The organism is Gardnerella sp. DNF01199S (genome assembly GCF_049244155.1).
GTDB classification, from domain to species: domain Bacteria; phylum Actinomycetota; class Actinomycetes; order Actinomycetales; family Bifidobacteriaceae; genus Bifidobacterium; species Bifidobacterium piotii.
This window is the reverse complement of the sequence record NZ_CP058380.1, coordinates 980,416-1,038,086: the sequence shown is the minus strand read 5'-3', so window position 1 is coordinate 1,038,086 and position 57,671 is coordinate 980,416. Positions and strand designations below refer to the sequence as shown.

The 57,671-nt window shown below is 39.4% G+C and carries 44 protein-coding genes and 2 pseudogenes (2 of these 46 only partly in view); 36 read left to right on the top strand and 10 right to left on the bottom strand.

Features of this window, described 5'->3' with window-relative positions:
* The 8 genes from HXT45_RS04130 to HXT45_RS04095 all read left to right on the top strand — a co-directional run.
* A protein-coding gene (locus tag HXT45_RS04130; protein WP_421781336.1) for a primosomal protein N' crosses the window boundary here: on the top strand, window positions 1–2,370 show its 3' portion. It extends 123 nt beyond the left edge of the window; only the last 2,370 of its 2,493 coding nucleotides appear in the window; its start codon lies off the left edge, out of view; it ends in the stop codon at window positions 2,368–2,370.
* A gap of 63 nt (window positions 2,371–2,433) precedes the next feature.
* The gene (locus tag HXT45_RS04125) at window positions 2,434–3,558 is read left to right on the top strand and encodes a shikimate dehydrogenase (RefSeq protein WP_115793959.1); all 1,125 of its coding nucleotides are present in this window, start codon (window positions 2,434–2,436) and stop codon (window positions 3,556–3,558) included.
* Window positions 3,555–4,454, top strand: coding sequence for an RNase adapter RapZ (gene rapZ / locus HXT45_RS04120; RefSeq protein ID WP_016785003.1), 900 nt, complete (start codon window positions 3,555–3,557; stop codon window positions 4,452–4,454). The genes HXT45_RS04125 and rapZ overlap by 4 nt, the downstream gene beginning before the upstream one ends.
* A 184-nt stretch (window positions 4,455–4,638) precedes the next feature.
* Window positions 4,639–5,577 (top strand): DNA-binding protein WhiA, encoded by a 939-nt coding sequence (gene whiA, locus HXT45_RS04115; protein WP_004130980.1) that lies wholly within the window; start codon window positions 4,639–4,641, stop codon window positions 5,575–5,577.
* A 255-nt stretch (window positions 5,578–5,832) separates the two neighbouring features.
* Window positions 5,833–7,038, top strand: coding sequence for a phosphoglycerate kinase (locus HXT45_RS04110; protein WP_248901215.1), 1,206 nt, complete (start codon window positions 5,833–5,835; stop codon window positions 7,036–7,038).
* Between the two features lie 104 nt (window positions 7,039–7,142).
* A complete protein-coding gene (tpiA, locus tag HXT45_RS04105) occupies window positions 7,143–7,940 on the top strand; it encodes a triose-phosphate isomerase (RefSeq protein WP_016829597.1) in 798 nt (265 codons plus the stop codon).
* 97 nt (window positions 7,941–8,037) lie between these two features.
* Window positions 8,038–8,286, top strand: coding sequence for a preprotein translocase subunit SecG (gene secG / locus HXT45_RS04100; protein ID WP_004115170.1), 249 nt, complete (start codon window positions 8,038–8,040; stop codon window positions 8,284–8,286).
* Between the two features lie 129 nt (window positions 8,287–8,415).
* The gene (locus HXT45_RS04095; protein ID WP_004130977.1) at window positions 8,416–9,252 is read left to right on the top strand and encodes an HAD hydrolase family protein; all 837 of its coding nucleotides are present in this window, start codon (window positions 8,416–8,418) and stop codon (window positions 9,250–9,252) included.
* A gap of 590 nt (window positions 9,253–9,842) precedes the next feature.
* Here HXT45_RS04095 and HXT45_RS04090 read toward each other — a convergent pair.
* Both HXT45_RS04090 and HXT45_RS04085 read right to left on the bottom strand, forming a co-directional pair.
* Window positions 9,843–10,292: a hypothetical protein gene (locus HXT45_RS04090; RefSeq protein ID WP_004111746.1), complete on the bottom strand. Its 450-nt coding sequence runs from the start codon at window positions 10,290–10,292 to the stop codon at window positions 9,843–9,845.
* A 1-nt stretch (window position 10,293) separates the two neighbouring features.
* The gene (locus tag HXT45_RS04085; RefSeq protein WP_004133084.1) at window positions 10,294–10,494 is read right to left on the bottom strand and encodes a helix-turn-helix transcriptional regulator; all 201 of its coding nucleotides are present in this window, start codon (window positions 10,492–10,494) and stop codon (window positions 10,294–10,296) included.
* A gap of 341 nt (window positions 10,495–10,835) precedes the next feature.
* Between HXT45_RS04085 and HXT45_RS04080 the strand changes: the two genes are divergently transcribed.
* From HXT45_RS04080 to HXT45_RS04060, 5 genes are all read left to right on the top strand, one after another.
* Window positions 10,836–11,381, top strand: coding sequence for a DNA recombinase (locus HXT45_RS04080; RefSeq protein WP_421782299.1), 546 nt, complete (start codon window positions 10,836–10,838; stop codon window positions 11,379–11,381).
* 239 nt (window positions 11,382–11,620) lie between these two features.
* Entirely contained in the window at window positions 11,621–12,079 is a 459-nt protein-coding gene (locus HXT45_RS04075; protein WP_115761908.1) for a GNAT family N-acetyltransferase, read from the top strand.
* A gap of 480 nt (window positions 12,080–12,559) precedes the next feature.
* Window positions 12,560–13,276: a DUF4417 domain-containing protein gene (locus tag HXT45_RS04070; protein ID WP_004130968.1), complete on the top strand. Its 717-nt coding sequence runs from the start codon at window positions 12,560–12,562 to the stop codon at window positions 13,274–13,276.
* A 167-nt stretch (window positions 13,277–13,443) separates the two neighbouring features.
* Window positions 13,444–13,647, top strand: coding sequence for a hypothetical protein (locus HXT45_RS04065; RefSeq protein ID WP_421781333.1), 204 nt, complete (start codon window positions 13,444–13,446; stop codon window positions 13,645–13,647).
* Entirely contained in the window at window positions 13,635–13,982 is a 348-nt protein-coding gene (locus HXT45_RS04060; protein WP_050543393.1) for a hypothetical protein, read from the top strand. The genes HXT45_RS04065 and HXT45_RS04060 overlap by 13 nt, the downstream gene beginning before the upstream one ends.
* Before the next feature lie 397 nt (window positions 13,983–14,379).
* On the opposite strand, the gene HXT45_RS04055 is transcribed toward HXT45_RS04060, so the two are convergent.
* On the bottom strand, window positions 14,380–14,631 hold the full coding sequence (locus tag HXT45_RS04055; protein WP_004130963.1) for a type II toxin-antitoxin system Phd/YefM family antitoxin: 252 nt from the start codon (window positions 14,629–14,631) through the stop codon (window positions 14,380–14,382).
* Between the two features lie 372 nt (window positions 14,632–15,003).
* Here HXT45_RS04055 and HXT45_RS04050 point away from each other — a divergent pair, with 372 nt between their 5' ends.
* The 5 genes and pseudogenes from HXT45_RS04050 (at window position 15,004) to HXT45_RS04030 (ending at window position 19,604) form a co-directional block, all read left to right on the top strand.
* Window positions 15,004–15,975 carry a cell filamentation protein Fic gene (locus HXT45_RS04050; protein WP_421781331.1) on the top strand — a complete coding sequence of 324 codons (972 nt, stop codon included), beginning with the start codon at window positions 15,004–15,006 and terminating at the stop codon, window positions 15,973–15,975.
* Between the two features lie 239 nt (window positions 15,976–16,214).
* Entirely contained in the window at window positions 16,215–16,664 is a 450-nt protein-coding gene (locus HXT45_RS04045; RefSeq protein ID WP_421781329.1) for a hypothetical protein, read from the top strand.
* 130 nt (window positions 16,665–16,794) lie between these two features.
* Window positions 16,795–17,091 carry a type II toxin-antitoxin system RelB/DinJ family antitoxin gene (locus tag HXT45_RS04040; protein WP_165845255.1) on the top strand — a complete coding sequence of 99 codons (297 nt, stop codon included), beginning with the start codon at window positions 16,795–16,797 and terminating at the stop codon, window positions 17,089–17,091.
* A 655-nt stretch (window positions 17,092–17,746) separates the two neighbouring features.
* Window positions 17,747–18,733 (top strand): helix-turn-helix domain-containing protein, encoded by a 987-nt coding sequence (locus tag HXT45_RS04035; RefSeq protein WP_004130947.1) that lies wholly within the window; start codon window positions 17,747–17,749, stop codon window positions 18,731–18,733.
* Between the two features lie 267 nt (window positions 18,734–19,000).
* Window positions 19,001–19,604: pseudogene (locus HXT45_RS04030) on the top strand (hypothetical protein).
* Window positions 19,605–19,781: 177 nt separating this feature from the next.
* On the opposite strand, the gene HXT45_RS04025 reads toward HXT45_RS04030, so the two are convergent.
* On the bottom strand, window positions 19,782–20,030 hold the full coding sequence (locus HXT45_RS04025) for a type II toxin-antitoxin system Phd/YefM family antitoxin (protein ID WP_116689541.1): 249 nt from the start codon (window positions 20,028–20,030) through the stop codon (window positions 19,782–19,784).
* 267 nt (window positions 20,031–20,297) lie between these two features.
* On the opposite strand from HXT45_RS04025, the pseudogene HXT45_RS04020 reads away from it, so the two are divergent.
* A pseudogene (locus HXT45_RS04020) lies at window positions 20,298–21,023 on the top strand (MerR family transcriptional regulator).
* A 315-nt stretch (window positions 21,024–21,338) separates the two neighbouring features.
* Window positions 21,339–21,971 carry an ATP-binding protein gene (locus HXT45_RS04015; RefSeq protein ID WP_421781326.1) on the top strand — a complete coding sequence of 211 codons (633 nt, stop codon included), beginning with the start codon at window positions 21,339–21,341 and terminating at the stop codon, window positions 21,969–21,971.
* Window positions 21,972–22,186: 215 nt separating this feature from the next.
* Here the strand turns inward: HXT45_RS04015 and tal are convergent, their stop codons facing one another.
* Together tal and tkt are read right to left on the bottom strand one after the other, a co-directional pair.
* Complete coding sequence (gene tal / locus HXT45_RS04010) at window positions 22,187–23,290, bottom strand: transaldolase (protein ID WP_016635345.1); 1,104 nt, start codon at window positions 23,288–23,290, stop codon at window positions 22,187–22,189.
* 210 nt (window positions 23,291–23,500) lie between these two features.
* Window positions 23,501–25,600, bottom strand: coding sequence for a transketolase (gene tkt, locus HXT45_RS04005; RefSeq protein ID WP_421781324.1), 2,100 nt, complete (start codon window positions 25,598–25,600; stop codon window positions 23,501–23,503).
* A gap of 344 nt (window positions 25,601–25,944) precedes the next feature.
* Between tkt and hrcA the strand changes: the two genes are divergently transcribed.
* The 3 genes from hrcA to fmt all read left to right on the top strand — a co-directional run bounded on the left by hrcA (window position 25,945) and on the right by fmt (window position 29,215).
* On the top strand, window positions 25,945–26,961 hold the full coding sequence (gene hrcA / locus HXT45_RS04000) for a heat-inducible transcriptional repressor HrcA (protein ID WP_016635343.1): 1,017 nt from the start codon (window positions 25,945–25,947) through the stop codon (window positions 26,959–26,961).
* 71 nt (window positions 26,962–27,032) lie between these two features.
* Window positions 27,033–28,190 (top strand): DnaJ C-terminal domain-containing protein, encoded by a 1,158-nt coding sequence (locus HXT45_RS03995; RefSeq protein ID WP_018615762.1) that lies wholly within the window; start codon window positions 27,033–27,035, stop codon window positions 28,188–28,190.
* 44 nt (window positions 28,191–28,234) lie between these two features.
* Window positions 28,235–29,215 carry a methionyl-tRNA formyltransferase gene (fmt, locus tag HXT45_RS03990; RefSeq protein WP_421781321.1) on the top strand — a complete coding sequence of 327 codons (981 nt, stop codon included), beginning with the start codon at window positions 28,235–28,237 and terminating at the stop codon, window positions 29,213–29,215.
* A gap of 43 nt (window positions 29,216–29,258) precedes the next feature.
* Here fmt and serB read toward each other — a convergent pair whose 3' ends face one another.
* Entirely contained in the window at window positions 29,259–29,954 is a 696-nt protein-coding gene (gene serB / locus HXT45_RS03985) for a phosphoserine phosphatase SerB (RefSeq protein WP_421781319.1), read from the bottom strand.
* A gap of 282 nt (window positions 29,955–30,236) precedes the next feature.
* On the opposite strand from serB, the gene HXT45_RS03980 reads away from it, so the two are divergent.
* The 3 genes from HXT45_RS03980 to HXT45_RS03970 all read left to right on the top strand — a co-directional run bounded on the left by HXT45_RS03980 (window position 30,237) and on the right by HXT45_RS03970 (window position 33,360).
* Window positions 30,237–31,079: an inositol monophosphatase family protein gene (locus HXT45_RS03980; RefSeq protein ID WP_016840121.1), complete on the top strand. Its 843-nt coding sequence runs from the start codon at window positions 30,237–30,239 to the stop codon at window positions 31,077–31,079.
* A gap of 180 nt (window positions 31,080–31,259) precedes the next feature.
* Window positions 31,260–32,030, top strand: a complete 771-nt coding sequence (gene ppgK / locus HXT45_RS03975) for a polyphosphate--glucose phosphotransferase (protein WP_004130916.1) — start codon at window positions 31,260–31,262, stop codon at window positions 32,028–32,030.
* A gap of 103 nt (window positions 32,031–32,133) precedes the next feature.
* On the top strand, window positions 32,134–33,360 hold the full coding sequence (locus tag HXT45_RS03970) for a pyridoxal phosphate-dependent aminotransferase (protein ID WP_353938468.1): 1,227 nt from the start codon (window positions 32,134–32,136) through the stop codon (window positions 33,358–33,360).
* 42 nt (window positions 33,361–33,402) lie between these two features.
* Here HXT45_RS03970 and HXT45_RS03965 read toward each other — a convergent pair whose 3' ends face one another.
* Together HXT45_RS03965 and HXT45_RS03960 are read right to left on the bottom strand one after the other, a co-directional pair.
* The gene (locus HXT45_RS03965) at window positions 33,403–35,631 is read right to left on the bottom strand and encodes a beta-carotene 15,15'-monooxygenase (RefSeq protein ID WP_421781317.1); all 2,229 of its coding nucleotides are present in this window, start codon (window positions 35,629–35,631) and stop codon (window positions 33,403–33,405) included.
* 14 nt (window positions 35,632–35,645) lie between these two features.
* Window positions 35,646–37,247 (bottom strand): ABC-F family ATP-binding cassette domain-containing protein, encoded by a 1,602-nt coding sequence (locus HXT45_RS03960; RefSeq protein ID WP_018615781.1) that lies wholly within the window; start codon window positions 37,245–37,247, stop codon window positions 35,646–35,648.
* A 295-nt stretch (window positions 37,248–37,542) separates the two neighbouring features.
* On the opposite strand from HXT45_RS03960, the gene uvrA reads away from it, so the two are divergent.
* The 9 genes from uvrA (at window position 37,543) to HXT45_RS03915 (ending at window position 55,376) form a co-directional block, all read left to right on the top strand.
* Window positions 37,543–40,521, top strand: coding sequence for an excinuclease ABC subunit UvrA (gene uvrA / locus HXT45_RS03955; RefSeq protein WP_373271613.1), 2,979 nt, complete (start codon window positions 37,543–37,545; stop codon window positions 40,519–40,521).
* Window positions 40,522–40,549: 28 nt separating this feature from the next.
* Window positions 40,550–42,844: an excinuclease ABC subunit UvrC gene (uvrC, locus tag HXT45_RS03950; protein ID WP_018615785.1), complete on the top strand. Its 2,295-nt coding sequence runs from the start codon at window positions 40,550–40,552 to the stop codon at window positions 42,842–42,844.
* A gap of 57 nt (window positions 42,845–42,901) precedes the next feature.
* Window positions 42,902–44,032, top strand: a complete 1,131-nt coding sequence (locus tag HXT45_RS03945) for a GuaB3 family IMP dehydrogenase-related protein (protein WP_004130903.1) — start codon at window positions 42,902–42,904, stop codon at window positions 44,030–44,032.
* A gap of 426 nt (window positions 44,033–44,458) precedes the next feature.
* Window positions 44,459–45,022, top strand: coding sequence for an alkyl hydroperoxide reductase subunit C (ahpC, locus tag HXT45_RS03940; protein WP_004130901.1), 564 nt, complete (start codon window positions 44,459–44,461; stop codon window positions 45,020–45,022).
* A gap of 101 nt (window positions 45,023–45,123) precedes the next feature.
* Window positions 45,124–46,743 carry an alkyl hydroperoxide reductase subunit F gene (gene ahpF / locus HXT45_RS03935; protein WP_115793948.1) on the top strand — a complete coding sequence of 540 codons (1,620 nt, stop codon included), beginning with the start codon at window positions 45,124–45,126 and terminating at the stop codon, window positions 46,741–46,743.
* A gap of 78 nt (window positions 46,744–46,821) precedes the next feature.
* Window positions 46,822–47,724, top strand: a complete 903-nt coding sequence (locus tag HXT45_RS03930; protein ID WP_004130897.1) for a LysR substrate-binding domain-containing protein — start codon at window positions 46,822–46,824, stop codon at window positions 47,722–47,724.
* A 219-nt stretch (window positions 47,725–47,943) separates the two neighbouring features.
* Window positions 47,944–51,240 carry a tetratricopeptide repeat protein gene (locus tag HXT45_RS03925; protein WP_421782297.1) on the top strand — a complete coding sequence of 1,099 codons (3,297 nt, stop codon included), beginning with the start codon at window positions 47,944–47,946 and terminating at the stop codon, window positions 51,238–51,240.
* A gap of 55 nt (window positions 51,241–51,295) precedes the next feature.
* Window positions 51,296–54,232: an NAD-dependent DNA ligase LigA gene (gene ligA, locus HXT45_RS03920; protein WP_421781315.1), complete on the top strand. Its 2,937-nt coding sequence runs from the start codon at window positions 51,296–51,298 to the stop codon at window positions 54,230–54,232.
* A gap of 4 nt (window positions 54,233–54,236) precedes the next feature.
* A complete protein-coding gene (locus tag HXT45_RS03915) occupies window positions 54,237–55,376 on the top strand; it encodes a P-loop NTPase (RefSeq protein WP_421781313.1) in 1,140 nt (379 codons plus the stop codon).
* 96 nt (window positions 55,377–55,472) lie between these two features.
* Here the strand turns inward: HXT45_RS03915 and HXT45_RS03910 are convergent, their stop codons facing one another.
* Entirely contained in the window at window positions 55,473–56,840 is a 1,368-nt protein-coding gene (locus HXT45_RS03910) for a DUF349 domain-containing protein (RefSeq protein WP_421781309.1), read from the bottom strand.
* A gap of 96 nt (window positions 56,841–56,936) precedes the next feature.
* Here HXT45_RS03910 and hisS point away from each other — a divergent pair, with 96 nt between their 5' ends.
* Window positions 56,937–57,671, top strand: partial view of a histidine--tRNA ligase gene (gene hisS, locus HXT45_RS03905; protein ID WP_421782296.1) — the 5' portion only. It continues 666 nt past the right edge of the window; 735 of the gene's 1,401 nt are visible here — the first part of the coding sequence; it begins with the start codon at window positions 56,937–56,939; its stop codon lies off the right edge, out of view.

Below are 57,671 nucleotides of genomic sequence, written 5' to 3'. Positions count from 1 at the left end.
GACGTTCAAGCACCTCATCTTGGAAAAACTTTCGACTACATTGTTAGCCAATCGCAAGATGAAGACGCAAAGCCAGGGGTTATGGTTCGCGTAAAATTCGGCGCAAGACGAGTTAACGGAATCATATGGAGCAGAAGCGATTCAAGCGAAACGCCAAAATCTTCCCTAAAGTTTATTGAAAAAATTATTTCTAGCGAAAAAGTTGCATCTAAATCTTTTATGCAAGATATTTCGTCAATTGCAGAAGCATATGGCGGAACTAGAGCGAATATTATTCGGCTCGCTTTGCCCAAAAGAATCGCTGGCGTAGATAAAGAGAATTTTTTAGACGATATTCACATGTCTAAAAGGCAAAAATGGACCATCGATTTTCGCAAAAGCTTAAAATCAAAAGATGACTGGCAACAGAATCAATATAGCGAATCGGAAAATCTTATAAAAACAACCGATGCTCGCATGTTTGCGTCTTACAAAAACGCGGACTTGTTAAAACAAGCTCTAGAAAACGTTCAAAAACCTTATTATTTGCATTCCAAAGATGATTTTACGTTAAATACTACGAATAATTACAAAGCTTTTCTTGTAGATGCTTTGCCAGGCGCGTTTAGGTGGGCGCAAGATTTAGCGTGGATTATTGCAAATGCTATAAGCGCGGGTCGTCAAGTTGCTGTTGTTTTGCCTACGATTCGAGAAGTGAGCGATGTTATGCGCTCGCTTATGGTTTACGGCCTTAAGCCTTATAAAAAGTCTCAAAATTCTAGCGGCGCTTTAAGCGGAGATGTTGCTCGTCTTTGCGCTTATGATTCTCCAGCAGATAGATATAGAGCGTGGAGAGCTATAGAAAAGGGCATTGTTCCGTGCGTTTTAGGAACAAGGTCTGCAATGTATGCGCCAGTTGAGTCGCAAGCGCTTTTTGTGATTGTAGAAGATAGCGCATATCAGTATGCAGACGGCATGATTCCTTACGCGCAAGCTAGAGGCGTTATGAGATTGCGCGCAAAAAATCATAATGGCGTATTTATTTCAATGTCTTTTGCAAGAAGCGTTATTAGCCAAAGCGAAGTTGAAAACAAAAAATTAGCTCCTTCGGTTAGTGGCCATTTAGTAGAAGTTACGCCTTTTAAGTCTGTTGTTCAAAATGCAAGTCCGTGGGTTCGTCTTTTAAATTCAAATAATTTGACTAAAATAAATGACCCGAGTGTAGGTTCTAGAATACCGTATACTGCGCTAACTTCGATTAGGCAAACTTTAGACGCTAAAATGCCTGTTTTGCTTGCCACATGCCAAGACAGTGCTATTCAAAAAGCTGCGTGTAAAAAGTGCCATTGTATTGCTCGTTGCAAACGTTGCACTGGTCCGCTTGACTTGCCTATAGACGGTTCTGCTCCTAAATGTGCGTGGTGCGGAAGTGTTGCAATAGGTTGGAAATGCTCGAATTGTGCGAGTAATTCTGGAGAGATTGAAGCTGTTCATATAGGCGTTAATTTTACAGCTAAAGAAGTGTTTAAGCTTTTTAAGGACGTTCCGATTATTGTTTCTTCCGCAAAACAAAAAAGCGGTGTTGTTGAGTGGATTGAGCAAAAGCCGATGATTGTTATTAGCGCGCTTGGATCGCAGCCGCGTGTTTTAAGCAATTCTAAAAATTCTTGCGGAGAATATGGTCTTGTTGCGATTTTAGACGCGTGGACGAGTCTTTATAACACGGGATTAGATGCTCGAATCGACACTTTGAACGCGTGGATGAAAGCAGCTGCTATGTGTGCTCCAAAAAGCAGGGACGGAAGCGTGCTTATTTTGGGAGAAACTTATGATGTTCTCGCTAAATCGTTAGAGGAGTGGGATTCTTCGATTCTTTCTAAGCAAGAGCTTAAAGAAAGAGAAGATGCGCTTTTGCCTCCATCTGTTTGCGTTGCAAGAATATGGGGTTTTAGGCAAGCTGTTGTAGATACGCTTAATGCGATTGGCGCAATGGGTGATTGCGTGTGTGAAGATATTAGTGAATACATTGCAAAAGTCGCAAGCAAAAATGGCGATTTAGATAGTTCTAGCAATCTTCCAATGTTAAAAGTCGAAACTAAAAATAATAGCTCTGTGGTTTCTGGCGATTCGAGTGAAGATTCTGGCGATTCGAGTGAGTCCGAATATCTTCCACCTTTACTTGGAATTGTTCCAATGAAACCTCCTTCAACATTGCGCGAGCAAAATTCTCAACGATTTGAAGAATTAAACGACAGAGTTAAAGCAGTTGTAAGAGTGCCATTAGAATATAGAGATGAATTAGTTAATCGTTTGAAAAAAGAATGTGCAAAGCATTTTGCAATGCGAAAAAGTGGAGAATTAAAATTTAGTGTAGATCCTAAGGATTTGTAAAATCACCAAAGGCTTATAAATAAAGACTTATGAATAAAGAGACTTATAAATAAAGAGGTGAAAATGGTTGAAAAATGCTACAATTGCGCGGTTTTGGGCAATCCCATATCGCACTCTCTATCTCCAGTTTTACACAACGCTGCATATAAGGCATTGGGCTTGAGAAATTGGCATTATGGTAAAGAAAAAGTTAGCGAAGAAGACTTAAAAGATTTTATTGCAAATCTTGATGATTCTTGGAAAGGCTTAAGCCTTACAATGCCACTTAAAAAAACGATTATGAGCTTAGGTGTAGCTTGCGACTATTGGGCAAAAACACTTGGAGTTGCAAATACTGCTGTGTTTAGTAAAAAGCCATGCATAGAAAATCCTGAGACGATTGAGCTTTGTAACACAGACGTAAATGGGATTGTAATGGCGTTAATGCGCGCTCTAAAATCTAAAATATTAGACGCAAAAAGTGCGGTTATTATTGGCAGCGGAAACACAGCGTCTTCTGCAATGGCAGCTTTAATAGAAATTGCGCAAGGCTCAAAATTGAGCAAAGTTAGTGTTGTTGCAAGATTGCAAAGCGATGGTAAAACTGTTAAAGGCGTTAGTAGATTTAACGATTTAGTAGATAAACATAACTCGGATTTTCCAAATAGCAGAAGAATAGAGCCGTCTAACTTGTATCTTAAAAACAAACGCGATTACAAGCCTGTTTGCGGTATAGAATTCCCTACTATTGATCCTGAATTTATAAAAATATCGCAAGATATAGAAAAATGTGATAAATCTCACATTCTAGAATCTATTTCTTCATTGGATGCAATTGAAGCAATTGCAAACGCAGATATTGTTATAAGCACTGTTCCAGCTCATGTAGCAGACGGATTAGCGCTAGCTTTGTGTGAATATTGCCAAGAAAAGTCAATAAAACATTTAGGAGCTTTGCTAGACGTTGTATATGATCCTCGACCAAGCCAGATACTTAAAGTTTGGAGAAAATACGGCATTGGTATTGGCGGAGAAGAAATGCTTTTACACCAGGCATTAGATCAAGTAAAACTCATGACTTTTGAATATAGATATGCGAGTGATGATTCGAGTGATGATTCTTGCACAAACAAACACCAATCTGACAAGGCTCCAGATTACGATTACATAAGAAGTTGCATGGAAAAAGCATTGCAGGAGGCGTTATGAGAACTGAAAATAGTGAATTCTCGCAGGTGGCAAGCGATTTTGAAGTAATGCTCATTACTGGCATGAGCGGCGCTGGCAGATCTCATGCAGCAAATGCTTTGGAAGACATGGGCTGGTATGTTATTGATAATCTTCCTCCAAAGCTGCTTATTCCGCTTGTAGACATGATGACGTCTTCTGGCTCTAAAGTGCATAAGCTTGCAGCAGTGATTGATGTAAGATCGCGCGGATATTTTGACGATCTTTTTGCTGTTTTGGGTCACATAGATGATTTGGGAGTAAAAACTCGAATACTATTTTTAGACGCTTCCGATTCTGTGCTTATTAAGCGATATGAGTCTGTGCGCAGGCCACATCCTTTGCAACGTGGTGGAAGACTTATTGATGGCATTTTAGAAGAGCGCGAGCTTTTAAGTCATCTTAAGGATTGCGCGGATATTATTATCGATACTTCTACTCTTAGTATTCATCAACTTTCAACTAAGCTTTACGAAGGCTTGCTTGGAAAAGGATCTTCTACTGTATCTGTTCACATTTTTAGCTTTGGATTTAAGTACGGAATGCCTATGGACGCAGACTTTGTAGCAGATATGCGATTTTTGCCAAATCCATTTTGGGTTCCAGAACTTAGAGATTTAACAGGCAAAGATAAAGCTGTTAGCGATTATGTTCTTAAAAACCCAGCCGCAATGGAATTCTTAGATTCCTACGAGAAAGCTCTTCTTACAGCAATCGATGGTTTTGCAAAAGAAGATAAGCACTATGTAACTATTGCAATTGGATGCACAGGAGGCCAGCATAGGTCTGTAGCTATTAGCATAGAGCTTGCAAAACGATTAAAATCTAGAGGATTACAGGTTACAGTGTCTGCTAGAGAGATGAGATCTAGAGCATGATTTAACAAATAATGCATTTTCTCCTACGGTGTTATGTAATATAAAAAGCAATATTAAAAGGTAAAATGTCCAAGTCATTGGGTACTACAGAAAGCCGAGCATGTAGATGTTTTTAGCATCGTGCAATGGCATCTTGCAAGAATCCCAACGCATACTTTAAGAAGAACAAAATAGGAGGTTTCCCTTGGCTCTTCTTGACGACGTAAAGAACGAACTCGTCGCAAATAATAGTGACCAACCAGCGGTTATTATGGCTCAAGCTGCAGCGATGATGCGTTTTGCTGGAGGTTTAAGGCCAGTTAATAATCAAGCTGTAATTAGAGCACAGTTTGATTCGCAAAATGCAGCACAATGGCTCGTAGATGTGCTTGAGACTTATTTCCAGCGGGAAGCGAAGATTTCTCAAGCTTCTCGTCAAACCCCTACGGGTGTTGTTACTCGTTACGAGGTTCTTGTTGATCGAGGAGCCGCAGCTTTAGCATTGCAATCTGGTCTTTTGGATCGCCGTATGCACATTGTTGCAGGCTTAGCTCCAGAGATTGTTAGTGGAAGCATTGCGCAAATTAAAGCCGCGTGGAGGGGAGCGTTTATAGCTCATGGTGCTATATCGGATCCTGGAAAAGCTAGTTATCTAGAGATTGTTTGCCCAACTCACGAGGCTGCAACAGCTTTGCAAGCTATGGCTGCACGTTTGGGTGTAAGCGCAAAGGCTCGTAAAGTTAAAAGCTCCGAGCGCGTTACTTTGCGTGATTCAGACGCAATTGAGCGTATGCTTAATTTGATTGGCGCTCCAAGGTCTTCTAGAGAATGGACTGGTAAGCGTTCTGATGGCGAAGCAAGAGGAAAAGCTAATCGTTTAGCAAACTTCGACGATGCAAATATGCGCAGAAGTGCTAAGGCTGCTGCAGAAGCTTGCGAAAAGGTTCGTCACGCTTTCGACGTTCTTGGAGACGATATTCCAGAAAATCTTTTGATGGCAGGCAAGTTGCGACTTAAGCACAGTGATGCAAGCTTGGAAGAGCTTGGCCATTTGGCAGATCCTCCAATCACAAAAGATGCTGTTGCTGGTCGTATTCGTAGACTTTTGCAACTTTGCGCTAAAGTCGAAAAATCTAGAATGTGAGTTGATTCTAGGATTAACTTTTGTAGCTACTAACTTTGATTAAATGCCGTATACACAAAGTATGCGGCATTTTTGTATCGCGCGATTTTGTTGTTGATTTTTATGTACATCTTTCTGTTGATTTTGTGCGTGCTTGTTGCGCATATGCGGTATAATCGTTTGTGGAATTTATAGACGTTTTAGCTTTGCTTTCGTCTTTTTTCTTGTTAAATTCGCCATCATGATTGGTTGAATCATGGTTTGGAAAGGATACCAATGAAGACACTTAAAGATTTGGGAGATTTGAGCGGCAAGCGCGTACTCGTTCGTGCAGATTTTAATGTTCCTCTTAAGGGCACGACTATCACAGACGACGGTCGTATTAAGGCTGCTTTGCCAACGATTAAAGCTTTGCGCGAGCAGGGCGCCAAGGTTATTTTAATGGCTCATCTTGGCCGTCCAAAGGGTCAAGATGTTCCAGAGCTTTCTTTGGCTCCAGTGGCAGCTCGCTTAGGTGAACTTCTTGGTGTAAATGTTGCTTTGGCTGCAGATACTTACGGCGAAGATGCTCAAGCTAAGGTTGCTGCAATGAACAATGGCGACGTTGTTTTGCTTGAAAACGTGCGCTTTAACGCCGAAGAAACCAGCAAGGATGCTGCTGAACGCGCTGAATATGCTAAGAAGATTGCTGCTCTTGGAGAAGTTTTTGTTTCCGACGGCTTCGGTGTTGTTCACCGCGCCCAGGGTTCAAATTACGATGTTGCTGCCGATCTTCCAGCTGCTGCAGGCTTGCTTGTTGAAAAGGAAGTTAAGGCACTTTCTCGTGCAACCGAAAATCCAGAGCGTCCTTTGACTGTTGTTCTTGGTGGCTCTAAGGTTTCCGATAAACTCGGCGTTATTGAAAACTTGCTTTCTAAGGCAAATCGCCTTGTTATTGGCGGCGGTATGGTGTTCACTTTCCTCAAGGCTTTGGGTCACGAAGTCGGTACTTCTTTGCTTGAGGAAGATCAGCTTGAGAAGGTTAAGGGATACATTGAAACCGCTAAGAAGAACGGCGTTGAGCTTGTTCTTCCAACCGATATTGTTGTTAACGCTGGTTTCCCAGCAGGAGATACTCCAGTTGCTCCAGAAGTTGTTCCAGCGGATGCTATTCCAGCAGACAAGATGGGCTTAGATATTGGCCCTGATTCTCAAAAGCTTTTCCACGACAAGATTGTTGATTCCAAAACTGTTGTTTGGAATGGACCAATGGGCGTGTTTGAGGTTCCAGAGTTTGCTGCTGGTACTCGCGCTGTGGCTCAGGGCTTGGTTGACGCCACTAAGAATGGTACTTTCACTATTGTTGGCGGTGGTGATTCCGCTTCTGCAGTTCGTAACCTTGGATTTGCGGAAGATGGCTTCTCTCACATCTCCACTGGTGGCGGCGCTTCTCTCGAGTTCTTGGAAGGTAAGACTCTTCCAGGCTTGAGCGTGCTTGAGTAAATAACTTTAAGATATTATGCCGACTTCGATTTTATGAATTAATTTTGTAAATCGAGGTCGGCATAATGTTAATTTTATCTTTATAACAATTCTTAAGGGTGATTATGGGTGTGAATAGAAAACCGCTAGTTGCAGGCAATTGGAAGATGAATTTCAATCACCTCGAAGCCACTCATTTTATTCAAAAATTCTGGTGGATGCTTTGCGATTCTCACTTCGATTGCAAAAAATGCGATATTGCGCTTATGCCATCGTTTACATCCTTAAGAAGCGTACAAGTTTTAGTTGAATCCAGCAATATTCCTATTCTTTACGGAGCGCAAGCTGTTTCCGTTACAACTCAAGGCGCGTTTACTGGAGACGTTTCTGCAGATATGCTTGCAAGTCTTGGCTGCTCAATGGTGATTGTAGGCCATTCCGAGCGTAGAAAGTATCATCCAGAAGACGATGCGAATATTGTTGACCAAGTGCGCGCTGTTCTTGCAGCTGGAATGCAACCAATTTTATGCGTTGGCGAAAGCTTCGAGGAGCGCAAGCAAGGTATAGAGCTTGATTTTGCGGTTGGTCAAGTTCACGACGTTACTCGTGACTTAGATTCTAAGCAAGCAGAGCGTTTGATTATTGCGTACGAACCAGTTTGGGCTATTGGAACTGGCATGGTTGCTACAGCGCAATCTGCTCAAGAAGCAGCTTTTGCGATTAGAGACGATTTGCGCCGCACTTTTGACGATAATGTTGCAAATTCCGTGCGTATTCTTTATGGCGGATCTGTAACGTCTTCTAATGCGTCAAGCTTAATTAGTGAGCCAGATGTGGATGGATTCCTTATTGGAGGAGCGTCTTTAGATGTTGAAGAGCTTGCTTCTATTGTTAAACTCGCGTCTTATAAAAATCGCGAATGATTTAGCGAAAGATTTAGTGCTGATTTAACATATATTTAGCTTATAGGTCAATGGCTTTTACTATGCTTTACAGAGTACTAAAAACAGGAGGTTACTTGTGTCCGCTGTGAAAATTGTTTTGCAAGTGTTGCTTGTGCTCACCAGCATTTTGTTAACATTGTTGATTTTGATGCACAAGGGCAAGGGCGGCGGCCTTTCCGATATGTTCGGCGGCGGTTTAACGAAGAACGCTGGTAGCTCTGGTGTTGCAGAAAAGAACTTGAATCGTTGGACTGTTATTATAGCTTTGATTTGGGTGGCTGTTATTGTTGCCTTGAATCTTATGACTAAGTTCTCACTTATCTAAGTATTCTTTTAAGCGCGTAGTCGAAAGATTGCGCGCTTTTGTTTTATAAGCAGAGCAGGTGTACATTTTGCTATGCTTTTTAAGATGTTAGAAGATGTTAGACTAATTAAAATACATTAGGTTATTGTTATGCTTCATTTTTCTCCTTCTCTTGTGGTAGCAGATCTTGATGGCACTATGCTTCATGATGCTAATGCTTTTGAAAGCAGATATTTAAGCCAAGAAACTGTTAGCGCTTCTAAGCGTTTGAGTGAATGTGGAATTCCGCTTGCGATTATTACTGCTCGACCTGTTGGAAGTGCTTTTGATTTTATTCACGATTTGAATGCTCAAGTTTGCGCGTACCTTAATGGTGCTCTTATTGATTTTGACTGTGCTCACAGCACGATAGGTGAGCTTACTTCGCAAAGAAGCCTTGATACTCTTACGCGTTTTGGATTTGATTCTCAACATGCTTGTAGTGTGTGTTTGCGCTTGCTTAATGAGATTCCTACGCTTCGCATTGGCATTGTTATGAACGATGTTCGTTACACTAATTTTGATGTTCGTATGCTTTGGAGCGAGCAGGATTTTGTTATTACCGATTTTTCTAATGTTCCAAGTGGCATTGCAGACAAGATTATTATTGTTCCTCGAGAGAGTGAGAAGGAAAAACTTCAGAGCATTCTTCCAAGTGATTTTTCGCTACACATTAGCGAAGATGTTTTGTGGATGCTTACGAATCCCCTTGCAAACAAAGGTCATGCTTTGAACGTTATTTGCGATCGTTTGGGTGTAAAGCCTAGTCGCACAGTCGTTTTCGGAGACGATATTATAGATATAGACATGTTCCGCGCAGGGGGATACGGTGTAGCGGTATCGAATAGTAATCCTCGGTTGCTTGCGATTGCGGACGAGGTTTGTGATTCCAACAACAATAATGGCGTTGCTACCTGGCTTAATTCAAATCTTTTTACTAGATTGTGAATAACCCACCTTTCGTTACCGGCGAAGTTGTGTGACGAATTCTTTCGTAGAGAGTCAAACGGAAAGCTTGGTGACATTATCAGTGAAGAGAAGAAATCTACCATTAAAGTCGGAGCAGCTAAAGATCTCAATGGAGAATACCCATTTTTCATTAGTGGTGATGCTGTACTTTCTTGTGATAAACCACTAGTTAATAATCGACCCATTTATATTCCAAATGAGATTGAACTTAAGGTGTTTAATAGCATTGGATATGCCTGCTTATACGACTATATCGTATAATCAACGTGAAAATAGAGCTTTGATAGCTCTCCGTGATTGGCTTTTACCTATGCTCATGAACGGGCAAGCGACAATCGAAGATTAGGCAGCTAAATTATCATTTCTCTATCCATTAATTTCTTCTCCTTAATCTATAAATTTCAATTAAAAAAGCGACTGAACTTATATTTCAATCGCTAAATGTCTTATATATTAAATTGTTTTAAGTGTGGCTTCTTATCCTTACCATTTTTACATCCTAATTTTGAGTATAAAAAAGACGATAGAGTTTTAACTGTCTATCGTCTAATACCTTTACTATGATATTTTTAAATCTTTTTTGACCAATATACTTTTAATAATTTAGAAAATATTATTTGCACAAATGCAACTATTATTAACGCTAAAAAGGCTTCATAACTTACATATGCTACAAATAAAGAAACAGTTACAATAGCCATTGAAAATATAGGTATTATATTTGATCCTGACTTCATCTTTATTAATATCATTCTTTCATCTGTTTCTTTAGTATGCATCTTCTCCAATATATCTCTATTTCTATATGCTCTACCAAGCATTGACATGTAGAATACAGATACAAGTTCAAGTCCAATAAAAAATACTGCTACATAATATGTCACATCTTCTTTTAATGGGAATTTATATTTTAAGTAAAAATTTCCAATAATAACTGCGAGTAAGGCAACCATACATAATAAGACTAAAATACTAATTCTAAATCCTATTTCTTTTTTATATTTTTCTAATTTGTTCATATTAATCATCCTCTTCTATACTAAATATTTCTTCAATACTCATATCAAAAAACTTAGCAATTTTAAAAGCCAACGGCAGTGACGCTATATATTTTCCAGTTTCAATGGAAGTTATGGTCTGCCTTGTAACTCCAACTTTATTTGCCAATTCTTCTTGAGTTATTTTATGCTGTTTTCTTAATCGAAAAATTGTATTTTTCATTTTCCTCCTTCAACAGCAAGCTAACTTTACATATAAAGTATAGCTCGCTTTGCTTTTTTTGTAAAGCGTACTTTGCTTTTTGTAATTTCTTAAACTAAAAAGACGATAGATTTTGTCAACCATGTTCGTATAAAAAATGATGGAACAGGACCACAGTATTATGTAAAAGATAGCCACACGCCTATTATTCCAAGAGATATTTTCTTTAAAGTTCAAGAAGAAATGGTAAGACGAGCCAACATGTTTAGTGGTGAGGAGAACAAAAAAGGAGAGTTTATTCCAGTAAGTACGCTCTATCCAGCCTATGTGTTTGTTCTAAATGCGGGGATGTTTACAGAAGAATTGCTTGGAACAACCGAGGAGTGCATTCTGTTGTTTGGCGTTGTTGTACCAGATGGGAAAATGGTCCTAGTGCTTGCGATGCTCCGACAGTACAAGAGAACGAACTGCAGTCTGCTACAGTGAAAGCCATAAAGAAGGTGTTTAGTATACCGGATGAAGTATTGGATACGTTGAAGAATAATATTAGAGAAATTATCGCGGGAAACAACTTAAGTGAGCTTGAAACGGTTGATAAAAAAATCGCGGACAAACAAGCGATACTACTAACCTTGCTTAAAGCTAAAAAAGACTACGCGAAAATAGCTGATGAAATTGATGAGCTTAAGGGTAAGAAACAGCAGCTTCTTATAGAAAAAGCAGGTCAAGAAGATGCTAAAAGACGGATCAGAGAAATGGAAGATTTTCTGAAAAGTGAGCGTCACGATATTAGTGAGTATGATGAGAAGCTGGTAAGAAAGTACATCAAGAAAATAAAAGTTTACGAGGATAGGTTCAGCGTAATTTTTAAATCAGAGATTAGTGTGAATATTGAAAGGGCATCGTAAAAGCCAAAAGAATGTGAGCGTTTGAAATGTTACAAAAGTCAGCCTAGGGGGGAATCCTCTCTAGGCTGTTTTTATGCTAAAATCAATCTATTAAGCCAATCTTAAACTTTTTAACGATAGCTTTTTCTATCGTTAAAAAGTGTAGCTATGCTACCAGTACTTTTCATCAATATTGAAACAATTAAATTAACGTATCATAGAATGTAAGAAAACAATAGGAAGAGAGAAGGAGGTGCAGTATGATTACTGAACGATTAAAGATAAGAAAATTTACTAATAATGATCTAACGGAACTCTATAATCTACTTTCAGATGAAGATGTCATGGAATTTGTAGAACCGCTTTTTTCGTTGGAAAAAACAGCGGATTTTCTAAATAGTGTTGCACTGATTGACCCTCCTTTGATTTATGCGGTGGAAGATTTTAGTCATAAGTTTATCGGATATGTAATATTTCATGAGTATGATGAAGACTCCTTTGAACTTGGTTGGATACTTAATAAAAGATACTGGGGAAAAGGATATGCCAATGATTTAACAAAAGTCTTTATAGAACGTAGTTCAGAGATAGGGAAAAACTTGGTTATTGAGTGTGATTCGAATCAGGAAATCTCAAAACATATTGCGCTGAAAAATGATTTTGAATTTCTTGGAGAAAGTGATGGCTGCAGTGTATTCAAAAGAAAGCTGGTTTGTTAGTGTTCATATAAAATGTACAAATATGCTCAAATAAAGATGCACAAAATCTTAATTCTCTTCTCTTTGAAATACATGTTATTTAAGTCTATAAGATAGGCTGATACATGAATAACAACTGCATGATGCAATAACATATTTATTATTGGTTAGGCTATTGTTAGTTGAACCTAAACGATATTTTTTTAGAGAAGTTTTGAGCAAAATAATGAAATAAAAGACGGTGTATTGGACGCGCTTTTGGGTTGTTAATATGCTTATTTGCCAATTATAATTAAGGCATTCATTAACTATATAGTTAAGGTATTTATACTTAAAGCATTTATTAACAAGGGAGTTGTTCATGTGGCTGATAGTAGGAAGTTTGTAGCAAAAACGAAAGATGTTAGCTTAACGGTGAGAAGGGCTGAGTCTTTTTAGTATTAGTTATGTTAATTGTGAGAAAGAAAAGTATGGATATAAGAGAAGTGAGGAATAGATATTATGGCAAAAAAGAAGAGAAAAACAAAGAAAAAATCAGTGGTTGATAGTGGTGTGCGTAACGCAGGTCTGCTGTCTGATGGTTGCAATCCAGAACTTGTTAAAGATGCTGAGTTTGATGGTATTTTTGAAATTCCAATAATTAAAAAACCCAAGAATCTTATTATCCCGGATAAACTTGTGCCATTCAGCAAAATTGGCAAGGCTGACATAAAAACGTTTGCTGTCTGTGAATATGAGAATGATACAGAATTCAGTGATTTGCTTGCTCATCCAAATGAATATGTTGAAATTTTAAAGCAGTATGAGGGATTTATTTCTCCTGATTGTTCTATATATCGAGACATGCCTTTATCTCTTCAGATTACTAATATTTATAGAAACAGAGCAATTGGATATTGCTTTCAAAAGCATGGTATTTATGTAATACCATGTGTTAGATGGGGTGATGATAGGACATATACTACAAAATTTTTGCCTGAAAAGATCGCATTTTTAGGTGTTGAGAAGCACTCAATTGTTTCTGTTGGTAGTTATGGTCAATTGAAGAACAGAGTTAACAGATACTATTTTGAAGCTGGTATGGACTCTATGATGGAAGAATTGGAGCCTGAAGTAGTTCTTGTGTATAGTAAAATTCCAGATGAAATTAAAGAGAAATATTTGAAAACTCAATTTGTTGAATATGAAGATTGGACTAGCATAGTGAGAAAAAACTAATGGGGGCAGGACAGAGCGATTTATATAAGGGAACGTATGGCGATAATCCTGATAATATTCCAGATGAATTTAAGGGAAGGATAAAGTTGCCTGAGAATGATTCCCAGATAAAACATATCTTTGAAGAAAGAGAAGGACACCTACCAGATACGCCAGAAAATAGGAAGATGCTAACTGAATTGGCAAACGATGAGCATTTTCATGTTGGTAAAGACATGTATGGTAACGATTGGCATACTAGGATTAACGTAGATGGTACTCAGGATTGGGTTCGACATCAGAACCAAGTGATAAATGAGGGTGGGAAAAATAGTATTCCAAGACAATGGCGTGATAGGACAGGATTAAATAATGATTCGTGGGAGGAATAGTTGTGAATAAGTTTGAATTGTTTTCTATGATTTATTACGCGTTAAATCATTATTGGAAAGAAAATAAAAGTGAAGAATTGACTTCATTTTTAAGTGATATGAATCCTTTTTTATTTGATGATATTGGCTCTGCTGTTCCTTCTGTTTATGAGAAGTATAGTTTGCTAGTAAATGAAGAGATCAGCATTGATAATAGTTTTAGTATTGCTTGTAAATATGTTGAAAGTTTAGGTTTGCAGGCTGTGACGGATGCGTTTGCTTGCGTTAGTGAAAATGATTGGAAAGCGCGGTGCGTGAAATACATGTCATCAAGTCATAAAGGGCAAGATATTTAGTGCGTGAAGCAATTTTTTGCCGTGCGTCTTTTACGCGCAAAAGTGCAAGTTGACCATTTTGGGCGTAATTTTTAAGTTGAACTTGAAATTTACGCCCATTATTAGAACATCACGGCTTACAGCCAACAAGCTGATATCGCATGGGTATGGTGTTAGTAGAATGGATATCGCCCAAAATCAAGCTATTAAGCCAATCTTAAACCTTTTAACAATAGGTTTTTCAATAACCGCTAGCACAATAACGATAGTTATTAGGAATAGTTATTCCAGTAGTACGTCAATATTTCGTTTTGAATATAGAAGTCTGCGCACTTCCATAGTGTCGTCGATGACAACGTAAAAAACAGAAAAGTTGCGTACGTTAATCCTGTAGTAGGGGTGTTCTCGTGTTGTTTGATTAATTACTACTTGCGCTATCAAAGACGTCGTTTTTAGAAAGACGCGTAGAAGTATTTGCGGCAAAAGCGTCTGCTTCGTCGAGTTTTCTTTCAATGTCGTCAGTGAGGGCAGAGTATTGTTTGATGCTCATGAGAACCATAGTTCCATAACCGTTTTTTGTAAGGAATACTGGTGTATTTGAATTTATAACTGTTTCTTCTACTTCTGGGAATTTGTTTCTTAAATCGGAAACTGGGCGAATATTAATCATAGTATCAACCTCCTTTTATCAAGAAAGTATCATAATGTTATCAAGATTACAATAGTTAGCGCGCTATCGAACTTTTATTCCGATGATTGGCGGGTTTTCGTTCCGACGATTGGCTTTGGTTAAAAATGTGGTTGTAATGACTAAATGTTAAAAAGTTTAGCGTGCGGTGGCTTTAAGCTTACTTTTCGAGATTCTAGATGTGATTTTGCTACCTTTCAGCCTACTGGTTGTGTGTTCTAGTTGTTTATGTTTTGGGGAACAAAACGGTGTAAAAATTGTAAAAAAGTTCCCTACATTATTGATTATTGGGGAACAAAATGGTATTTTATTTAAGTAAATGTTCCCCAATTTATGTGAAAAAGGAGTGTGAAGATGGCTGCAAAATATGATGATGTGCAAGAATTGCTTAGAAAAAAGGCTGATATTAATGCTCGCTTGAGTTTGCTTGCGTATGATGGTACTCCTGAAATCAAAAATCGTGGAGATGGTAAATATTTATACACCAGAAAGCGTGTTTCGGGAAAGTTGACGTCTACATATGTTGGTGTGTATTCGGACGATTTGTATAATCTTCTTCTTCGCAATGCAAGTGAATCTAGGCAATTGCGTAAGGAACTTCGCGCTGTAGTAAGGCAGGTCGCGAATGCCGGATATTCTAATAGTGAGTTATCTGCTGATTTGGTGAACAATATTGCTTTTGCAAGGGCTAACTTAAAGGCGAATATTTACGATCAGGCGGTTTTGGAAGGTGTTGCTACTACTTTTCCTCAAACTGAAGAGATTATAGATAACGGGAAAGTGTTTGGTGTTTCTGCGAGTGACGTTCAAAAAATCTTGAATTTGAAGCATGCTTGGGAGTTCATTTTAGACGAGGATGTTGTATTAAGCAGGTCTGATTATTACATGCTCAGTCATATAGCGAAGCTTGTTAATGAGGGCTTTTTCTTAGACGGCGGTCGTATAAGGGGTGTTCCTGTTGCGATTGGTGGATCTACTTATATTACGCCTATTCCTAATGAAATAGATGTTAAAGAAAAAATAAGGAATATTGTTGAAAGTGAGGAAGATAGTGAGAATGTTGAAGGTAAAGTTGGAAGGAAAGAGCCTATTGATATTGCGATTGAATTATGCGTTTATTGTATGAAGTCGCAGATATTTTTAGATGGGAATAAGAGGGCTTCTGTGATTTTTGCGAATCATTATTTGATTTCTCACGGTAAAGGCTTGTTGGTTATTCCAGAAACTAGGGTTCCTGAGTTTAAGAAGTTGCTTGTTGAGTATTATGAGGGTGAAGATTTGCAGGTGATTGCTTCGTTTATGAGGGAATATTGTTGGAAGCATTAAACGCTCGCGATTATGTTGGTTCCTCTGGCTCTGCGAATCTTGCTGTTTATAAAAATTATAGTTTGCTAGTAAGTGAAGAGATTAGCGTCGATAGTATAGACAAATTAATAAAAAAAAATAGAATATTTATTAAGATTATTACAGTAATCAGAGAGAATGGAAGATCTTGTTTACTTAATAGTCTGTTTTATAATCATTTGATACAGAGTCGTGTTAACGAAAAGGAGGCTAGTGGTGTTATGAGGAGTAAAACTATTTTTTGTAAAACCATTTTTCAAAGTTGTCTTGTTATGCTTCTGCTGCTAGGCTCTCTATTTTCTCTTTCTGCATGTGCTGACGATGAGGAGAAGGCGGAGCTTGCGTCGTATCATTGGGAAACAGTGGCGGTGTCTCGGGAAGAGTTTCGTATACCAGAAAACTATATGAATAAGAATGAGTTGTATCTCTTTGCGTCACGAGATATTCTTGATTCTCATTATGATTTGTCTAAAGTCACTCTTGGCGGTGAGCGTATTAAGTTAGTTGACTCATCGTTTAATTTACCTGGTCCAGGGCTTAAAGCTTTATTTTTAGTTGGAAAATTTGATTTAAAAGACAAGCCAGGCTCTTGTAAGTCAAGCTCTTGTGTTCTTAAAGTACCAGGACTTAATAAAACAGGTAATGTTGCTGTAGGTTATAAGAAGAAATAGTAGTATTTTGCACTAAATGCTTAGTGTGAATGTTGAAAGTGTTTATATCAGTCGAGGAATCCTATTCATGTAAATTGTGTTGCAATATGCGACACAGTATTTTATGGTGTGTGTATGGAGGTTGATTGATATGGCAGCTACTAAAACAGCTAATGTGAATGTGAGAATACAAGAAAATATTAAGCAGCAGGCGGAGCAGATTTTGGAAACTATTGGAATTTCTAGGGCTACTGCTATTGATATGTTTTATCGTCAAATCATTCTTAATAAGGGTATTCCGTTTTCGCTTACTATTCCGAAGTCGCTTCCGGCACAAGATGATATGGATGAGAAAACGTTTAACGCGTTGATGGCTAAAGGTTATGATCAGGCGGTTCAAAGTGATAGTTATTCGATAGATGATGTTTTTGAAGAGCTTGAACGTTGATTAGCAGCCGTGGGGTAAGCTTGGTTTTAGAAGAATACGCGTAAAAAATTATTACGTTTACTTTTGTGTTGATGAGAGTAGAAAAGAAGTTCAAATACTCGCGGTTATTTACGTGAGAAGAGATCAGGCTAAGCAATTGGAACAATTGTAATGTAAACGTGTTATTAAGCCAATCTTAAACTTTTTAACGATAGCTCGCTTCTATCGTTAAAAGGTGCACCCACTATCAATAGTGTGCACTCAAAAAAGTGTAGCTATACTTGGAGTTCTCTCAATCCATACAGAATCAGTAGCGCTCCTTTGCAAATCGTGACTGTTTCAAGAGGTGTTTGCGTGTCTAGTACGCTGACCGACTCCTGCGGCGTATTGGTCGATTGGGCGGAAAATTCCTTCCTTATTCCCGTAAAGGCTATGTGCGATGAAGGAACATTGTATCGTTATCTACCGCAAGTCGCTCTGTCTCTGCTTTCCGGCGGGCAGTAGATGCCATCAGGCAAACTTTGCATTTGAATTGGCGGTCGGTTGCGCTCATTTGTCGGCAGAAATTGCGCTTTTAACGGCAATTGCCAACTGAACTTGCTACTACGCAACTGCTGTTTTAGCTATAATTTCACCATGATCATGATGAATTCTAGTTTGAAATGGAGATGTTTTTATGATTTTAGCAGATAAAATATTGGAACTGCGTAAACAAAACGGTTGGTCGCAGGAAGAATTGGCGGACAAATTGGGCGTCAGTCGCCAAGCTGTTTCCAAATGGGAAGGCGCACAAAGTATCCCAGATATGGAACGGATAATTGCATTGAGCCGTTTGTTTGGTGTTAGTACAGATCTTCTGGTAAAAGATGAAATTGATGTTATGGGGAAGAACGTCAACGCAGATGAAAATGCCTGCCAGGAAGAAGCCGGCGTTCGCATGCGGGTAATTGAGCTGGAAGAAGCCTCCGCTTATATTGCTCATAGAATATCATTTGCCGCATATGTTGCTCTAGGTGTTCTTCTTTGTATTCTGGCGGCAATCCCGTTGGTCGGCAGTGATCTTTTGCTTTCTCACACAGTAAATGCGCAAGTAGGTAAAACTATGGGCTTAGCATTCAGTGTTGCGATTATTACCGTAGCTGTAGCTATTTTTATTATTCAGAGTTTCCACGGAAAGCGTTATCAATATTTGGAAAAAGAGGACTTTGAAACGGCTTACGGCGTTGACAGTGTGCTCAAAGAACGCTTGGAACGATTCATGCCGTCGTATGTGCTGCGTACGGTCAGCGGTGTCGTTTTATGTATGGTTGCCTTTATTTTTCTTATAATTTCGGATATAGTGCCGGAATTTTATCAACTTTCATCCGGCTTTTTTGTAGTTATCGCTATTGCTCTGGTGGCAGCAGCTGTTTATTTATTCGTACAGGCGAATATTGTCCGCTCGTCCTATTACCGTTTGCTGCAGCCGAAGAAAAAGATTGTCTATCCTGCAAAGATTAGGTTATTCCTCCAAGCTTACTGGCTTATAATTGTCTGCATTTATTTAGCCTACAGTTTCATCACGTCCGATTGGGGAAAAAGTTGGATTGTTTGGCCGTTGGCCGCATTGACTTACGGAGTAATAGAAGTGGTGCTCAAAGCGTGGATGCTCGGAAAGAAATAAGTGACTTTCGGAGCCGATTTTGTGGCGATGTTTGGCGGCATCAGTGAAGATGATTGGAAAGCGCGGTGCGTGAAATACATATCATCAACTCATAAAAGGCAAGATATTTAGTGTGCTGTGCTAGTTTGAAAGATTTAATAAAATACTCTCATTGGTGTAGTGTATGTAAATAACATTACCCGACGTGCCTCTTAACAATGCGGATTAAGTCGGGTCTTTTGATTTTTGGTCTATAACCCGATATTTAACAAGGGAGTTGTTCAAGTTGTGAATAGTAGGAAGTTTGTAGCAAAAACTAAAGATGTTAGCTTAACGGTTAGAAGGGCTGATTCTTTTAACATTAGTTATGTTAATTGTGAAAAAGACGTGTTTGGGATTGAAGAAAATCAAGATGGTATAAAGCTCGTTCAAACAGAGAAAGTGTCGGCTTTTTACTGGTTGCGTTGGCTTGCTAAAGGCAGTCCTGAGGTAATTGTTTCGTTGCCGGAGAGTGTTGATTGAAGCTGAGTCGAATCAAGTATTAGTAGCAGATATTAAAGCTGACAAGATTTATGCGGATGTTCATAACGGCAGGGTGGAAGCAAGAAATGTTCAGGCGAATGCTGTTTTTCTAAAGTGTCTTAATGGTTCTGCTGTGGTGAATAATGTTAAGGTTGTTGCTTCTTGCATGGTGGATACGTTAAATGGTACGAGTGTTTTAGAAGGAGAAATACCTAAGGATGCATGTCTTGAAGTAGTTTGTGAAAATGGTATTAGCGAGGTTTCTGATAAGAATAAGGTCAATCTTAGTTGTAATAATCTTGGGTGTAAAACAGATGGATGTGCTCACTATGCGGTGCATTGCTTGAATGGAAAAGCTGTAGTGAAGTAATACTGTTGTGGTGTTTTATGTCCGCTACTTTGACCAATCGCACGAAATAGAGTTTGGCATATTCTAAAAACGCTTCGGAATGTTGAGCATTAGGCTTGGTGATTTTTAATCCAAGTGTAAAGGTCATTTTCATTTGCTTCGCCTGATGCAACTTTGAGAATAATATCTATCAGTTCTTCATTTGGCAAGTTCCTCATAGACTTTTTTGTTCTTTTTGATGAATATGTTAGATAAATCCATAACTTCATCGTCTGTTGGAACAGTAACTTTTTCAGTTTTGGCTTTTGGGAATTCTAAAATTACGTAGCGAGGAGCGTTGTTTTTCAAAATAACAGCTGATCCGTATGTGTCAACAAGTCGCGCAACTTTAGAAAAGTTTTGATTTGCTTCGGAAATAGAAACAAGTGTGTCCGTATTTACATTCATATCAAGAACCTCCATTTTTAGGAGGATTATAGCATATATTTTAGGATAAATAAATCCTAAGTATTTCAAATCTACGTCATAACTATTAACTCAGAAAAGATGTGACAGGTGTCAATCGGAACTCATGGTTTGTCGATTGAAGCTGTGTAAATACAACAGTCTTAGGTTGAGCATTAGACGACAACGCTAGCAAAAATACTTGACTAAAATACTTGACTATGACGTTGCGTAATACTTTATTCTAGTGATAAGGAAGGAGGTGAGATAGTGAAAACAGTGAATGAAGTCAGCAAGATAGCAGGAATTAGTATTCGTACTCTTCAGTATTACGACAAAATCGGTTTGTTAAAACCGTCCGCTTATTCGGAGTCAGGATATAGGTTGTATGGTGATGAGGATCTAAAGGTACTACAATCCATTTTGCTGTTTAAAGCTTTGGAATTTCCGCTCAAAGAAATTAAAGAAATAATAACCAGTGAGCATTTCGACAAAGATTTAGCGCTGGAACAACAAATCAAATTATTAATCCTGAAAAAAGAGCATTTGGAAAATTTAATTCTTTTTGCAAAGGGATTAAAAGCATTAGGAGGTAACTATATGAACTTTACAGCATTTGACACAAGCAAAATTGATGAGTATGCCAAACAGGCAAAAGAGTATTGGGGAGATACACCGGAATTCAAGGAATTTGAAGCTAAAGAAAAAAGGAGAAACAGCGAGGAAACAAAAATGCTCCATTAACAACTCATGCTGATTTTTGCAGAATTTGGCAAGGTAAAATCACAACCCAGCGATTCAGTTGAAGTTCAGGCTTTGGTAAAGAAACTGCAGGAATTTATTACAGCTAATTTCTATAAGTGCTCGAATGAGATTTTATCCGGACTTGGCAAGATGTATGCTTCTGGTGATGATTTTACGAAAAATATAGATGCGTTGGCAGGCGAAGGGACATCAGTATTTGTCAACAAGGCAATCGAATATTATTGCAAGTAAGTTTTATAATCGAATTATTGATTAAAAACACCTAATTAACTAATGTAGTGCTCCCAAAAGTTGGACCAAAAATCTAACTTTTGGGATCATTGCAAAAAGGTGCTTTAATTTTCTACCAGAATAAAAAATTGTTTTGTAGAAAATAGATTCTCAAACTTTTTAACGATAGCTCGCTTCTATCGTTAAAAAGTGCACCCACTATCAATAGTGTGCACTCAAAAAAGTGTAGCTATACTTGGAGTTCTCTCAATCCAGATTGAAGTACTGTTTTTAGTAGTCTTTAGTGTTAATTTATCATCGCATTTATTACCATTTTTGCTTAATTCTCAATCATTAAGAGTTGATGATACACCGTTGCATATGGCAATTAGAGAAGCTCTTGCAAACACGTTGATTCATGCTGATTATTATATGCGAGGAAACACGGTTATTACATATAATGATGCTGTGAACACTTCTGTTGACGGTTCTTCACAATCTTCTACAGAAACGAATATCTTGAACGCTGGTTTTAAGCTTTCTTTTGCGAACCCTGGGTGTTTACGTATGCCTATAGAAGTGGCTTTGGCTGGAGGTTTTTCTGATTCTCGAAATCCCGCACTGCTTAAAATGTTTGCACTGATTTCTGTTGTTGAACGTGCAGGAAGCGGATTTGATGCTATGAGAGCTGGATGTGATTGGGCTAGAATACCTCATCCAAGGTTAAGTGAGTCCTTTAATCCTGACCGTACCACTCTTGAATTTTTTGTAAACGATAAGAATAACATTGTATCTAGTACTGAAAATCACAAAACGAATCTTAGTGTTCATTCGTCAAATTTAGTGAATAATACTTATAATTCAGGACTTACTGCAAATGCACTTTCACAAGATTCTAATAAGTCATATAAGCGTATGAGCGTTGACGATTGCTATAAAAAGATTATTGAAGCAGTACATAATCATTGAACAATAAAGCGTGAACAAGTGCAAATATTCTTAACGTGGGTAGCACCAAAGCTAAGCAATTGTTATCTAATCTAGTTAGTAGGGGAGATATTTCAGTTTGTGGAAAGGGTCGAGCTACTACTTATGTTTTTAACCGCTAGTTAAACAAAAGCCGCACATGCGTGAATTAATCCACGTGCATGTGCGGTTTGCTAGTTATTTAGTGATTAAGCAAATCAGGCGTTTACGCGATCGATGCCAGACTGTACGTCTGCAATCACGGAATCCCAAGACTTGATGAAGGCGGCAACGCCGTCGGCCTCAAGCTTGTCGGTAACGTCCTTAATGTTAATGCCAAGCTCAGCGAGCTTGTTCATAACGGCGTGGCTCTCTTCGTAAGTGCCCTTAATGGAAGCAGCACCATTGCCGTGATCGGCAAGAGCGTTCAAAGTCTTTTCTGGCATGGTGTTAACAACATGCTCAGCAACCAACTCGTCAACGTACTTGCAATCGGAGTAAGCTGCGTTCTTGGTGCCAGTGGAAGCCCAAAGTGGACGCTGCTTCTTAGCGCCCTTGGCTTCAAGATCAGCCCAACGTGGGTCAGCTGCGAACTTCTTTTCGAAGAGTTCGTAAGCCAAGCGAGCGTTAGCAACAGCAGCCTTGCCTTCAAGAGCCTTAGCTTCAGCAGAACCGTTAGCTTCGAGGAGCTTGTCAACAGCGCTATCAACGCGGGAGACGAAGAAGGAAGCTACGGAACCGATGTGCTTCAAGTCGTGGCCGTTAGCAGCAGCTTGAGCAATACCTTCGATGAAGGCATCGATAACCTGCTCGTAGCGCTCGAGGGAGAAGATCAAGGTTACGTTCACGGAGATACCCTTAGCAAGGGTAGCGGTGATAGCTGGAAGACCTTCCAAAGTTGCAGGAATCTTGATCATAACGTTTGGACGATCAACCTTTGCCCAAAGCTCTTCAGCCTGCTTTTCGGTGTTAGCAGTATCGTGAGCCAAGCGTGGGTCAACTTCGATAGAGACGCGGCCGTCAACAAAGTCGGTCTTTTCTGCAATCTCACGGAAGATATCGGTTGCGTTACGAACGTCGGTAGTGGTCAACTCGCGAATAGCGGTCTCAACGTCAACCTTGCCGAGCTCCTTAAGCTGTGCGTCGTATGGGCCAACCTGGCTCAAAGCCTTCTGGAAGATAGATGGGTTGGTAGTAACACCAACAACATTCTTGTTAGCAATCAAATCCTGCAAAGAGCCAGACTCAATGCGGGTACGGGACAAATCGTCCAACCAAATAGAAACGCCGGAATCGCTAGTGCGCTGCGTTGCTTCAGTCATGTTATCTCCTTAACACTGTGCTCCACCAATTGGAACACGTTGGTAGTGTTGGCGTTTTACAGGAAACAGCGGTTGATGTTAAACCATCTGTAGCCTAACATCAACACGCCTTTGCTGTTTCCAGTGAAGTTGCTAAATTAGCACTTCGAGTTTTTGTGATGAATCAATTTTATTTTGACACATCAAGTTTTATTTTGATTACTTGCTATCTTAAGCGCGTGCTTCTTCGATAGAAGCCTTAGCAGCTTCTACTACGTGCTCAGCAGTAATACCCAAGTCGATCATGTTCTGACCGCCGTCGCCCTGCAAGCCGTACTGTTCGATAGAAACAGCCTTGCCGCAATCGCCAAGATACTTGTACCAAGGCAATGCCAAGCCAGCTTCGATGGAAACGCGAGCCTTAACAGACTTTGGAAGGATTGCTTCCTTGTACTCTTCGTCTTGCTCTTCGAACCATTCGAGAGATGGCATGGAAAGAACGCGAGCCTTAATGCCTTCAGCTGCCAAAGTCTTGGCACCAGCAACAGCCCACTGAACTTCGGAGCCAGTAGCCATGATGATTACGTCTGGAGTGCCTTCGCAATCAACCAAAACGTAAGCGCCGTGCTTTACGCCTTCGCGAGCCTTCTTGGCAGTTTCTGCAAGAGTTGGAACACCTTGGCGAGTCAAAATCATAGCTGTTGGGTAGCTGTTCTTCTTCTCGAAGAAGTAGCGGTAAGCTTCAGCAGTCTCGTACTCATCTGCAGGACGCACAACCTCAAGCTGAGGAATAGCGCGGAAAGCAGCCAAGTGTTCGATTGGCTGGTGAGTTGGACCATCTTCACCCAAAGCTACGGAATCGTGAGTCCAAACGTAGAGGTTTGGAATCTCCATCAAAGCAGCCAAGCGAACTGCTGGGCGCTCGTAGTCAGAGAACTGGAAGAATGTGCCGTTGAATGGGCGAGTGTTAGAACCAAGCAAAATACCGTTGGTAATAGCACCCATTGCAAACTCACGCACACCAAAGTGAAGCTGACGGCCGTACTCGGAAACGTTTGGCCAAGTGCGAGTTGCATCCTCGGATGGGCCGAAGGAGTCAGCACCCTTAATGTTGGTGTTGTTGGATCCACCCAAATCAGCGGAACCACCCCAAAGTTCTGGCATAACAGCAGCAATTGCGTTAAGAACTGCGCCAGAAGCCTTACGGGTAGCAACCTTGGAACCAACTTCGAAGCCAGCAACCAAGTCGTCAATAGCCTTGTCGAAGCCTTCTGGAAGCTTGCCAGCCTTAAGACGATCGTAAAGAGCAGCCTTATCTGGGTTGGCAGCAGCCCACTTTGCAAGAGCTTCATCCCAAGCCTTGTGAGCAGCCAAACCGCGCTCGGCAACCTTGCGAGCATGAGCCAAAGCTTCTTCGTCGATTGGGAACGAAACTTCTGGATCGAAACCGCAAAGTTCCTTCAAGCCCTTAACAGCTTCTTCACCAAGCTTAGAGCCGTGGGAAGCTTCATTGTTGGTCTTGCCTGGGGTTGGCCAAGCAATCAAAGTATTAACCTTAATGAAGTGAGGCTTATCGGTAACTTCCTGAGCCTTTTCAATAGCTGCAGCCAAAGCCTGAACGTCTTCCTTGTAGGAACCGTCTGGCTGAATGAAGCTAACTTCATCGGTGTACCAACCGTATGCACGGTAACGAGCAAGAATATCTTCAGAGAAGGTGAGCTTAGTATCGCCTTCAATCTGAATGTGGTTTGCATCGAAGATTATAGTCAAATTGCCAAGCTTTTGGTTTCCAGCCAAGGAAGCAGCTTCAGAAGAAACGCCTTCCTCAACGTCGCCTTCACCGCAAATAACCCAAACCTTGTGATCGAATGGGGAAGTGCCAGCTGGAGCTTCTGGGTCAAGAAGACCGCGCTCAAAGCGCTGACCATAAGCAAAACCAACAGCAGAAGCAAGACCCTGACCAAGTGGGCCAGTAGTCATTTCGATGCCTGGAGTTAAGCCATATTCTGGGTGACCTGGAGTACGCGTGTCTGCACCGCCACGGAAATACTTAAGATCGTCAAGAGTTAAGCCGTAACCAGAGAAGAACAATTGCACGTATTGCGTAAGCGAAGCGTGACCGCCAGAAAGAATAAAACGATCGCGGCCAGCCCACTTTGGGTCAGCAGGATCGTGCTTAATGAAGTGCTGGTACAAGGTGTACGCAATTGGTGCCAATGAAACAGGGGAGCCAGGATGTCCGTGTCCTGCTCGCTCAACAGCATCAGCCGAGAGAACCTTCGCCATCTTTACGGCGCGCTCGTCTAATGCAGACCAGTTGAAATCGGTCATGTGATCTACTTTCCTTCCAATAATTCGGGTTTTTGCGCACAGCTTGCGCTGGCCATTACCCTCACATTGCCCTTTAATCCTATCTTTTATATCAGACGAATTTTTAACAAAGTGTGTCAAAAGTTAACAAAAGTTTATATTTATAGTTAGTTGTTGTTCTGTAAAAGTGACTTACTAAAAAATACTTAATAATACTTAATCACATATTGTTATCACATATTATTTTGGCATATATAATAGTTAGCAGTGAATTAATAAACGATTAGTGCTATTTATAAAAATTATTAGCGCTATTTAATCGAGTTTGATGTTTTAATAAAGGAGAATCAATGCAATCACGACGCATGATGATATTGCGTGCGGTTGTTGAAGATTATATTCGTTCGCATGAGCCTGTTGGGTCTGCATCTTTAGCTAAAAATCACAAATTAGGCGTTAGTTCTGCAACGATTCGCAACGATATGTCTCTTCTAGAAGAAGAAGGCTACTTGATTCAGCCACATACTTCTGCTGGAAGAATTCCTACAGAAAAAGGCTATAGGTATTTTGTTGATGGCTTAGCTGCGTTAATCCCGCTTTCTAATGCGCAAAGACGAGGGATTCGCACGTTTTTAAGTGGATCTGTTAGTTTACAAGACACTCTACAACGCTCAGCGCGACTTCTTGCAAGCATAACTGGTCAAGTCGCACTCGTTGCGTCTCCTGCATTGTCGAAGTCAAAAGTAAAAAGAATTGAGATTGTTCAAGTATCGTCTTCAACTCTTCTAGTTGTTGTTATTACAGACGCTGGAGGAGTTGCGCAACACATTATTCAAGCCTCTAACATAAATCCAGACGACTTATTGCATTTAGTTAATATGGTTAATGAGAGCTGCGTTGGAGCCTCTCTTTTAGATGCTTCAAAACGTGTTTATTTGCTTGCAAATCGTAAGGATTTAGCGTCTGCTTTGCAAGTTATTAGTCAACTTGCTAACGCATTAGAAGATATGCATAATGGCGAGCATTCTCACGATTTGTATATGGCTGGAGCTTCTCAACTTGCGCATAGACAAAATATTGGCGATTTTGCGTCTCTTTTTGACGCTTTAGAAGAGCAAGCTGTTATTATGCGTTTAATGACTTCGCTAAGTGAGGAGGCAAATGATTGCGCAAGTGGCGTTAGCGTTGCAATAGGCTCGGAAACTCACACGCCTGGTCTTTTAAATGCTTCTGTTGTAACAAGCGCTTACGGATACAATTCAGATTCCGATTCGGCGTTTATTGGCTCAATCGGACCTACGCACATGGATTATGCTGCAACAATGACGGCTGTTAAAGCTGTAGCAAAATATCTTAATACGTTTATATCTGAAAATTCATAAAAGCAAATTCATAAAAACTAGCTGGCTGTGCCTTATGCAAAAATAATTTTAGAACATAAAAGGGGAGTTAAGTGACTGACTATTACAAGATTTTAGGTGTTGATTCTAACGCTAGCGACGATGAGATTCGCAAAGCTTATAGAAAGTTAAGTCGAAAGTATCATCCAGATATTGCAGGTCCTGAGTTTGAAGACAAGTTCAAGGAAGTTAACGCTGCATACGACGTTTTGTCTAATCCAGAAAAACGCAAAATGGTAGATATGGGCGTAGATCCAAACAATTTATCGGCATCGGGTGCTGGTGCTGGCGCTGGCGCGTATGCCAATATGAATATGGATATGGGAGATATTCTAAACCAGTTCTTCTCTGGGTCTTTTGGTGCTAATGCTGGATCTCCTATTCCGCGCGTTAATCGCGGTGAAGATTCGCTAACAGAAGTTAAGGTTGACCTTAAAACTGTTGTTTTTGGCGGAAACGCTAAGGTTCATGTTTCAACTTTCGGTCTTTGCCAAGATTGTGCTGGAAAAGGTTCGGCAGATAAAACAGATCCTGTAACTTGCTCAGAGTGCAATGGTGCTGGTTTTGTGCAACGAGTTACTCGCACAATGTTTGGTCAAATGATGTCTTCGGAGCCGTGCCGTGCATGTGAAGGCCACGGAACGATTATTAAAAATGTTTGCCCAAATTGCCACGGCCATGGTCGCGTTCGTACTTCTCGAGAAGTTGGAATCACGATTCCTGCTGGAATTAAAGACAACTCTCGCTTGCGACTTGCGTCTCAAGGAGCAATAGGCGAATGTGGCGGTCCTGCTGGCGATTTGTATGTTGACGTTCGCATTCGTAAAGACGAGCAATTTACTAGAGACTTAAACGATTTACATTGCTGGATTGACGTTCCAATGAGCTGGGCTGTGCTTGGTCACAAAGTAGATATTGATACTTTTGATGGCAAAAAGAGTGTTGAAATTCCTGCTGGAACGCAAAACGAAGACACGATTCCTCTTTACGATTTGGGTGTTACTGCTTTTGGAAGCAAAGATAGAGGAAATCTTATTGTTCACGTTCTTGTTAATATTCCAACAAAGCTTAGCGAAGAAGAGCGTAGTTTGATTGAAAAGTTTGCAAACTTGCACGATGAAAAAGTTAGCGAAGTAAAGCAACATGCTATTGCAGAGCCAGTGGGCAATAAAAAGGGATTCTTTAGCAAGCTAAAAGATGCATTTTGCTAGGATTTAGGATTTTAAGGATTCTTAGTATTTTAAGGAGTTGACTTATGGTATTGCCTATTTTATTTGCTGGAACTCCAGATGTTGCTGTTGCTCCTTTGCGCGCGCTAGCTGAAGATAAAGAACATTTTGATGTGCGAGCTGTTCTTACTCGTCCAGATGCTCCGACTGGCAGAGGTAGAAAGCTTGTTCCTAGTGCTGTTAAAAAAGCTGCGATTGAGCTTGGAATTCCTGTTTTAGAGGTTAATCCTAGCAATGAGCAAGAGTGTGTGAGTGCTCTAAAAGCTACTGGCGCAAGGCTTGCGGCCGTTGTTGCGTACGGAAAGATTCTTAAGCAATCTGTTTTGGATGCTCTTCCTCTAGGATGGTATAACTTGCATTTTTCGCTTCTTCCGCAATGGCGAGGTGCTGCTCCTGTTCAGCGCGCAATATGGGCTGGAGATGATATTACAGGTGCAACAGTTTTTAAGATTACGCGCGGAATGGATGAAGGTCCGATTCTTGCACAAATGACTACCGAGATTGGAGCTCATGAAACAGCTGGTGATTTGCTCACTCGATTAAGCAATGATGGTGCAAATCTTCTTTGCTCTGCTCTTGTTGGTATGGAATCTGGTCAAATTATTCCTGTTGAGCAAGACTCTACGCCTTGCCAAATCGCTCAAAAAATCACTGTTGAAGATGCTCATATTCGTTTTGATATTCCAGCGTTTGCAATCGATAGGCAGATTCGTGCTTGCACGCCAAATCCTGGAGCTTGGTGCAATCTTCATGTTGATTCTAGTGATTTGCAAACAATTAGTTTGCACGTTCTTGCTTGCGCATTAGCAAAAGATGAAGATATTGAATTACATAGTCTAAACGAGCTTAAACCTGGGCAGATTCTTGCAAAAAAGCACAATGTTTGGGTTGGATGTGCAAGTGGAGCTATTGAGCTTTTAGAAGTTAAAGCGCAAGGTAAAAAAGCTATGAATGCTGCAGATTGGGCGAGAGGAGCGCACTTAAGTAGTGAATCCTACTTGAGTTAATACTAGCTAATACTACTTGGATTAATCCTATTTGGATTAAATGTTAGCTTAGTAAATCTAAAACTAGGCTTAGGTCTCGCGTATCTATGCTTGCTTTAGCTTGACTTTTTAATAACTGCTTTGCGCAAAATGCTACGCCTAATCCTGCTGTTTTAATCATATCTATATCGTTAGCGCCGTCTCCAATAGCAACGCTTTGAGCAATATCAATATTGTTCTTGCGTGCCCAATTAGTCAATGCTTTTGCTTTATATTGACGATTTACTATTGGATCAATAACCTTTCCACTTAGTTTAGAATCTACGACTTCTAGATTGTTTGCAACCCAAAAGTCTATGTTTAGTTTTGGTAAAAAATCGTCTAAAACTTGCTTGAATCCGCCGCTAACAGCTCCAACTTTCCATCCAAAAGAGTGCAATGTGTTTATAAGCTTTTTAGCTCCATTTGTTACATGAATATTTTGCGCAACTTCTTTAACGCAAGAATAGTCAAGTCCCTTAAGCATAGAAACTCTTAGCTTTAGCGACGTATTAAAGTCCATTTTTCCTTGCATTGCTTTAGATGTTATGTATGCTAAATCGCAGCCAACTCCAGCAATATCTCCTAATAAATCTATAACTTCTTCTTCAATAAGAGTGGCGTCTACATCTAAAACAAGAAGCCCTGGTTTTTTTAGTGAAGGAGTGTTTGAAAGAGTATTAATTAAGTTTTGTGTTTTTAAGTATGGTACTTTAGTCATGTTATAATCTTTTAAGAGAGTGTTAGGTTTATTAATTAATTTTAAGGCTGGTTTAAGAAATTTAGGAATTTGTTTTGCTATGCGTTTTGCATTGTAAAACTTCTTATAAAACTTATATTAAAAGTTAAATGTGAAAGTTTATTGATTTTATTTGAATATTGCGTGTGGAAGTTTGGTTTAATTTGATTAGTTGAGTAAAATAGTTGCAGATTTATGGATAGTTGCAGATTTATGGAATAGATAAATAATCAAAATGTGGGGAATTAAAGAGGTGAGTAGAGTATGGCAAGTATGAATTTACGCGATGTTGCTCTTGAAGTTGCTAGGATTTTGGAAGATGTTGGCAAGCACGCTTATCAAGACCAATTAAATCCTCGAGATATGGCAAGCATGATGGTTTTGGGTGATCCGAATCAAGCAGATTCTGGTTTTGGAGATAAGCTCGTACGCTTTATTGAAAATCGTCTTACGTATATAAACACCTTCCAGGGATTTTGGCGTAATCGTCCAGAAAATTGCAATATTGGTGATCGTTTTTGGTGCGTTGGTAATATTGACGGTGCTATTAACTTTAATCGAGATCTGGCAGAGTGGACTCTAACTGTTTCGCTTTTTGAGTTTAACGATCAAGGCTCCGCAAGGCCAATTCTTGGAGTTGTTCATGCTCCAGCTTTAGGTCTTACTTATTTAGCAGCTAAAGGCCAGGGTGCTATTCGTATTCGTAAAACTCCTAATGGAGAAAAGCGAGAGAAAATCACTCCTTCTACAACATCAACATTGCACGGTTCTGTTGTTTGCTACGGAATGTCTTATATTCCAGGCGAATCTAAAAGAGCTTTGGATGTTGTTTCTTCGCTTGAGGAAGAATGTCCAGCAGATATTAAGCGCATTGGCCCTGCTTCTCTTGATTTATGCAAGGTTGCTGATGGTACTTACGACGCTTATTTTGAGCCGCATCTTCACGAGTGGGATATTCCAGGCGTTTCCGCTGGTGCTGTTGTTGTTAAAGAGGCTCAAGGTCATGTTCGACAATGGAATGGTGACTCAATCCATTGGAGACGCGAAAACGACGTTATTGCTTCGAATGGTTTAATAAATAAAGAACTTCAAAATTATTTGCGATAAATTAGAGTTAAAAATCTTAGCAATTGTTTGCATGATTTTTAATATTAAAGCTTTAATTTTGAGAAAAACATTTATGCAATCGTTATCATTAAATAGACAATATATAAGCGTGTCGCTTTAGCAATATTGTAGAATGAACATGATATCCCATTGTCCGACATTCAGAGGGGAGTGTTAACGATGATTGACACTGCACAAGCATTTGGCGTAGATATTGGTGGCTCTGGTATTAAGGCTGCACCAGTTAATTTGGAAAAAGGCGAGTTTGCAGAACCGCGATATAAGATTCTCACTCCAGCGGTTTCTACACCTCAAGCTGTTGCAGATATTGTTCGTCAGCAGCTCGAGCATTTTGATGTGCCTGAAGATGTTCCTGTTGGTATTGCTTTCCCAGCGCCTATTAAGCCAGGCAAGAAACTTGAGTTTATGGCGAATCTTGATCAATCTTGGATTGGTGTGGATGTTACAGAAGTGTTTAGCGAAGCTTGCGGTCGTCCTGTTACGGTTGTTAACGATGCCGACGCTGCTGGTCTTGCGGAACAGCATTTTGGTGCAGCAAAAGATAAAGATGGCTTAGTTATTGCAACAACATTAGGCACTGGAATTGGAACCGCTTTGATTTACAATGGCGTTCTTATTCCAAACACAGAGCTTGGTCATATTCAGCTAGAAAAAGGAAAGGGAGATGCAGAAAAGTATGCTGCTTCTTCTGTTCGCGAAAAGTTGGATATGGGCTATAAAAAGTGGGCTAAGCGCTTAACTAAGTATTACGGATTAATGGAAAAGTACTTTAATCCAGACTTGTTTGTTGTTGGCGGTGGCGTTAGCCGTGTGAGCGAGAAGTTCTTGCCGCATATCGATATTAAGACTCCTATTGTTGTTGCGTCTTTGCATAACGAAGCTGGTATTATTGGCGCAGCTTACTATGCAATGCAACAAAGAAACAAGTAAGTTTTTTAATATTTTATTTGTTTTATTTACTTTATTTGCGCTGGATGCTTATGCGTTCGGCGCATTTTTTATATTTGGTTATGCAATGCGCTAGTGTAGTCGAGTGCGATTTTCTTCTAGAGTTGATGTAAGCGAGCCAAATCCAATTATTCTGGCTCAACGCGTTGCTATGTCTAAAGGTATTAAACTTACAAAACTTAACGATTCAAACCCAACAGTGCATGGCCTTGCTCCAAAATGTTTAAGCGCAAAATATACAGCGGATCCTAGAGGGCCAATCGAAGTTAGGCGCATTCTGGCTGATTTTATAAATGCTAGAGATAATCGCGTAGATCAAAATATTGCAAGTCAAGATATTGTAGATCAAAAAAGTAATTCGCCAAAAGCTCTTAATCCAAATAATCTATACGTATTATCGTCTACTTCTCAAGCATACGCATGGCTTATGATGCTAATGTGCGATTGCGGTGACTCAGTTTTAGCTCCAACTCCTGGGTATCCTCTTATTGAATCTATTGCAAGACTTCAAGGCGTAAAATCCATACCATATCCGCTTGTTTACGATGGCTCTTGGACTATTGATATTCCAAGAGTTAAAGAACTTTTAGAGAATACGGATAATCGTATTCGTGCTCTTGTTTTAATAAACCCAAACAATCCAACAGGCTCTTATATTAAGCCAGAAGAAAGAGTGCAATTGTTGAGTTTGTGCAATAAAAATAATGTTGCGATTATTGCAGATGAAGTTTTCTACGATTACTCTTTAGAGCCATTTAACGAAAATTCAAGACTTGCAGGAGAACAATCAACGCTTGTTTTTGCTTTAGATGGATTCTCAAAAATGCTTGCAGCTCCGCATGCAAAAGTTGGGTGGATTGAGGTTTCGGGGCCAAGTCAAGATGTGCAAGAAGCAATGAAACGCCTTGATGTTATTGCGGATGATTTTCTTCCGATTGGCGCAACTGTATCGGAAAGAATTCCAGAATTATTGCAATGCTCTAAAGAGCAAACTGCGATTGTTCAAAGTCGAGTACGCTCTAATCTTAAAACGCTTAGAAAAATGCTTGAAAACTACCCAAATTGTTGCGTTAGTGCATTGCGAGCAGAAGGCGGATGGAATATTTTGTTGCGCGTTCCTTCTTGTATAGATGATGATTTATTAGCTTTGCGCTTAATTAAAGACTACAAGCTGGTTTCTCAGCCTGGATATTATTTTGACATGCCAACTAATGGCTACTTAGCGCTATCTTTACTTCCGCAAGAGGATCAATTCGAAAATGGCGTTACTTTATTGCTGAATACTGTTCATAAAATGTTAGAAGAGATGTAGAAAAATCTAGAATTTTGAAGACTCATGTTCTTAAACTTTAGACTAGATTAGAGTAAACCAGCATCTAACGTAATGCCAAAGCCCAGGATTGAATCGCAAAACTGAGTCTTCTCTTCCTGGAACAAACCAACCTAAGAATGCGATTGCAATAGAGAAGAATAGCATTGCTAAAACTGCAATGCGTATTGTGTAACACATAACTTTTGTGCGCAAAGTTGTACAATCTTCTACGTTTGCGTATTTTTCTAGAAAAACAGTAATTCCGATTATTGCGCTTAGTGAGAACGCCCATCCAAAGTCAGCAATATAACGCCATCCAATTCCTGCTTTTAAGCTGTTGAAAACAACAACAATCATTGCAAGAATCAAAGCACATATAGTAAGTCTTGATGCAAATTTGCTCATTTTTTTAATCATTAACAAAGAACAAATAACGCCAATAAATGCCAATGGAGCAAGGGTAAACATTCCTCCAATCATTGGCTCTGCGTATTGCCATCTATTGAAAGCAATAGGATTAATCGAAATCCAAGGGAAAGCTGGTGTAAAGCGCAATGGCAAAGCTAAATAACTTAAAATTGAGGGAATGATGTTTTGCACAGGAAGGCGCATTGTAGTCATGTCTGTAATAGTAATTTGATATTCGTTACCAAAGTTAAATGGCGACCCAAATCTTAAAGCGTTATACAATCCTATTGGTATTGCAACTATTACAAACGGCACAATCACGCTTAAAACTAGCTTTATTATTTGCTTTAAGTCTTCTTTTATAATTTTCTTGCTAGAAATTAAATGCTTAAAATAGAAGTAAATATTGTTGTAAAAAAGCGGTATTGCAAGCAAAAACGCGATTATAAATGTTGGTCTGCATCCTAGATTTAGAGATATAAACAAAGAGCCTAATGCAATGTGCTTAGCAGATATTTGATAAATAGAATTGTAAGATTCGTTGGATTCTTGTGCTTGATTTTCATCTTTTGCAATGCCATTTTTAGCAGCGCCAAGATAAAACCATAATCCTAAAGATGTAAAGAATAGCGAAGCTGCCATTGGAACACTATAGAATGATGTTCTAAACCACAAGTAAACCGTGTTAGATGTAATAAAGAACAATGCTAAGCAAATAGACACGCAAGCAAGAGACGCTCGTTTGTTTATTCGTTCAATAAGTCTAATCACTAGAAGAGAGCCCGAAATTAAGAATCCCACTAGGCATATAAGAGTTGCGATTGTTGTTGGAAGCATTGCTCCGCCATTAATCCACAAACTCGATATAAGTCTATAAGGCATAAAGAATAAAACAGCTGGAATTACACCAAAATACGAGTACCAATGACCGTTGTAGTATGCGTGATCCCAATAAATATTGTGCACTAAATCAGAAAGAAGCTTGTTTCTTGCAATTGGATCGTACGGATTAGTAAGATTTTGCATTTGCTTAGGAACAGGCAAGTCAAGATATGTTTTGCCTTTAATAAGAGCGTCTGCTGTGCGCGCATATTGATCAAAATCGTACGTGTAGTTTCCAGCAACGTCAAAATGCATTGGAATACCGTTAAAAACATTCCAAACGATTGCAACAACAGCTATAGCAATAAATGGAGTCCAAGATAAAACGAGTAAAAGTCTTTGATTAAAACTTTTTGTATTAAGTTTTATTTTCCACAATTTAGACCAAGGATTCCACAAAGAAATCAAAATTGAAACGACTATAAGAAGAAGAACGCGACCCCAATTCCAGCTGAAAGGTGCTCTAACATTTGCTTTTGCGTCCTCAACGTCTACAACGTCTCCTTTAGGGTGTTGTATCCATAATCTAAGCGTGCTTTTAACTCCAACTGCTTGATCTGGAACAGGAAGCATAGCAAAACTAATAGCTCTAGGGTTGGTGCTTAAAGGCTTTCCAGCGATTTTATTAACATCAATGCGTACATGCACGTCTGTTTTAACAGGACTTTTGCCAATTTTTTTCGGCGTAATTAGTGAAGGCTTAAGCTGAATGTACGGCGAAGATCCGTCGGAATTAACTTCTAAATAAGATTCCGAAGGGTCTGTAATTAAAAGTCCTCCAGAAGAAAGTCTTTTAATTCCAGGGCCAGTAAGATTGTGAGCAAACATGCTATCTGTGCTGCCAGTAACGCTATTCCAAAATGGAATATTCCCAACAGTGCATTCAAACAATGCTATTAACAGCAAGATTGCTAAAGGCGCGCGAAGCACGCGAAAAATGTTGCGTAACGCGCAATTGGCAAAATTAGCTGTTTTTTTCATAGAAATCTAAAATCCTATTCTTCCGCTACCAAATCAAGATAGTCGTCGCTCCACAAGTCTTCGTCGCCGTCTGGCATAAGAAGAACTCTTTCTGGGTTTAGCGCAAGAACTGCTCCTTCGTCGTGAGTAACTAACACAATTGCGCCTTCGTACTTAGAAATAGCTTTAAGAATTTCTTCGCGAGAAGCTGGGTCTAAGTTATTAGTAGGCTCATCAAGTAAAAGAACGTTTGCTTTAGAAGTTACAAGAGTTGCCAATGCTAGGCGAGTTTTTTCGCCGCCAGAAAGCACTTTAGCAGGTTTCATGGCGTCGTCTCCCGAAAACAGGAAGCTTCCAAGCATTGATCTTGCTTGAGTGTCGTTTAATTCTGGAGCAACGTGTTGAAGATTTTCTAAAACAGTTGCATCTAAGTCTAAAGTATCGTGCTCTTGCGCAAAATATCCTATTTTGCATCCGTGTCCATATTCAACAACGCCAGTATCTGCGCTTTCTTCGCCAGCAAGAATGCGCAAAGTGGTAGTTTTTCCAGCGCCATTGTATCCCAAAATAACAACTCTCGAGCCCTTGTCTATAGCCAAATTTATTCCAGCAAATACGATGTTTGAACCATAAGCTTTTGAAATATCTTTAGCCATAATAGGAGTGCGTCCGCAAGGAGCAGGCTCTGGGAATCTAATATCTGCTACTTTTTCGCGGCTTTGAGCTTCGCTTGTTTCGTTCAATAAGCGTTCGGCTCTACGCATCATGTTTTGAGCTGCTACTGCTTTAGTCGCTTTTGCGTGAAGTCGGATTCCTTGCTTCATAAGTCGCTCCGCCTTCTTTTCTGCAACTTCGCGCTCTCTTCGTCTTCGCTCTTCGTCTACAACGCGCTGATGCAAGTATGCTTTCCAGCCCATTGAATACATGTCTATTTGAGCCAATTGTGCATCTAAATGCCAAACTTTATTAACAACTTCGTCTAGCAACTCTGTTGAGTGAGATATAACAAGGAATCCACCAGAGAATTTTTTCAGATAGTTTCGCAACCATATTATGGAATCTGCGTCTAAGTGGTTAGTAGGCTCATCTAAAATCAGCGTATCTGCATTAGAAAAAAGTATTCGCGCAAGTTCGATTCGTCTGCGTTGTCCACCAGAAAGTGTTCCAAGAGCTTGTTTCATAACTTCTTGTGGGAGTCCAAGGCTATTTGCCATTGATATTGCTTCTGATTGAACAGCGTACCCACCAGCTTTTTCAAAGTCATTAATTGCTTTATCGTAGCGATTCATGGCTTTTGTCATAATGTCTGGATCTGGATTCGTCATGTCTTTTTCTGCTTTTCGTATACGAGATACGATTGACGAAATATCGCGAGCGCTCATAATTCTATCTAACGCGCTTTGCTCTGGATCTGCTGCATGCGTGTCTTGTGGAAGATATCCTAACGAGCCGCTTACTTTTACGCTTCCGCCAGCTGGAAGTGTTTCTGCAGTAATTACGCGCGTAAGTGTTGTTTTTCCAGCGCCGTTTCTTCCGACTAAGCCTATTTTGTCGCCTTTTGTAACGTGAAAATCTGTTGGGTTTAATAGCGTGCGCGCACCAATTTGTATAGTAAGTCCTTGTGCGTCAATGGCCATTTTTTACCCACCCCTTAAGTTCTATTCTTGCAAAATCGTAATTAAGATATTAATTGAAATATGTTAACCAAACTCCCGATTATACCGTTAGGCTTGCATAGGATTAGCAACACGCAGCAAGCAACATATTTCGAACATGTGTTCTATAATGAATGATATTATAAAACAGGCACGTAATCAAGATTTAGTTTTGCAATTTTGATTCATATACGCTAAAGCATCTTAAGGAGGCAGAATGCAAAAACACTTGGATTCTTTACAAAGTAAGCAGTCGCTTTCAATAAAAGATGCAAACATGAGCGCTACAAGCATGAATACTAAAGATGGAAATAATAATCAAAAAAACAATGTACTTCAATCGTTTATTGATTCGGCGCCAATTATAAAAAATAATGGTAATTTAATATACGACTTAAGTAAGGTTCCTTCCGACTTAAAAATAACTGTTCAAGGTGCAAGAGAGCATAATCTAAAGAACGTTAATTTGCAATTGCCTAGAAATAGGATGATTGTTTTTACTGGATTATCTGGTTCTGGTAAATCTTCTCTTGCTTTCGACACTCTTTTTGCAGAAGGTCAAAGGCGTTATGTGGAATCCTTAAGCGCGTATGCAAGGCAATTCCTTGGAAGAATGGATAAGCCAGACGTAGACTTTATTGAAGGCTTAAGCCCAGCAGTGTCTATTGACCAAAAAACCACTAATCGCAATCCTCGTTCTACTGTTGGTACGATTACGGAGATTTATGACTATTTAAGGCTTCTTTTTGCTCGCGTAGGTGTTCCACATTGCCCTAAATGTGGCGAAATCGTTAGTGCGCAAACCCCTCAACAAATAGCTAACGTATTGCTTTCTTTGCCGCAAAAAACAAGGTTGCAATTACTGGCTCCTATTGTTAACGGCAGAAAAGGTGAGTTTAAAGATACTATTACTCTTCTTAGGTCAGACGGCTATTCTAGAGCGCTTATAGATGGGCAAATGCGAGAGCTTTCCGAAGATATTATTTTAGAAAAGCAAAAGAAACACACAATCGAAGTTATTGTAGATAGATTAGTTATAAAAGATGGTATACGTACACGTCTTACAGATTCTATAGAAACAGCGCTAAAGCTTTCTAAAGGTATTGTTGTTGCGGATTTTGTAGACGAAGATGCTTCTTCTAAAAACAGGCGTCAAAGTTTTTCCGAGAACATGGCGTGCCCTAATAGTCATCAATTTAATCTATTAGAGATAGAGCCAAGAACGTTCTCATTCAATGCTCCGTATGGAGCATGCCATGATTGCTCTGGAATTGGTTACAATCTAGAGATTGACCCTGCTCTTGTTGTTCCAAATACAGAAAAATCACTTAACGAAGGCGCTATAGAACCTTGGGCTTTGAATAAAGCAGCTGGAGAATACTACAGGCACGTGTTAAAAGGCTTAAGTGTAGAGCTTGGCTTTAGTATGGATACGCCGTGGGAAAATCTTCCAAAAGATGTGCAAGATTCAATACTTTATGGCCATGATTTTGAAGTAAAAGTATCGTATAAAAATCGATGGGGTAGGCAGAGAGAGTATTCAACAGGATTTGAGGGCGTAGTGCGTACTCTTATGCGCAAGCATGACGAAACAGACTCAGATCAAATGCGTCAATACTACGAGTCATACATGCGAGAAGTGCCATGTTTAACATGCAAAGGAAAAAGACTTAATCCAGAAGTCTTGTCTATTAAAGTTGGCTCGTGCTCAATCGCAGATGTATGCGATATGCCTATTGAAAAAAGTCTTGAGTGGATTAATTCGTTAAATCTAGAAGGCGCAAAAAAGATAATTGCTAAAGAGATTGTAAAAGAAATCAAAGCAAGATTAGGATTCTTAAATGACGTTGGCTTAAACTACTTAACTCTTTCTAGAGCAGCAAAAACTCTTTCTGGCGGAGAAGCTCAAAGAATAAGGCTTGCAACGCAAATAGGGTCTGGACTAGTTGGAGTTATGTACGTTCTTGACGAACCGTCTATTGGTCTTCATCAAAGAGACAACGAAAAGCTTATATCTACGTTGCACAATCTTAGAGATCTTGGAAATACGCTTATAGTTGTAGAACACGACGAAGATACAATACGAAAGTCAGACTGGCTTGTAGACATTGGTCCAGAAGCTGGAGAAAACGGCGGAGAAGTTGTATATTGCGGCCCTGCAAAACACATAACAGAGGCAAAGCGATCAATCACAGGAGACTATATTGCAAAAAGACGCACAATAGATGTTCCTAAAAAGCGCCGTAAAATCAACAAAAGTCGTATGTTAACTATTGTTGGTGCAAAAGAGCACAATCTTAAAAACATAGATGTAGAAATACCTTTAGGCGTATTTACTTGCATAACAGGAGTTTCTGGATCTGGAAAGTCAAGCTTAATAAACTCAATACTTTACCCAGTTTTGGCAGATAAGCTAAACGGCGCTCGCATTGTTCCAGGATTGCATAAGCGCGTTGATGGAGTAGACAATTGCGATAAGGTTGTTCACGTAGATCAAAATCCTATTGGTAGAACACCAAGATCAAATCCTGCTACATATACTGGAGTTTGGGATAAGATCCGTTCGCTTTTTGCTCAAACTCCAGAAGCAAAAGTTAGAGGGTACGGCCCTGGAAGATTCTCGTTTAACGTAAAAGGCGGAAGGTGCGAGGCTTGTAGCGGAGACGGAACGCTTAAAATCGAGATGAATTTTTTGCCAGACGTATACGTGCAATGCGAAGAATGCCACGGAAAAAGGTATAATCGAGACACTCTAGAAGTAAAGTACAATGGTAAAACTATTTCAGACGTGCTAGATATGCCAATATCGCAAGCTGCTGTGTTCTTTAAAGCATATCCGTCTATTTCTAGATACTTAGAGACTTTAGTTAAAGTTGGCTTAGGCTATATTCGGCTTGGTCAAAGTGCGCCAACTCTTTCTGGCGGAGAGTCGCAAAGAGTAAAGCTTGCTACGGAACTACAAAAGCGTTCTACTGGAAAAACCGTTTATATTCTAGATGAACCTACTACGGGCTTGCATTTTGAAGATGTTCGTAAGCTTTTAAGTGTTCTTCAATCTTTAGTAGATAAAGGCAATAGTGTAATAGTTATTGAGCACAATCTTGATGTTGTAAAATGCGCAGATTGGATTATAGATTTAGGCCCAGAAGGAGGAGATAAAGGCGGCGAAATCGTAGCAACTGGAACTCCAGAAGATGTTGCAAAAGTGCAATACAGCTGGACGGGTAAATTCTTAAAGTCAATGCTCAAAGAGTAACAAAATCAGAAGTTATAAGTAAAAATTTATGAATAATTTTATGAAAGGAGGTGAGATAATGAATATTCTAAATTCTAAAGAATCAAATATTAGAGAAGATAGAGAAACTAGAGAAAATATAGAAGATAGAGAAACTAGCAGGGGAGAATGGAAGAAAACTCACCTATCTAAATATGATGAAAGTAATGCTAACTACTTTGAAAATTCATCTAAAAATGACTTTGGTGCTCCTCTTTTAGGAGATAGTCGTGATTTATTTAGGCCAAAAACTTCCGATATTCCAAATCAACCTGGAGTATACAAGTGGAGAGATGAGCGTGGAAAAGTAATATACGTTGGAAAAGCAAAAAGTTTAAGAAACAGGCTATCGAATTATTTTCAGCCATTAAATCAGCTTCATCCTAGAACACAATCAATGGTATTAACAGCTAGAAGTTTAGAATGGACTGTTGTAAACACAGAGCTTGAGGCTTTAACGCTTGAATATACTTGGATTAAAGAGTTTAATCCAAAATTCAACATTGTTTTTAAAGATGATAAAACATACCCATATATTGCTGTATCGGTAAACGATGATTTTCCAAGAGTTTGGATTACTAGAAATCGAAACTCAAAGTCAACGCAATATTTTGGACCGTATGCAAAAGTTTGGCAATTAAAACACAGTTTGGATTCTTTGCTAAAAACTTTTCCTGTAAGAACATGCAGACAGTCTGTTTTTAATAAAGCACAGAAAACAGGAAGACCTTGTCTTCTTGCGTCTATTGGAAAATGCTCTGCACCTTGCGTTCAAAAAGTAGACAAAAAAACGCATAGAAACAATGTTGAACAATTAGTTGGCATTTTAACTGGCGCTATTGGAGATTCCTACATTAACGATTTAACTAGAAAAATGAAGGAGTTAAGCGATAATTTAGATTTTGAAAATGCTGCAAAAATAAGAGACAAAATCAACATTTTTAGAACTGTTATTCAACAAAATTCTGTTGTTTTTAACGATCAAGTAGAAGCTGATGTTTTTGGATTTAGTGCAGATTCGATTGATGCATACGTTCACGCGTTTTTTGTTAGAGAAGGGCTGATACGCGGAGAAAAAAATTGGCAAGTCGAAAGAAGCGAAGACATTAGTGATGCAGATATAATCGAAAATTTGCTTATACGAGTTTATTCTGAATATGAATCAAATAATGATTTGCAATATGAAAACTCTTTAAAAATAGAGCAATCCAGGAATGCGTTACAAATCGACTATTCTAGTGGCCAAAATATAAATTCGTCGTATAGAGCTAAAGAAACAAAAGAACGCAAAAAGCGCCAAGAAACAACTGGAAGAGGGGATTTGCTTGACCCTATTTGCCCGATTCCTAGGGAGATTATTGTTCCTATTGAATTAGATAACTCTCAAAAAGAAAATCTTGAAAGCTGGCTTAGTGGTTTAAGAGGTTCAAAAGTAACTATTAAAGTTGCAGAACGTGGAGATAAGCGCTCGCTTATGGATCAAGCAAACTTGAACGCTGAGCAGTCTCTAAAACAGATGAAAACAAGTAGGATTTCTACTTTAGAATCTAGAACTAATGCTATGAATCAAGTTGCTGCAGCTCTTTCAATGAGTGAAGCTCCTTTGCGAATTGAATGCTATGATATTTCAAACTCGGCTGATGGAAGATATCAAGTTGCATCAATGGTTGTTTTTGAAGATGGAATTGCTAAGCCTAGTGAATATAGAAGATTTTCTATAAAAGGCCCTAATGGCATTGGCCAACTAGACGATTTAAGCGCATTATATGAAACTATTTCTAGACGTTTTAAGCATAAAGATGAAAGTAATAGCGATGTGGATGATGATAGCGTAGAAAATCCTCCACAATCGTACTCTAAAAAATTTGCGTACAAGCCTAATCTTGTAATCGTCGATGGCGGTATTGAGCAAGCAAAAGCAGCTCAAAAAGCAATGATTGATTGCAATGTTAAAGACATAACAGTATGTGGATTGTCTAAAAAATTAGAAGAAGTTTGGTTACCTAATAGTCAATACCCAATTATTCTAAAAAGAAGCTCCGAAGGATTGTATTTGCTTCAAAGAGCTAGAGATGAATCTCATCGCTTTGCGATTGCTTATCATAGGAAAAAACGTGCAAAGGCAATGTTGTATTCATCTATTGACTCAATTCCTGGAATTGGCGAATCTTATAAAAAACGTTTGCTTTGCGCATTTGGTAGTGTTAAAAATCTAAAAGAAGCAAGCATAGAAGAGTTGCAAAAAGTTCCTGGAATAGGTTTGTTAAAAGCTAAAACTATTTATGAGTTTTTGCACTCTCAATAAATCTAAACAATTCTATGGCATGTTGATTAGTCATGATAAGCAACTAGCCTTATAAGTATGTCTCAAGAAATCGAAATAGGTTTGGGCAAAAAAGCCCGAGTTGCTTACTCACTAGACGATATTGCTATACTTCCTTCTCGTCGTTCTCGCGACCCAAAGGCTGTATCTACATCATGGCAAGTCGACGCTTATAGTTTTGACGTACCAGTGATTGCTGCGCCAATGGATTCTGTTACAAGCCCAGATACGGCTATTGCAATGGGTCAAATGGGAGCATTGGGCGTGCTAGATTTGGAAGGATTGTGGACTCGTTACGAGAATCCAGAACCACTTCTTAAAGAAATCTCAGAACTTAAAGACGAAGTCGCAACTAAGCGCATACAAGAGATTTATTCGGAGCCAATCAAGCCAGAACTTATTGTTAAGCGTTTGCACACAATTCGCGATGCTGGTGTTACGGTTGCAGGTGCTCTTTCTCCGCAACGCACTCAAGAATTTTATTCTACTGTTCTAGAAGCAGGCGTTGATTTATTTGTTATTCGCGGAACTGCTGTTAGTGCAGAACACGTTTCTAAAGACCATGAGCCTCTTGACTTAAAGAAGTTTATTTACGATTTAGACGTTCCAGTTATTGTTGGAGGTTGTGCAGACTACACTTCCGCATTGCATCTTATGCGAACTGGTGCTGCTGGAATCCTTGTTGGTTTTGGCGGTGGAGCAGTTTCTGCAACAATGAATACGCTCGGAGTTCAAGCGCCTATGGCAACTGCTATTGCAGACGTTGCAGAAGCTCGCAGAGATTATATGGACGAGTCTGGCGGACGATACGTTCAAATTATTGCAGATGGCGGAATGGGGACGTCTGGAAACTTTATTAAGGCGCTTGCTATGGGAGCAGATGCAGTAATGCTTGGAACTCCTTTAGCGCGTGCAACTGAGGCTCCAGGACGCGGAATGCATTGGGGAGCAGAAGCTCGTCATCCTTCTTTGCCGCGCGGTATGCGCACGAATGTTGGAACTGTTGCTCCTCTTGAGAATATCTTGTTTGGACCAAGTCATATGGCAGATGGAAAGACTAACCTTATTGGTGCTTTAAGACGCACTATGGCATCTACTGGATATGTTGATGTTAAGAGTTTCCAGCGTTGTAGTGTTGTTTTTAACCCATTCCATCAAGATATAAGGTAAATCATTAAAATCCTATTATTATCTTATTAATGATTAATAGAATTGCGCGCTTGATTCAATTTTGAGTGCGCAATTCTTGTTTATAGGCTAAAAGTGCGTAAAGCTAAGATGATGAACGTTCTTAAAATAGAATTAGTAAGTTAGCTTTTGGCTCATAATCCCATTTTTGATAGTTTTGTTTTGTTTTTGCTAACAAACTTAATATTCCAGAATTTTGTAAAGTCAAGTTAGTTTTCAACGCCATTATTGATATAACATGTGTAAGTCTATAGAGATTATCTATATATATAGGATTATTAATATAAATAATCTATTATAAAAATACGGTTAAATCTAGATTCCTAAGCAAACTATTTAACACGTTTAACTAAAAATATTGCAAAAGCAATAAAAGATTTTAGCAAACAAGTAAAGATTGGAGTTATTATGAGCCTTATTGGTACGCATATTCTTCCATTTAAGGTAAATGGATACAAGAATGGCAATTTTGTAGAAGTAAGCGACAATGACGTTCTTGGAAAATGGGCTATTTTCTTCTTCTATCCAGCAGACTTTTCATTCGTGTGCCCAACAGAGCTTGAAGATCTTGCAAACCACTATGAAGAGCTTCAAAAGTTAGGTGTAGAAGTTTATTCTGTTTCAACAGACACACACTTTGTTCACAAAGCTTGGCACGATGATTCTAAAGCTATTGCAAAAGTTCAATACACAATGCTTGGAGACCCAAATGGCGCGCTTTCTAGAAACTTTAATGCGCTAAATGAGGAATCTGGTTTAGCTCATCGCGCAACTTTTTTGGTGGATCCTCAAGGCAATATTCAATTCTATGAGATGACAGCAGATGGAATCGGCAGAAACGCCGACGAGATGCTTCGCAAAGTTAAAGCTGCTCAATTTATTGCAGCCCATCCAGGAGAAGTATGCCCAGCAAAGTGGGAGCAGGGAGAAGAAACACTTGCTCCATCTATTGACTTAGTTGGGAAAATCTGATTTTAACAGTTGATTTTATTTGCTTATTTTAACTGCTGATTTTATCGACTGATTTTAACACAATTTACACGTTGCTTTGATTGCTACAGAAAGTGAAAATAATGACTTTATTAGATTCAAATTTAACTACTCAACTTGCTGGATTGTTAGAAAAAATGGTTAATCCGATTAATCTTGTTGCGTACGTTGATAGCAGTGAAAATTCTCAAAAAGTTATTGAGCTTTTGCAAGAAGTAGCAAATCAAAGCAACAAAATCACTGTTATAAAAGATGATAAAAGTAGCACGAAGCGAATCCCAAGTTTTTCAATTACTAATCCGCAAAATAACGTTTCTGTAAGTTTTGCAGGTTTGCCACTTGGTCACGAGTTTAGCTCTTTAGTTTTGGCTATTTTACAAGTAAGTGGTTATGCTCCCAAAATAAGCGAAGACCAGCGCAAAGCAATTTTGCAACTTGGAAGTCATGATATTACTACATACATGTCTGTTACTTGCATTAATTGCCCAGAGGTTGTTCAGTCACTTAATACAATTTCGATTATCAATCCAAAAGTAAAGCATATTGCTGTAGAAGGAAGCGCTTTCAAAGACGAGGTAGATGCTCTTGGCGTAATGAGTGTTCCTGCTGTTTTTGAAAACGGAAAGATGATTTCTTCTGGAAGGTCATCTATAGACGAATTAGTTGCGATGCTTTTAAGACAAGAAGAAAATGGGGATTCTAGCGATTCTACGGAGGCTAGCGATTCTTCACTAGCGCAAAAAATGAACGCTAAAAACCCATACGACGTTCTTATTGTAGGCGGAGGTCCTGCTGCGAGCGCTGCTGCGATTTACACAGCTAGAAAAGGTCTTAAAACAGCAATGATTATGGACCACAGAGGCGGTCAGGTTGTTGAAACAGAAAGCATTGAAAACCACATTTCTCAAACGCACACAACAGGCGCAAAACTTGCTAACGATTTAACAAACCACATTGCTCAATACAATATTGACGTATTTACTCCCGATTGGGCTACGTCTTTAGACGTTGCAGAAGAACCTTACGGATTACACACGATTAACACTAAATCTGGCGGAAGTCTAAAAGCTAAAGCGGTGATTATTGCAACAGGCGCTACGTGGAGAACACTTGGCGTTCCTGGAGAAGATGAATACAGAAACAGGGGAGTGTCGTTCTGCCCGCATTGCGATGGCCCTTTGTTTAAGAACAAGAATGTTGTAGTTGTTGGTGGAGGAAATTCTGGAGTCGAAGCTGCAATAGACTTAGCAGGAATTGCAAATCACGTTACTGTTATAGAGTTTATGGATTCTCTTAAAGCGGATCAAATATTGCTAAACACTTTGCATTCTCTTTCTAATACGAATGTAATAACAAGTGCATCTCTTAGCAAAATAGAAGGAGATAACAAAAAAGTTAGCGCAGTGCATTATATGGATCGCAATGAGAATAATGCGGAAAATCGTGAGAAAATTTTGCACACAGACGGAGTGTTTGTTCAAATTGGTTTAATGCCAAATACAAAGTGGGTGGCAAATAAACTAAGCTTAAACAATCGGGCAGAAATAGTAACAGATAGAAAAGGATGCACGAGTATTCCTGGCATTTTTGCTGCTGGCGATTGCTCGGATGAGCCTTATAAGCAGATTGTTACAGCATACGGGTCTGGCGCAAATGCAGCTCTTAGCGCTTTCGACTATTTAATTAGAGACCCACATAATTAAAATCATGCCTGGAACATTCATAAAACGCGCGTAGAATACGCATATAGCACGCCTATAAACGCATAGAAAGATAAATACTTGAACATTAAATCGCTTGAATACTTAATTGCTTTTGCAAAAGAAGAAAGCTTTACAAAAGCTGCCGAGCGCATGCACGTTTCTCAGCCAACTTTATCTACGCAGATTAAAAAGCTAGAAGACACGCTTGGAGTTTGTCTTATTGAGCGAACTCCTGGAAAGCAGATTCTAACTCCTGCAGGAAGAGAAGTAGTGTATTATGCAAAGCGTATTCATTCGGATGTTTCTAACATTTATCAAGCAGCAAGGCGCCTAGAAGATCCTTGGTCTTCTACAATAGTTTTGGGCATTTTCCCAACATTATGCCCATATCTTTTGCCTAGAATAATACCTGTTTTGCGTAAGATTAAGCCGAATTTTACTATTCGTTTTGTTGAAGAAAAGTCTGCAACTTTAATCGAATTGCTAAATAATGGTCAAATCGATGCAGCAATATTGAGCGAAAAGTTAGACGAATCGTCAATAAAGGTTAATCACATTTTTGATGAAGATTTTGTTTTAGCAGCGTCAACAAATTCGCAATTGGGAAACCAAAAATCTCCAATCGACTTGTCTCAATTATCTAGTCAAAAAATACTTCTTTTGGAAGATGGACATTGTATGAGACGAAGTATGATTGATGTTTGTCAAAAGGTTGGAGCAAAACAGTCCGAATTTTGTGCAACATCTTTGGAAACCTTACGATACATGGTTGTTGGAAGCAAAGATGTAACATTGCTGCCACGTCTTGCAACTCTCCCTCCTATTGTTCAGCCAGCTGGTTTAACAATTCGCGAGTTTAATAGTCCAAAGCCCTACCGCTCACTGTACTTAAATTGGCGAGCTGCTTCTCCAGTAGACAAGATTATGGAAGGATTATGCACGATTATTTATGGAACTTGCGCGAATTTGCATAAAAAATAGTTGCGATTATATTATTTGCATATTTAACATGATTTAGCAGAATCTTAGTAAGATTTTCGATAAAATTTGATTGCATGCTTGCGATTCAACAATCATTTATATTTAGAATGTTCGCTATACTTAGAATGTTCAGTAAGAATCAATAAGATGCGTATAAATCAATTGTGTAGAATTTTATTGTCTTACGTTAAAGTTGTGCAATAAGAAAGAATGGGGATTATGCAAAACCAAGTGCAATCTAGCAATAACGCTGATTCAATCTGCCATGATGCAAAAAATTGCAATTATGACGCAGATAGAAGCATGCAGATTGCGCTACGTACAATCGATACGCTTTGGGAAAGCAAAAACTCAATTCCTGTTAAGCTATTTTCAAAAAAACATATTTTTAACGATTTTCCTTTTATGCCTAGCTCAACAAAACTGGGCTGGATTAAGATTTATGGCAAAAAACAAGGTATTTCAATTGGATTGTTTAGCAAAGATTGCAAACGTTTTTACCAAGTTGCTGTTGCTGATTTAGAAGGCAGAGTTTACGAAGGGCACACTGTAACAATTGAAGATACAACGGAAAATATACCCGAATTGTCTTTTGTTGAGCAAAACTCTATGACTCTTTCTAACTCACATAGATTCTACGGTTGCATTGATAAAAAAACTACTCGAGAAAGCCATAAAGCGAGCCATAGCGCAAGCCATATCAAAAAAAGTTGTTTTAAGAATAAGTCAAATAATGATTTAGTTGTTATTAAGGGAGATGTTGTTGTTCAGACTTCTAAAGATGACGGAATTCAATGGGTGTCGTCTTGGATTCGCAAAGCAAATACTAAAAAAGAAACTTATACGCTAGAAGAAACGCGTGTAGATTTGCCTAATAATTTGCGTTGCAATCTTAGTTATTTTGACGCAATCGCTATATCCTATTTTGCATCATTCTTTGTGCCAGATATGTTGTTAGCTTTTAGTGGATTTGGGTCTGGAAACATATTTAGGCATCTTACAAAAGAAGCACCTTTGAGCGCTATTAGGAGAAGCGTTTGCGATGCAAACACAGCAGAAAGAGCTGGTTTACGCGTTTCTGCAATGGAGAAATATTTTACGTACTTAATGGCAGACGCTGGAGCATTAGAGGATGCTGGGGCATTAGAGGCTGAACACGCCGCTGAAAGATTGCACTTGCAAAAATCTAAATGTTCAGACGCAAACTTTTTAGTTTGGGATGATTCTTTGGAAGCAAAATCCGCGTTAAAAGCTTTGCGTATAGAAGGAGCAATAAATAGATTCCAGTCTATTAGCAATTGCTTAGAAGAAAACTGCTCTAATGGCGGTGATTTAACAGAAAATAACGCAACTTATAATCAAGTTTGCGCAATGGATATGGCTTTTATAAACGATCCAGCTTTTTGCGCAAGTGGCGAAATTGACATGAATTCTTTTGGCAATCCGTTGCAAGACAACAATATTAGGCCATTATTGCATTTGCTTAATCGTGCAAGAAAATCTAATGATTTGTATATTTATAAAGCTAACGGATCTTCTAATTGTGAATGGTCGTACAGGCAAAGACTTTCTGAACTAATCAGAAGTCTTTATTTGCCTTTTAGGTTCGATGCTGATTTTAGATCTAATTTAGATAGTGGAAATGTTGCATTAGCATTTATGGCAACAGGCAATTCAATGATGCCTGCTTTAACATACGATTCTGCTAAAAAAGATTTTGTTCCAATAAGCGAACAAAATAGATCCAAAATGACAACTAACTACAATCTTCGTATTGGATTAATATTGGCTACTATTGCTTTTGGAGCTAGCGAAGAAGTGCAAAACGTTTCAATACGATTGGATTCAATCGGCTTAGAGGAAATGGTTGCAGCACAAGACGTTGCAATGAATAAAATTTTAAGCCAAACGATTAATGCGATTAATCACATGAATAAAAATGCTTCAAGAGCAAAAGGCGATCCAAAAGATGGAGATATTCATGGAGACGTTAGCAATGGATTTGCTAATTTAGGATCGAACGCAGATAGTAGCTCGGATAGTGCTTCAGATAATTTTGTTGAAAGCGTTGTAGAAAACCTTGAAGATGCAAGCGCAAACAACAGTGATAACAGTAGTAACACTAATCGTAGTGATAATAGCGATAGCAATAATAGCGCAAAAAACGAAGACCCAATAGCAGCTTTTAGCAAATCGCCTTCGATTATACCTTTGCTAACTGTTACTTTTACTAGAAAGTCGTTCTTAAAACACATACGCGCATACGGATTAAATAATCCTCTTGAAACCTATAAAAAGTTTAATGCAACTTTGCAAGTCGACGAAAACGGCGCATTAAGCCAAATTGAGCCAACGTTTGACTTAAGAGACAGCTGCTTTGCGCCGCATGGTGCTCAAGAAGAACCAGAGTTTTCCGACATAATTTTTGACGCAAAGTCGCAAGAATTGTTAGCGACTCAAGATGCAAAAGGCCTTTCAATCCAGCGCGAAGACGTTTTACAACAAGCGGTTGCTGATTTTAATCACATAGCGTCTAAAGCAATTATGACGAATGCAGAAAAAGCTCGTATGGCAATGGGTATTGTTGAAAGCATTAACGATCCAGAGCTAAATAATCAAGCAAACCATGTAATAAGCGCGTTAATAGACGAAAAAGAAATACCAGAAATATCGTTTAGCGCTTCAAAAGATATTTACAATATGCGAGTGCGTGCTCACGAACAATTTATGAGTGGAGACTTAGACAGTGCAATCGAAGAGTATGAAAACAATATAAAGCATTTTGACGATATGTTTGCTTCTGGAGACGTTGTTCCAAGATACTTTAACTCGTATGCTGAGCGCGTTGTTTATAATCGCATGTTTGCAACGCAAAACGAGCAAATGAGGCTTATACCAGACGGACTTTTCTACGCGCATATGGAGATTGCGGATTTACTCGGCCAGCTTGGAAGAAGTAAAGAGGCGCTAAAACATCTAAATACAATGGTTTCTTACGCTCCAACATATGTTATATCTCACTTAAAGCTAGCTTCGCAATTATCTCGTCAAGAAGATTGGCCTTCTGTAGAAGCAGTATGCTTAAACGCTTTACAAGTCTGTTTTGATAGAGAAGACGCTGCGTTTATTTACTACAGGCTAGCATATGCAGAGTGGATGCAAGATAACTTCCCTCTAGCTGTTGCTGCATATATGGTTGCAGATGACTTGTTTAGCGAAAAAAATGAATCTCTAGAAGTAGAGCTTGCAGAACTCTTAAGTAGAGTTGAATCTCAATGCATTTCTGTTCCTAAAAGCTTGCATCAAGCAAAAGAAATGCTAGAAATAAATAATGTTGTGAATTGGCCAGATGTTAATGCGTATGAGATTATTGACGAAGCTGCAAAAGTCACTGTTAATGAGGGTATGTTTGTTATTGCGCGAACTCTTTCTGTTGCTAGATCTAGAATGCTTTTTAGAAACGATTCTTCTGAAAGTATTGTTCAAATGCAATTTTTGCGATCTCTTAACGCTTAATAAATTCTTGTTAAATAAGCTATAAAATAGAATAAACGCTTTGAAGGGAAGACTCATGGCTGCATCTAATGGTGATTCAATGCAACATTCAATCGGTGCTCAATTGTCACTTTTTGATGATCTAGATAGTGTTAATAATGCTGAAAATATGCAAAATAATAATGAGCCAAGCGTTAATGGCAAATTTGCATCAACGATTCAAAGCGCAAAGCAATCACATGATGTAACAAGTGATTTAAGTGAGTCTAACACTTTTAGTTCAATCGCAGATTTTGACAATTGGATTGCTAAGCTAGAGCCATCAGATTCGGGCGCAATGCAATTAGCTAAGCTTGATCCTTCGCTTTTAACAACAGAACAAGGCGCAAGATTATGGGCAAAATTGGCTGCATGGGCGCAAGCAGATCAAATCGCATACTATGTTGACGATTCTCCAACAAGCTCCGACGCAGCTTACGATGCAAGAATGCGATTTTTAAGCGCGCTTGAGTCTACTTTTCCGATTCTAGACACGCCTCAATCGCCAACGCATAGAGTTGGCGGAACTTTTTCTAACGATTTTGCGCCAGTTCGTCATCCTTCAAGAATGATGAGCTTGGATGATGTTTTTTCGATTGATGAATTAAAATCCTGGTATAACAGCATTATTCGAGACTTGCAATGGCCCGAAAATAAGCCGCTGCCAATGACATGCGAAGTAAAAATCGATGGACTTGCGCTAAATCTTATTTATCGAAATGGAACTTTGGAACAAGGGCTAACCCGAGGAGACGGTGTTACTGGAGAAGACATATCGCTAAACGTAAGAACAATCGAAGAAATTCCTACGCAATTGCATGGTGAAAATCCAGACGATATTCCAGAATTTGTGGAAATCCGCGGCGAAGTATTTATGAAGTGGGCGGATTTTAGAAAGCTAAACATTGAGCAAGAAGATTTAGGAAAGCCTGCTTTTGCAAATCCAAGAAATGCGGCTGCAGGATCTTTAAGACAAAAGGATCCTAGAATTACATCTACAAGACGCTTGAGTTTTATAGCACACGGATTAGGAAATCTAAAGTGGAAGGACTTAGCGCAAAGCGGTGGTGAATCTAATGCTCATGCTCAAACATCCTTCAACCAATCGGACGCTTACGAATTGTACAAAAAATGGGGTATTCCTGTTTCTCCATATACGCGCAAGGTTACGTCTTTTGAACAAATAGAAGACATGATTGACTACTATGGCGAGCATAGAAACACTATTATTCATGCTCTAGATGGAATTGTAGTAAAAGTAGACGATCGCGCATTGCAAAAAAAGCTTGGTGCAACTTCTAGAGCGCCGCGTTGGGCAATTGCGTACAAGTATCCGCCAGAAGAAGTTAATACGCGCTTAAAAGATATTGTTGTTCAAGTTGGAAGAACAGGAAGAGTAACTCCAGTAGCTGTTTTAGAGCCAGTAACTGTTGCAGGCTCCACTATATCTCGTACGACTTTGCACAATCCATACGAAGTTGAACATAAAGGTGTACTTATTGGAGATACTGTTGTTGTGCGTAAAGCTGGAGATGTTATTCCAGAATTAGTTGGACCTGTGCTCAAATATAGAAATGGCAGAGAAAATGAATTGAAAAAATTCGTTATGCCAGAGTATTGTCCATCTTGCGGAACAAAACTTGCTCCTACAAAAGAAGGCGACAAAGATATTCGCTGCCCTAATGTAGAAAATTGCCCAGCTCAGCTTACTGAGCGCATAATCAACTTGGCTTCAAGACAAGCTTTTGATATTGAAAATCTTGGCGAAGCATCCGCTCTTGCTCTAACTAACCCAGAAGATTCTAGGCCAATAACGTCAAAAGTTTATATTGAAGATAAAAGCATAAGCAAAATAGTTGTTGAGCGTGGATCTTCTAATCCGCCGATTCTACCAGAGTCGAATTGCGATCTTCCTGCTCCTCAAGCTCCTGTTCTTACTAGCGAAGCCGATATTTTTAACCTTAGTGCTAACGATTTAAGAAATGTTAAAGTTTGGAAGGAAATTCCGCTTGTTGAAGAATGGGAAGAAGTAGGAAAAGACGGAAAACTCAAAAAACGATCTAAAAAGATTGGCGGAAGTGGATTATGGAGGCAAGTCTCAGCTTTTTGGACTAGGCCTCTAGAAGCTACTAGAAGAAAGTCGAATGATGATTCTAAAGATTCTAACGACTCTAGTAATTCTAGCGACTTTAGTAATTCTAACGACTCTACTAGTGATGAGTCTAACGAATCTTTTAATCCAAACTACCCAATGTTTGAAGTTCCTGTGGATGCTTACGTAACAAAGCTAGTTGAAAAGAAAATTCGCGTAAATAATGTTCTTAAAACAGTTGAAGCGCCAGAATACACTCGTCCTAGCGAAACAACAAGAGCAATGCTAGAAGAAATAGCTCAAAAAGGTAAGTCTGCGCCTCTTTGGCGTGTGCTAGTGGCACTTTCTATTCGCAGGCTTGGTCCGCCAACTGCTCGCCTTATAGATGCAAGGTTTGGCTCAATCGAAAATATTGCAAATGCGACTATTGAGGATTTAACTCAAATTGATGGCGTTGGTCCAGAAATTGCTCAAGCTGTTTTTGATTGGTTTGAAAAATCAAAAGATTCTAACGATTGGCGTAGCGAAGTTTTAAGAAAATGGGAAGAAGCTGGAGTTGTTGGAAACGATTCTGCACAATCCAATAATCTTGAGCAAACGCTTAGTGGCAAAACTGTTGTTGTTACAGGGTCTTTAGAAGATTTCACACGAGATTCTGCTAAAGAAGCTATTGTATCTAGAGGTGGAAAAGCTGCATCTTCTGTTAGTAAAAAAACGTATTGTGTGATTGTTGGAGCAAATGCTGGATCTAAAGAAGCTAAAGCAGAAGAACTTGGCATACCAATGTTGAACGAGAATCAATTTAAGATTTTACTTAAAACAGGTAGTGTTGAATCTGCACTAAAAAACGATATTACACTTGATTCGCAAAGTGAATTGTAAAAACATGAGTAATAATCTTGTTGAATTAGAAACGCGTATCTACGACTTATTGGGTAGTGTGATTGATCCAGAATTAGGGCGTTCTGTTACCGAATTAAACATGGTTACGGGCGTTCGCGTAAGCGAAAAATCGTGCGAAAAATCATGCGAATCAAATAATCATAATCCAACTTATAGCGTTTCTATAGATATTGAGCTTACTGTTCCAGACTGCCCATTAGCTCAAGTTATTACGCAAAGAGTTCAATCAGTTGTAGCAAAGTACCCAAATGCAACGCTTATTCCAACAGTAAACGTAAGCGCTATGAGCAAAGATAAGCTTGCAAAGCTTGTTTTGGATTTAAAAGAGGAGCGTAAAGAAAATCCATTCAACAAAAATGGTGTTAGAACAAGGATTTTTGCTATTGCATCTGGAAAAGGCGGAGTTGGCAAGTCTTCTATAACAGCTAATTTAGCTGCCACTTTTGCATCTCTTGGCTACAAAACAGCAGCAATAGATGCAGATGTTTATGGTTTTTCATTGCCACGCATGTTTGGAATTACAACTCAACCGACTAATCTGAACGGCATGCTTATGCCAGTTGAAGCTTGGGGAGTTAAGCTGATTTCTATTGGAATGTTTGCTGGAACAGATCGCGCGATTTTGTGGCGAGGACCTCGTTTGCAACGTTCTCTTGAGCAATTTCTATGCGATGTTTGGTGGGCAGATCCAGACGTGCTTCTTTTAGATTTGGCTCCTGGAACAGGAGATATGGCTTTAGCTGTTGCACAATCATTGCCGAATGTGGAGCTTGTTGTTGTTACAACACCTCAGCCTAGTGCTTCGGATGTTGCTGTTAGAGCGGGGCTTATGGCTTTGCAAATTCCAGTTAATGTGCGCGGTGTTGTAGAAAATATGAGTTGGTTTGATAATAATGGAGCACGACTAGAAATCTTTGGTTCGGGAGGCGGAAAGCGCGTGAGCGATCAGCTTTGCAAAGCTCTTGGTAAGAGTGTTCCTCTTCTTGCTCAAATTCCGTTAGACACAAGTATTAGAGAAATTGGAGAATCGGGAAGACCTGCTGTTCTTACAAAAGATGGCAAACTAGCAAACACTCAATTAGCGAATACATTTGTTAGTCTTGCAAAATCATTAATCGATTAATCGATTAATCGATAAAAAATGAGGCCACTTGACTTTTCGTCAAGCAGCCTTATTTTTGCAATATGCTTTGATTAATGCTTTGCTTTATAAGCCAAACTACTTAATAGCGTTAAGCCACTGTTCTTTAGTTGCTTTTTCTGCTTGTAGCTTAGATTTACGCTTTGCATCTTTTTCGCTTGCAATCTTAGACTCAAGCTCTTCGAGTTGAGCCTTTAATTGAGCAGCAAAACTAGATTTGCGAGCATCTGCTTCTGGGTCTGCATCTTTCCAAGCAGCGTCTTCAACAGCCTTAATCTTCTTGTCTACATCGTTCAAGCGAGATTCAATTCTGCGCATATCTTCGCGTGGAACAAAGCCAATCTTGTCCCATTCTTCTTGAATCTCAGACAATGCTTTGCGAGCAGCTTTAGCGTCTTCTTCGTCTTTAACAGGAACAAGAGCTTCTGCTTTAACTAGTAATGCTTCCTTCTTGCTAAGATTTTCTTTTTCGCCAGCACTCATCTTTTCTCTATCTTCTTGACGAGCATGGTAGAAAGCATCTGCAGCTTCGCGGAACTTCGTCCACAATTCGTCGTCGTGTTGACGCCCAGCATTTCCAGCCTTCTTCCAGCGGTCCATCAAAGCGTTAAACTTCATTGAAGTTTCACGCCATTGAGTGGAGTCCTTTAGGCTTTCTGCTTCTTTTATGATTGCTTCCTTAATCTCTTTAGCACTATTGCGCTCATTGTCTCGCTCTTTAACCCAAGCAGAGCGAGCTTGAGAGAATGCAGAACGGGCTTTAGAGAAACGCTGCCAAAGAGCATCCGCATCCGCCTTGTTTAAGTGAATTGTAGTGCGCTGATGCTGCTGCCACTTATCGAACAGCGAACGGAGCTTATCGGAAAGCGAGCGCCAGTTTGTAGACTCGCCCATTTGTTGAACAAGCGCTTCTGCCTGTTCAACAATTGCTGTGCGATCTTTAAGAGCTTTTTCTAATTCTGCTTTGCGAGCTTTAGCGAGTTCTTCTTTTTTAGATGCAGCTTTAGTTTTTAGCTCGGCGTGTCGCGCGCTTAAAGCGGCAAGATCTCCAACAACAGATGGCTCCTTAAGCTCCGCATCTAAAGTAGCTAAGGTTTCGTCAATTTCCTTTGGCCTTACGTTAGAAGATTCAAGTCTTTTTTCAAAAAGATCAAGCTTGATCTTTAAGTCAAGATAACGGTGTACGTAGAAAGTCAAAGCGTCTTCTGGAGTGCCAGTAGAATATTGCCCTACTTCACGTTCTCCACCAGCTTCTCGAACATACACATTTCCATTTTCATCAACACGCCCAAAGGTTTTTGCGCCTTTAACGTCTTCTTCGCTATACGAGATAGCTGGAACAGCAGCAACAACGCGAGCTTTATTTGCTAAGCTTGCAGGCGAAGGAGCATGCGGCTTTGGGGTAGCTTGTTTAGTAGTTTCTATAGGTTTAGTCTGTTCGGTCACGGGACGACTCCTTAGAGCATATGCACGGTAATAGTGTTACGAATAAGTATGACGGTAAGCCATGATTTTTCCGTAACATAACCTATTATAGTGGACATGGTACAAGGCTCATCAATATCTGGTTTTCCGGAGTGGCTTCCAAGCGAGCGCGCTGTTGAGCAGCGTGTTATGGACACATTGCGGGAAGTATTTGAATTAAATGGTTTTATAGGCATTGAAACTCGTGCTGTTGAGCAGGGTTCAAGCTTGTTAAAAAAGGGTGAAACTAGCAAAGAAATATATCTTTTATCTAGATTGCAAGAAGTGGGTCACGAAAGCGACACTCCAGTTGAAAATCGCATTGGATTGCACTTTGATTTAACAGTTCCTCTTAGTAGGTATGTTGTTGAACACACTGGCGATTTAGCATTCCCATTTAAGCGTTGGCAAATGCAAAAAGTTTGGCGTGGAGAGCGTCCACAAGAAGGACGTTTCCGTGAGTTTGTTCAAGCAGATATTGACGTTGTAGGTAATGGCGACTTGCCATCTCACTACGAAGTGGAGCTTCCACTTGTTATGGTCGAAGCTTTGGAGCGTTTGCGCAAGTTTGGATTGCCAAAAGCCACTGTTCACGCAAATAATCGCAAGCTTTCCGAAGGCTTTTATAGAGGGATTGGCTTAAGTGATATTGAAGGTGTTCTTCGAGAAATCGATAAGCTAGATAAGATTGGCGCAAAAGAAGTTGCAAATCTTCTTGTAAAAGAATGCAAATCTACGGATTCTCAAGCTGCAGCATGCTTAGAGCTTGCAGAGCTTAGCGCAAATAGCGGAGAAGAATTAAAGACTAAATTC

What these genes read in the sequence shown, in the direction of transcription:
- HXT45_RS03965 (WP_421781317.1), bottom strand. Translation starts at nt 35,631, where the DNA reads ATGAAAAAAACAGCTAATTTTGCCAATTGCGCGTTACGCAACATTTTT.
- HXT45_RS04110 (WP_248901215.1), top strand. Translation starts at nt 5,833, where the DNA reads ATGAAGACACTTAAAGATTTGGGAGATTTGAGCGGCAAGCGCGTACTC.
- HXT45_RS03945 (WP_004130903.1), top strand. Translation starts at nt 42,902, where the DNA reads ATGTCTCAAGAAATCGAAATAGGTTTGGGCAAAAAAGCCCGAGTTGCT.
- HXT45_RS04075 (WP_115761908.1), top strand. Translation starts at nt 11,621, where the DNA reads ATGATTACTGAACGATTAAAGATAAGAAAATTTACTAATAATGATCTA.
- HXT45_RS04055 (WP_004130963.1), bottom strand. Translation starts at nt 14,631, where the DNA reads ATGATTAATATTCGCCCAGTTTCCGATTTAAGAAACAAATTCCCAGAA.
- HXT45_RS04095 (WP_004130977.1), top strand. Translation starts at nt 8,416, where the DNA reads ATGCTTCATTTTTCTCCTTCTCTTGTGGTAGCAGATCTTGATGGCACT.
- rapZ (WP_016785003.1), top strand. Translation starts at nt 3,555, where the DNA reads ATGAGAACTGAAAATAGTGAATTCTCGCAGGTGGCAAGCGATTTTGAA.
- HXT45_RS04065 (WP_421781333.1), top strand. Translation starts at nt 13,444, where the DNA reads ATGCTAACTGAATTGGCAAACGATGAGCATTTTCATGTTGGTAAAGAC.
- ligA (WP_421781315.1), top strand. Translation starts at nt 51,296, where the DNA reads ATGGCTGCATCTAATGGTGATTCAATGCAACATTCAATCGGTGCTCAA.
- HXT45_RS04125 (WP_115793959.1), top strand. Translation starts at nt 2,434, where the DNA reads ATGGTTGAAAAATGCTACAATTGCGCGGTTTTGGGCAATCCCATATCG.
- hrcA (WP_016635343.1), top strand. Translation starts at nt 25,945, where the DNA reads ATGATGATATTGCGTGCGGTTGTTGAAGATTATATTCGTTCGCATGAG.
- HXT45_RS04070 (WP_004130968.1), top strand. Translation starts at nt 12,560, where the DNA reads ATGGCAAAAAAGAAGAGAAAAACAAAGAAAAAATCAGTGGTTGATAGT.
- HXT45_RS03960 (WP_018615781.1), bottom strand. Translation starts at nt 37,247, where the DNA reads ATGGCCATTGACGCACAAGGACTTACTATACAAATTGGTGCGCGCACG.
- HXT45_RS04090 (WP_004111746.1), bottom strand. Translation starts at nt 10,292, where the DNA reads ATGAACAAATTAGAAAAATATAAAAAAGAAATAGGATTTAGAATTAGT.
- HXT45_RS04035 (WP_004130947.1), top strand. Translation starts at nt 17,747, where the DNA reads ATGATTTTAGCAGATAAAATATTGGAACTGCGTAAACAAAACGGTTGG.
- HXT45_RS03980 (WP_016840121.1), top strand. Translation starts at nt 30,237, where the DNA reads ATGGCAAGTATGAATTTACGCGATGTTGCTCTTGAAGTTGCTAGGATT.
- tpiA (WP_016829597.1), top strand. Translation starts at nt 7,143, where the DNA reads ATGGGTGTGAATAGAAAACCGCTAGTTGCAGGCAATTGGAAGATGAAT.
- tal (WP_016635345.1), bottom strand. Translation starts at nt 23,290, where the DNA reads ATGACTGAAGCAACGCAGCGCACTAGCGATTCCGGCGTTTCTATTTGG.
- fmt (WP_421781321.1), top strand. Translation starts at nt 28,235, where the DNA reads ATGGTATTGCCTATTTTATTTGCTGGAACTCCAGATGTTGCTGTTGCT.
- ppgK (WP_004130916.1), top strand. Translation starts at nt 31,260, where the DNA reads ATGATTGACACTGCACAAGCATTTGGCGTAGATATTGGTGGCTCTGGT.
- tkt (WP_421781324.1), bottom strand. Translation starts at nt 25,600, where the DNA reads ATGACCGATTTCAACTGGTCTGCATTAGACGAGCGCGCCGTAAAGATG.
- serB (WP_421781319.1), bottom strand. Translation starts at nt 29,954, where the DNA reads ATGACTAAAGTACCATACTTAAAAACACAAAACTTAATTAATACTCTT.
- ahpC (WP_004130901.1), top strand. Translation starts at nt 44,459, where the DNA reads ATGAGCCTTATTGGTACGCATATTCTTCCATTTAAGGTAAATGGATAC.
- HXT45_RS04045 (WP_421781329.1), top strand. Translation starts at nt 16,215, where the DNA reads ATGAGGAGTAAAACTATTTTTTGTAAAACCATTTTTCAAAGTTGTCTT.
- HXT45_RS04050 (WP_421781331.1), top strand. Translation starts at nt 15,004, where the DNA reads ATGGCTGCAAAATATGATGATGTGCAAGAATTGCTTAGAAAAAAGGCT.
- HXT45_RS03915 (WP_421781313.1), top strand. Translation starts at nt 54,237, where the DNA reads ATGAGTAATAATCTTGTTGAATTAGAAACGCGTATCTACGACTTATTG.
- ahpF (WP_115793948.1), top strand. Translation starts at nt 45,124, where the DNA reads ATGACTTTATTAGATTCAAATTTAACTACTCAACTTGCTGGATTGTTA.
- HXT45_RS03925 (WP_421782297.1), top strand. Translation starts at nt 47,944, where the DNA reads ATGCAAAACCAAGTGCAATCTAGCAATAACGCTGATTCAATCTGCCAT.
- HXT45_RS04085 (WP_004133084.1), bottom strand. Translation starts at nt 10,494, where the DNA reads ATGAAAAATACAATTTTTCGATTAAGAAAACAGCATAAAATAACTCAA.
- HXT45_RS04040 (WP_165845255.1), top strand. Translation starts at nt 16,795, where the DNA reads ATGGCAGCTACTAAAACAGCTAATGTGAATGTGAGAATACAAGAAAAT.
- uvrC (WP_018615785.1), top strand. Translation starts at nt 40,550, where the DNA reads ATGAATAATTTTATGAAAGGAGGTGAGATAATGAATATTCTAAATTCT.
- HXT45_RS04025 (WP_116689541.1), bottom strand. Translation starts at nt 20,030, where the DNA reads ATGAATGTAAATACGGACACACTTGTTTCTATTTCCGAAGCAAATCAA.
- uvrA (WP_373271613.1), top strand. Translation starts at nt 37,543, where the DNA reads ATGAGCGCTACAAGCATGAATACTAAAGATGGAAATAATAATCAAAAA.